The sequence below is a fragment of the Mycoplasma nasistruthionis genome, assembly GCF_006228185.1.
Classification (GTDB): Bacteria; Bacillota_I; Bacilli_A; order Mycoplasmatales; family Metamycoplasmataceae; genus Mycoplasmopsis; species Mycoplasmopsis nasistruthionis.
The window spans coordinates 634,383-692,053 of sequence record NZ_CP040825.1 but is presented as its reverse complement, the minus strand read 5'-3'; the positions used below and the strand labels follow the sequence as shown (position 1 = coordinate 692,053).

Here is a 57,671-nt window from a genome sequence, read left to right as displayed (position 1 = left end):
TTATTTACAGGTTTAAACAGAAAATTTGTGAGTGAAATGTGAAAAATTGCAAAAAATAAAAAAGGTAATTTTACCTTTTTTATTATTGTGCTGATTCTTGTGCTCTAGCAGCTCTTCTTTTGTCTCTTGCTACTTCTTTTGATAATTTTTTAGCACGAGCTTCTGCACGCATTTTGTTTTTTAGTCTAACAACTTTACGCATGGAATGCTCCTTTATGAATATTAAATTATTACTGGAATTGTTTTTAAAACTATTTTAAAAATTTTACTATAAATTTTGCATTTCAAAAACTAATTATTTAAGCATTAAAAACAAAAAAGCTCGGAATTAACCAAGCTTTTTGTGTTGTTAATATTTAATTATTTTTTATGTTTAAAAATAATTAATAAACTTGCTAAAACAAATGCAAAGAATGAAACTAAACTTAAAGCAATTCATAAAATTGTTCCATATTTTTTACTGTTAATTTCATTTTGGCTTTTAGCATCTAAGAATTTAGCACGTTTGTCTAATTTGTTAACAAACTCTTGAACTTCATTAGTTTGTTTATCTAGATTATCAACAGATTTTACATTGTTAATAAATTCAGTTAAGTCTGAAGGACTTAAGCTTTTTAGATCTAATTTTTCAGGATCAATTTTGTTTAAGAAATCAGCTAAAGCGACATCTTTATCTGAACCTGTGAGTGTTTTTAACACTTCTGCAGGTACATTTGGATAAGTATCTTTAATAAGTTGGTCATTAAAGCTTTTATCTGCTAAATATTTGTCTACCGCTTCTTTAGTGTTATTATCTGTAACTTCTGCAATTAAATTGTCTTTAATTGCTTTTGGAAGTGGTGTGTTTAAAATTTCTTTATATTTTTCTTGATAGTGATTAACTAAATCTTTTAATGTGTCATTTGATTCAATATCTGTTGAGTTTCTATTAAAGATTTTTGCTTTTACAACTTCAGGAATTGAAGCGTTTTTGATTAATTCTTCAACTTCTTTAACACTTTGTAGTTGTTTGTCGACTTCTTTTATGCCTACAGCGCTGTCAGATTGAGAAACTTTTTCTCTTAGAGACTTAATAATTTCTGGTTTAACCTCTTTACCAACTAGTGTTGATTCAATTTTTTGAATTTCATCATGTTTTTGATTTACTAAGTCTAAAATTTCTGTTTGTTTAGCAGGATTATTGAAGTTATCCAAGATTTGATTTTGATGTTTAACTAAGTCTGCTGGGCTTAATTGTTTATTTGCAGTTGCTTGTAAGTTAGCAATTGTGTTATTTAAATCTTGAATTTTATCAACTAAGTCTTTTAATGTTGGTGAATTAGAATTTGAAAGTCTTTCAATTAATGCTTGTTTTGCTTCATTAGTTAAATCAGGAGAATTGTTAATCTTGTTAGTTAATTTATCTCTTGTAAATTTAATAACTGCATCAGATTGTAAGTTATTAAATTGTTCTGTTAGTTTTCTAATGTGATCAGCATAAACTTCTTTATCTTTAGTATCAGCTGCTTTTAAGTCAGCTTTAGCTAAAGGAAGTAATCTTTCTAGTTCTTTGATTGCTTCTGGATCTGCATTTTGATAATCTAAAGGATTTTGTTCTTTGAAAGTATCAATTTGATTTACTAATAGTTGTAGTTTGTGTTTTTCAACTTCAGCTTCTAATAATTTAACAAAATCTTCAACTTGTGTTAAGTTGTCAACTTTCATTAAAACTGCTTTTAATTCTTCTTTTTTAGCTTCAGGTAAATCTGTTTTATCTAAAGCATCTAGGTGTGAATTAATTTCTAATACTAAATCTTCAATTTCTTTGTTGTTGATTAAGTTTGTTGAAACTTTTTCACCAAAGTGTGATTTTCTTTCATTAGTTAAATTAGAATCATGAATGATTGAACCAGTGTGATTGATTTTTTCAGCATCTGACTTAATTTTTGCTAAATCAGGATCTTCATTTTCAGCAACTAGTGCAGAAGCTTTAAGTTGTTTTTTAACTTCTGGGGAAATGTAAGGTTTACTTTCAATTAATTCAATCGTTCTGTTTTTTGAACTTGCTAGTGTTACAATTGCACTTTGGTTTGCAGGGTTGTCATATTGATCTAAAAGTTCTTTTTCTAGTTTTTCTTCAACTGAATCTACAATAAATGGAAGTTTATCAATGTATTTAATTTTTTCAGCAACAGTTTTAATTTTTGAATGTTCTTCAATTAAGTTTTCTAATGTTGGTGCATTAGTGTCTGAAACTTTTTGTTTTAAAGCATTTTTAACTGTTTCTTTTAGACCTGAGTTATTTAAATCCTCTTGATATTTATTTCTTACATAATCAGTTACTGCAGCTCTTTCAACTCCAGCAAATGCTGTTGTCAGATTATTTTTAATTTCTTTTAATTCTTCAACTGTTTTTAGTGGAGTTGAATTTACTGCTTGTTTAGCTATTTCTAGAACTTGTTGTAATTTAGTTTTAGCTTCAGGTGAAGCTGCATCATAAACTGTTTTTTGATCATTTGGATAAGCTTCAACGAGTTTAATTAAATCTTGTAGATAAACTTTTTCGTTTTCAGCTTGAAGTCTTTTTGCAAATGCTTCAACTTCTGGCTTAGTTGTTAAACTTAATAGTTCATTTGCTAATTCTTCTTTTCTTTGATCATCAACAACTGATGTGGCCACATTTTGATATTCAGTATTTAAAGCTTTAACTAAATCAACAAGATTTTCATTAGGTTCTTTGTTAGCTTTAACTTTATTAATAAATTCATCACGTTTTTCTGCTGGTAATGAAGTTTCATTAATTTTGTCAATTGAATCTTTTGCTTTTTCAAAGTTTGCTTTAGCAGTGTTTTCTAAAGTTTCATTGGTATTAGCATTTTCTGCTTGTTTAACTAATTCTTCTTTAGTTTCACCATTAATTAAATCATTTAGTCTAATTTCTTTGATTAAATCATTTTTAGCTGATGCAAAAGCTAAAATTTCTTGTTGTTTTGCATCATTGCCATATGCTTCAATTAATTGAGCAGTAAATATTTCTCTTTGAGGACTAGCTAAGTGCTCATAAGTGTTTAGTATTTCAATATTTTGTGCTAAATTATTGGTTTTTTGTAAATGATCTACATAATCGCTAACATTAGCAGTACCTTGATCTGATATTTTTTGTTTTAATAGGGCTTTATTATCAGTACTAATTTTGTCATTTGTATCAATTTGATTTTCAAGTTTTGAAGCTAAATATTTCTTAGTTTCTGGTTCTTGAACTTTTTCAAATGCTGAAGTTAAATCTGATACTAAAGTTTTTAAATGACTAGCAACAGATAAAGGTGATTTAGCCACTTCAGTTTCAGCTATTGCAACTGAAGCTTTTAAATCATTAATAAATTCAGGGTTAGCATATTGATATGCTGCTGGATTTTGAAGTTGATAGTCTTTAACTTGTTGAATTAATTGTTCAAGTTTAGCTTTTTCTAATTCACTTTCAAATTTAGCTAAAACAGCTTCAGCACCTGCTTTATCATCAACATTAAATAATTCATTTAATAAAGTATCTTTTACTGTTTGTTTTAAGTCTGAACCATTAATTGCATCAGCAATTTCATTAATTCTATTTACTAAGTTTCTTAAAGCAGCATTATTAGCTGGATCTTCTGAAATTTTACTTAAGTATTTCGCTTTATTTGCTTGAGTTATTTTTGAATCTTTAATAGCTACAGATGTGTTATTAATGTCAGATGCAGTAACTAAAATAGGATTAATGTCATCAGGTGAATTAGTGCTTTCAATATCATTAACTAGTTTATTAATTAATGCTGATGGAACTGAGTTAGCATCATAATCTTTTACTGTTTTAACTGCATCATTTTGAGTTGTTGCTAAAGTTAATACATCGTTTAAATTGTTATTGTTTGCTAAAGCATCAACTAATTTGTCAGTTAGTTTTTTCTTAGCTTCAGGTGATAAATTAGGTAAATCATGAATCTTTTGATTTATGTTATTTAATTCTTGAATCTTTTTATCTGTTTCAATAATGTTTTCTAATCCAGGTGATTTAGCTTCTGTTAGTAAATCTTTTAATTTTGCAACATTTTCTGATGTTAGATTTGTCAGATTATCAACATTATTTGTTTTTTGTTTTCTAACATAATCAGTTACAGCAGGTCTTTGTACTTTTTCAAAAGCTTCTTGTAGTTTCTTGATGTGATCTACAATAACTTCTTTGGTTGGCAAGTTGTTTTCAGGAGTTGCTTTTAAAGCTTCTTGTGCTACTTTTTCCAATTCACCAATAGCACTTGGATCAGCCATTGATCTAACTAATGGTTCTGCATGTCCTTGAGCAACTATTTGAACTAATAATCGATCTAAGTTTGCTTTTTCATTTAGCGAATCTAATTTATCTTGATAGTCTGATACTTCTTGTTGAGAAGTTAAAGCTTCAATTTGATTTTGGTGTGAATCTTTGGTTAAGTTTGGTCAGTTTTGTGTAGCTAGTTTATTTAATAAAGCATCTTTTGCTTTTGCTAGATTAACTACTTCTGTTTGTTTATCATTTGCACCATAATTGTTTAATAATTGTGTTTTTGCATTATCTTTTGCTTGTTGTGATAAGTTTTGTAGTGCATTAATTTGATCAGCATTTTGTTTTAATGCTTTAACTTTTTCAAATTCATCTAAAACACCTTGAACAGTATTTAGATTTGGATCTTGAATTTTTGAAACTAATTGATTAATAATTAATTCACTTAATGCAGGTGCATAAGCTCTAATTTCAGCTTCTTTTTGTTGTTTAACTTCACGTAAAACTTTTTCTGATGAAACATTAGATAATGCTCTATCTAATTCAGTAATGTGTTGTTGTAAAACATCTTTACCTAAAGTGTGTCCTGTTGTAATTGCTGTTGTGGCATTTTGCAATGTTTGTTCTAACGCATCTTTGTCAGTTTGTTGTGCGTTATTATAAACTGTATCATTGTTAGTCTTATAATCTTCAACTTGTTGTTTTTTAGCTTTAAGTTCTTCTAATTTGTCTCTGCTTTCAAGTTCTGTTTGATAATTGTTAGCATCTTCAATAGTTGCTAATTCATTAATTTGATTTTCAAAGTTAGTTTTAATTAAATGTGGATAAGCTGTGTCAAAATTAGCTAATAATTGTTCTTTTTTATTGATTAATTCAATGATTTGATTTTGACCATCGTCATCATTTATTTTTTCAATCAATGAACTTATAGCTTTTGTTTTTGTATCATCTTTAACTTGACTTAAAGACTTAACTTTTGATGCTTTATCTTTAATTTCATCTATTTTGATTTTTAATAGATTTAATCCTAAAACATTGTCAACTTTACTGTCATCAATTAGTTTTTCTAATTCTTTAATTTGTTCAGGGTTAAATTCATTTGTATATCCTTGAACTTCTTTTTTGTATTTTTCACGTAAATAAGCTAAAACAGCTTGTTCTCTAACATTAGGTAATTTATCTTCTAAGTTAGATTTTAATGTTTCATATGTTGCTTTATCTTTTAATTGTGGATCTTGTAATGCTTTTTTAGCAGCTTGTAGAGCATCATCAAATTCTTTTTTCTTATTAGGTTCTGCTTGTTGGTGAATTGTAGGATCTGATTGAAGTTCTCTTTCTATTTCAGCAACTTTTTCTTCTAAGTCTTTTTTAGCGTTTTCTTTGCTTAATTCAAGTTCTTTAGCATCAACTGATGCTTTATCAGTTAAACCTTCAATATTTGCTTTATTTGCAGATTTGTCAAGTTTTGGATATGTTGATTCAAAATCTTTTAGTAATTTATGTTTTGATAATGCTGTTTCTTTAATTTTGTCTAATTCGGTTTGATTATCTGAATTTGTTGTTAAATTATCAATAGCATTTTGAATAGTATTTGGTGATAATTGATCTGATAGAGCTTTAATTTCTGTTGCTATATCATGGACTTTTTGAGCATCTGCAAATACTTTTTGAATTTGAGCAACTGTATTTGGATTAGCATTGTTAATTTTTTCAATTAATGCTTGAATGTTTGATGAAGATAATGAATCATTAAATCTTTGAATTTTAGCAATTTCAGTATCTTTTAATTTTCTTATGTAATTTGTTTCAGATACATCATCATAGGCATTTTGTAGTTTATTTAATTTATCTGTAAATTCAGCAATACCAGCTGTATGACCTTTGTCTATTGATTCTTTTGCTTGTTTGATTGCATCTAATAATGCTTGTTTGCCTGCCGGATCAGCTATTGTTAAATCAGATTGTTTATCATTATGATATTTTTCTGCTTTTTCTACTAGTTTTTGAAGTTCATTTAATTTATTTTGATTTGCTAATTCTGTTGTTAAAGCATCCAGTTTTTCTTGACTATCTGCTTGTTCTATTCTTGATTTATAAGTATCTAATTCAAGATTTGGATATTTCTTTTTAGCAGCTAAATCTTTTAATACTGTATCTTTGTTTTTAGCTAAAGTTACATCTTTAAGTTGTAAGTCTGGATTTTCAATATTTTTAATAATATTGTCAATTGCTTTTTGTTTTGCATCAGATGATAAATTAGTCAAATCATTAATTTGTTTAGCATTTGGTCTAAATGCTTTAATTTTGTTATATACATCCTTAACAGCTTGTCTTGTTGTTAAAGTATCAGAATTAACAAGTTCTTTTAACTTAGCTATTTGTCGGCTTGAAAGTTCAGGAGTAAATCCTTCAATTTCTGTGCTAAATCTTGCTTTTAATTGAGCAACAACGTTTTCTGGAGAAATAGCTGTTAAAGCAGCTTCTAAGTTTTGTTCTAAGGTTGTGTAATCTTGAACAGATTTTAAATTAGTTTCTGCATAACCATCTTGTGCAGCTTTTAATTTTGCATCAAAATCATTTCTTTTTGATTCTTCAGCATCATTATATAAATCTGAATTTTCTCTTTTATATTTTTCTGCTTTGTCAATTGCTTTTTTAAGTTTGTTTTTAGCATTTTCTTTTGCTAATTCTTCTTTTTTAGTGTTTAAAGCATTTAAATCTGAAGCAGATTCAATATCAGAAACTTTAGAGTTTTTATCTACATGTGGATATGATGAATCAAAATCTCTAATTGTTTCATTAACTTTTTCGGCTAATTCAGTTGTTGCACTTAAATTTCCATCATTCCCAAATTGTTCAACTAATTTGTTTTTATAGTTAGTTGCTGTTTGTGGTGTTAATGATGTTAAAGTATTGATTTTATCTGCTTTTTCTTTAACTTTTTGAACTTTTGCAAATTCTTCTTTTACTTGCTCATAAGTATTTAAAGCAGAATTATTTAATTTTTCTTTTAGTTTAGTAATATTATCTGCTGATAATACAGGTGAATAGCTTTCAATATCTTTAGTTAATTTTTCTTTTAATTTATTAACAAAATGTTCTAGAGTTTGAGAAGCAACTTTGTTTTTAATTGAATCTAGTTTTTCTTTAAATTTTTCAGCACTTGATTGTGGTTGTTTTTGTAATTCAACATTCGCTTCATTTATTAGTGCTTCTAATTCGCTTTTACCAGTAGGATCTGCTTCTATGAATTTATCATTATTGTTTTGTAAATGTTCTTGAGCTTTTTTAATTTGATCTTCTAGATCTTTTCTAGCATTAGCAATTCCTAATTCTGTTTGTATTTCATTTAATTTGTCAACAGTTGGTGCATCATAAATTTGTTTTAAATATGTTGCTTTTTCAAGTTGTGGATATGTAACTTTATCTTCAAGAACTTTTAAGATTTCTTGTTTTTTCTTAGCTGCTTCAACAACTTTTTGTTGATTAGTTTCATTATCAATGTCTTGAATTAATTTTTGTAATTCAACAGTTTTTTGATCAGAATTTAATTGATCTAACACTTTTAATTGATCGTTGTTTTCTTTAATTTTTTCTAATTTAGCTTTTCAGGCTTTTACGTCTGAAGTTTGATTTGGTAAAGCATTTAATTTTGTTTTTAGTTCATTAACAACATTGGTTGTAAAATCATTTTCATAACCTTCAATTTGTTTTTCTATTTCTGATTTTAAATATTCAGCAACTTTTGGATCAGAAACAAAGGCTTCAAGTTCTTCTAATTTTCTTTTTGTTTCTTCATATGTAACTGCAGTTGTTAATGCATTTTGCAGTAATTGTTCTGCTTCAGTTAGTTTTTGATCAAATTCTGCTTTTTTAGTTGGTTCAGATGATTCATATATTTGTTGATTTTGTTGTTTGTAAGTGTTTAAAGCATTAACTTTTTCTTGTAAGGATTTTTTAGCAATTTCGTTATCAATTTTGTGTGAAAGAGTTTCAAATTGGTTTTCATCAGTGATATTTGATAATTCTTCATCAAGATTAGAACTTATTGCACTATCTAAATTAGCATTCTTAATCTTTTCAAAAAGATTTTCATATTGTGATGTTAATGCAATTAATTTGTTTAAATTTGTTTTATCAGTTGATATTCTATTAATTAATTTATCTTTAAATTTAGCAGGTATTTTTCGAGAAGTTTTAATACCATCTGCATAATTTTTTGCTTTATCTCTAATAGAAATAGCATCTGTTAAAGATTGGGTTTCAAAAGCTGATAATATTAGTGATTTAATATCATTCCTTTTATTTTCAGGAATATTTGTAAATGAATTTAAGGCTTGAATACCAGCATCTTTATTAAAGGCAAGAGTATTAATTTCACCTTTAGAGTTATCATTGATTCGTGCTTCTATCAACTTTTTATGTGTTTCATTTTTTGTGTTTTGATCAAATGTTTGTAAATTATTTACATCCTGTGTTTTTCTTTTTAAATCTTCAAATTGTTGTTTGTAATTATTTAGATTTTCATATGTATCAATTGTTGCTGAATTGATTTTATCTTTTAGTTTTTGTTTATTATCATCAGACAAAGTCATGCTATTAACATTGTTTGTTAAAACTGATTTATTGTATTCAACAACCTTAGGTAGTTGAACAAAAGGGAATTCACTTTCTAATTTTGTTGTAACAGCATCATAATCATTTTGACTTTTTAATTCTGAATTATTATATAAATCTTCACCTTCAACTAAATAATCTTCTAATTTTTGTCTTTCTGTAGGATTAGCATCTCTATAAACATCTTCTGTTGCAGTGTCATATTTATAGTTTAATATTTCAACAATTTTTGCATTAAGTTTTTCTTTAGCATTCTTCTTAATAAGTTCATCTTTTTTAGCTCTAATATCAGCAATTAATGTCATTTTATTTATTGCAGCTTCTTCTATTGGGGCAATATTACTGATAAAAGTTAATTCATTTTTAAGTTTTTGAACTAATTCATTTTTTTCATTTCTCAGAGCGTCTTCAACAATTTTTTTAGCTGAAAAAGTAAATACATTTTTAGATGCAATTTCACTTCAAACTCAGTCAGTTTTATCACTATTTGGTCCAGCTCAGTCAGTACCCATATTTCTTAATTGACCAGATCTATGACCACCAAATATATTACTTCCAAAATTAGTAGATAATGGAGAAGCTGTATACATCATAATTTTTTTGTATAAAAAGAATGTTTGATCAAGCTCTCCAGCTTTTGTCGGGTTTAATAATTGAATATTCTTGTAATTATCAGAATTTTTATATTCATTATTCTTTATTTTTCCAAAAAAATCTTCTAAAACAGGTAAGGGTTCTCTTTTGAAGAAAGAAACTGCTTTTTCAATTAAATCTAAATCTGCGTTAGAAATATGATTAGTCGCATGTACTCAACCAACATCAGATTTAGTTCCTAAATATGCCAAAATTCATTGACCTATTCCACCTGTTTTTGAGTTGAATTCATCATTGGTTGTGTCTGTTGTACTTAAATCTCAGTTAAATTTCTTTATTCTTCTTATTTTTTCAATAGCACTTTGTCTTCTATCATCATCAGGAAAAACAGCTGCTTCAAATTTTGGTATATAGTCTTTAATTGCAGCTTTAAATTGTTCTTCTGTATCTGCTCTGTCTGCATCATCACCTGTTCCACCATCTGCCGATGATCTAAAGTGCTTTTTAACAAATTCAGTAGCTACGCCTTTAGCATCTTTTAAACCTTTTCTGTGTCAATAAGTATCTTCTCTATACATATCACCTGAAATTCTAGGAACTGATACTAGACGTATTCCGTCAACAGTTGACTCATTATATCCTTGAAACTCAGTTTCTCATAGAGGATCTCCTAGTGAGTTGTTTAAAAAAATGTCATATCACTTTGTCATAAAGTCAAATTTTGATTTTATTTGTGTTTTGATGTTAGCAAGAATTCTTTTTAGTTCTTCTCCTTGTTTTCCTGCTGTTTCAGTGTTAATTTGATCTTCAAATTTAGTAATTTGATCAGCACGTAATCCGCCTAGTCTTAAACGTCTTTGATATGTAAATTTCTTTTCACTCAAATATGCTTTAAGTTTTTCTACACTCTGTATATCAGGGTCTGATAAATCCACATCATTTGTATTAGTTGCGGCACTAATAGCAACAGCAATAGGTGGGGCTAGGAGTGACAAAGAAGCCAGTCTAACTGACTTCTTTATCAACTTTTTCTTATTGTTCATATTTATTAATCTCTTCTTTCGTCTGTGTTTATTTTTGTTCTTACTTTTAGTTTATAAAAACAGATAAAAAATTTAGTTTTATTTTACTTTTTCATATAAAAATTTAAAAAAATCATATTTTGAAGCAAATTTTGCTGAAAATTCCACTTTTTACTTTTTCAGATATGGGATCTAATAAGGAATTACCATATTTAACTTGCATAAAAATATTTTGAATTTTTAGTTTTTAAAACGCAAAAAAATGAATTAAGAATAATGAAAAAGGTAATTGAAATAAATTAACAAAAATCAAGATCCAGAATTTTTAACTATAATTTTAAAGATAGAGGTGATATGAAAAATAATAAAGTTATTAACAAAATTATTAATGAATCATTAGAAAAAATAATGTCTGACCGTTTCGGTAAATATTCTAAATATGTCATTCAACAAAGAGCTTTGCCAGATGTTAGAGATGGTTTAAAACCTGTACATCGTAGAATTTTATATTCTATGTTTGTATTAGGTTTATTTAACGATAAAGCATATAAAAAATCAGCCAGAATAGTTGGTGATGTTATTGGTAAATATCACCCACATGGTGATAGTTCTGTTTATGATGCTATGGTTAATATGTCTCAGTGATGAAAAACAAATTTACCACTGTTAGATATGCATGGAAATATTGGTTCTATTGATAATGACCCAGCAGCTGCTATGCGTTATACTGAAGTTAGAATGTCTAAAATCGCTGAATATGTTTTAGGTGATTTGAAGAAAAAAACGGTTAAGTTTGCTCCTAACTTTGATGATTCAGAAGTCGAACCAGTTGTTTTACCATCACTGTTTCCTAACTTGATAGTTAATGGATCTACAGGAATAGCCATTGGTATGGCCACAGATATGCCTCCACATAATTTAGCTGAAGTAATTGATGCTACAACTTATCGGATTGTTAACTCTAAAGGTGATTTTGATAATGTTAATGATTTTATTAAAGGACCTGATTTTCCTACAGGTGGAGTAATTAAAGGTTCAGAAGGTATTTTAGAAGCTTTAAAAACAGGAAGAAATAACAAAGATAAAATTTATTTATTTAGTAAATACAAAGTATTTACAAAAGATAAAAACAAGTTTATTGAAATAACTGAAATTCCATTCAATGTAGTTAAATCAAAATTAGTTTATGACATTGATTTAATCATTCAAAACAAAGATGTCGATGGTATTGTTGAGGTTAAAGATCAATCTGACCGTAATGGAATTAATATTTTAATTACATTAGATTCAAATGTTAATGAAAACAGTGTTTTAAGCTATTTATTCCAAAAAACAGACTTAAAAGTAAATTATTCATACAACAACACATGTATTGTTAATAACTCACCTAAAACTTTAAATATGGCTCAATTAATTGATGAATATATTGGTCATATCAAAGATGTTAAAACTAAAACCTTGACTTATGATTTAGAAAAAGCAAAACTAAGACTTGAAATAGTCGAAGGATTTATTAAAGTAGCTGAAATATCAGATGAAGTTATTAGAGTAATTAGACAAAGTGAGGGTTCTAAAGCTGGTGTTATAGCTAACTTAATCAAACACTTTGCTTTTAGTGAAAATCAAGCTCGTGCTATAGCAGAATTAAGACTATATAGACTTTCAAGAACAGATAAAGAAGCTTATTTAAAAGAAAAAGCTGAACTTGAAAAACAAATCAAAAGATTTGAAAAATTATTAAATAGCAATGCTGAATTTAATAAGTTTTTAATAGCAGAACTAAATGCCATTAAACAACAATTTGGCACACCTAGAAAAACAGAAATTGAAGATCAGAAATTTGATTTTTCATATCAACAAACTGACTTAGTTAAAGAAGAAGAATTAAACATAGCTATTTCAAAAGATGGTTATGTAAAACGTTTAACTAACAAAGTAATAGATTCAAATGTTTTAGAAACTTATCAACTTAAAGAAGGTGATTGTTTAACTTTTTATCATAAAGTCAATTCACTACACAATTTATTGATTTTTACAAATTTAGGAAACTATATTATTGTTCCTGCTTACAAAATTAATGAAACGAAATGAAAAGAAAATGGTATTCATTTATCAAACTTTGCAGACTTTATGTTGAGCGAACATGTTGTTTCAGTAATGGTAATTAAAGATTGAAATTCCAATGCTTTTGTTACTTTAGGAACAAAAAATGGTTTTTTTAAGAAAGTTGTTTTAAAAGATTTTGAAACAACAAGAATTAACAAATCTTACACTGCTATAGGATTAGAAAGCGGTGATACTTTAATCAACACTCAACTAAGTGATGGTTTAAGTGATATTGTTATACTGACTGAAAAAGGTTTTGCTTCTAAATATTCAGAAACAGATATTTCACAGTATGGAACTAAAGCAAAAGGAACAAAAGGTGTTTATTTATCTTTAGATGATAAAGTAAATAACTTTATCATGATATCTAATGATAATTCCTTTGCTATTGTTTCAAACGATGGAAAAATAGCTAAATTCAAAAGCAATAAAATTACTTTTGTACCTAAAAATAACAAAGGTAAAAGTTTATGACCAAATAAATTAAAATTTGAAATCAGTGACATAGCTGAAATAAACAAAAACACTTCCTTACTAGTTAGAGATAACTTAGATAAAACTTTTGAAGAAAAAATAGATCATTATGGTTTTTCAGGTGTAAGTGCTTCAATAGAATTTTTAAAATGTCCAACACCTGCTTTTGTTAAATTTAACAAATATACCAGTGACATAGACTTTAAAGTATCAAATTCACAAGATAAAAGTTTAAATACAGAAACACCTAAAAAACAAGAATCTAAAAAAGATACTAAAGAAAAAGAAACTTTTGAAGAAATACAAGAAGAAAACAAAAAATAGTTTCAAGTATAGATGATATTTTAAAAAGAATGAAATTGTAGTAACTGAATTATTCAATAGTGCAAATCAAGTAAAATATTCAGTTAGAAATCAAAAAACACACTTAATGTGTGTTTTTATGTCTCTTTTCTATAAATGATTGAAAAGTACCATTTTCTAAATCAGATAAATTAAATATACAATCATAATTACTGAAAAAATCATAAAGAACTTTCTTTGTGTTTTTTTCATCCTTTACCATCCGTTATTCAACCAAATTCAAAATTTTTAACTTCTTTTAAATCTTCGATTAAACCATGATATGATCTTGCTATTTCAGACAATTTTGAACTTTTAAAAATTAAGAATATTTAGTTCTATTTTTAAATCATCTACTTTTTCATAGACACTTTCAAAATTAACATAGTAATCATAAGTCACTATTGAATCTTTAAAGTTTGAAAATCAAATATTAAAATCTCTTTTTTGCATTTAATCCTCTATATTGTTGCAATAATTAGTAATAATCACTTCTTCAACAAGTCCACGCCCATTAGCTTTAGAATTTACATTTCTACGAGCATGAACTACATGAATATTAAAATCTTTATATAGTTCTCTAATCAAAGGTGTATTGTGATTAGATAACATACATTTAACACCTTTTTAGATAAAGTCTTAAATGTATTTGCTAATTCAATTTGTTGTTCTTGTGCAAAATCATATTTAGAATAACTTTTAAAAGTTGTTTTAGTAATTACATCATAAGGTGGGTCAAAATATACAAAATCACCTGATTCAGCACCTTTTATAGCATTTTTATAATCAGTATTTTTGATTTGAAAGTTTGATTTTTTGAAATAATCTAATATTTGTTCAACATTATCTTTTTCATATAAAGAAAACTTTTCTCTTTTACCATAAGGAACATTGAAAAAACCTTGTAAATTAACCCTATATAAACCATTAAAACCTGTTTTATTTAAATAAATTAATCTAGCTACCTTTTCAGGTTCTGATAAATTCTGATAATTTGGTTTTCGATCCAATTCTCTTATCTGATAAAAATATTGCTCGCTATGATTTTTTTGATGTTCATCACATAAATTAAGGAGTTTTTGTAATTTATTTTTGTTTGATAAACAGTTGTACATGTCTATTAATTCTGAATTAATATCATTGATAACAAAACTTTTAGGTTTTAAATTCAAAAGCATTGCTCCACCACCTACAAATGGCTCATAATATTTATTAAAATCACTAGGAGCAAGAGCTAAAAGTTTTTGAATTATTTGCCTTTTACCTCCAACTCATTTAACAACTGGCTTCATGTTACCTTCCTTAATTCTCTTTTAATTTAACTACTAAAATTTATTAGTTAAATTATACACTTTTGAAAGTTTATGACAGTTTATTAGAACATAAATAAAAACATTTTCCAATAATTTTGACTTTATAACCTGTCTAATGATTAAGTAAAGATATATAATTAAATTATTAATTTTAAGGTTAATATAAATCAGAAATATTAATCCAATTTATTTAAATTAAAATAGCTTATATTTCAATTTTTATCATAACATAGGAGGCAATATGAATATTAATAATGACCAAACTGTTCAAAAATTCTTAACACTTATTCAAAATTCTTGATCAGTAAATATTGATCAATTTAGTGATTTTCAAATCTTGAAAATAAACAAAGAAGGTTTAGTTTCACAAAAAACTCAATCAGGTGAAACAGTGACTTTTTTAAATATTTCAATGACTTTAAATTCTTTTCCAGACTTTAATAAATTGATTGAATTACAAAGAATTGCTAAAAAACATAATTGAATAATTAAGTATTTGTTTGAAAATGTTGATTTGTCATCTGTTAATATACAAAAAGCCTTATATACTATCATTAACAAAAATAGTCATTTTAAAAATACTATTTTAGCTCAAGCAGTTTCTAATCAAACTGATTTACAGTTTGATATACAAAATCAAACATGATTTTTTAATTATTTTGATTTAGAAAATAGTCAAACTTATCAATCATTAACTAATATGGTTAACAATTACTTTAATGCTAATTTTTTACCTAATTTAAAGTTAATTCCTCATTTTGAACTTAAGGTTGAATTGGAAAGTATTGAAGAGCAAATTCGTAAAGAAAATAAAGAAAATCAGCACCATTATGAAGCTGAGCAGGAATTTGTTGAAGCTCCTAAGTTCTTTAAAAAACCTAAACCAAATCAATATATTAAAATGGATATTAAAGACATTCATAACTCTGAAGATATATCAGAAGGTGATTTAGTTTCAATTTCAGGTTTTGTTTATAAAAAAGATGTAAGAGAAATAGCAGATAAAAAATTAAAAATTTATACCTTAGGTATTACTGACTTTAAATCAGGAATTGAAGCTACGGTTTTTTACCGTGAAGGCAGAGAAGTTGAAGTACCAGAAGTTAATGAATTCATCGAAGCTTTTGCTAGAGTTACAGTTAACCAATACAGCAAAAGGGCAAGTGATGGAACAAGAATTAAGAGCATTACATTAAATCATTTTGTCAAAATTGATGACACAAGACCTGTTAAACAAGATAAATATGAAACTAAACGTGTTGAGTTAAATACTAGATCAAAAATGACCACAATGGATGGTTTATTAGAACCTAATGAAATTATTTCTATTGCTAAAAACTTAGGGCACAAAGCAGTTGCCTTAGTTGACGCAAATGGTGTTCAAGGTTTTCCAGACTTCTTTTATTCAGCGAAAAAACAAGGTGTTAAACCTATTTATGGAGTAGCTTTTGATGTCATAGATAAAAAACATCATTTTCTATTAAACTATCAAAATCAAGATCTAAAAATTGCAGACCAAGAATACGTTGTTTTAGATATTGAAACAACCTCCTTATCTCCTAGACATGGTGAAATTATTGAGTTTGGAGCATCAATAGTTAAAGATGGTCAAATTATTGACAAAAAACAGTTTTTTGTCAAAGCAAGCAAACCTCTAAAACCAACCACTAAAGAACTAACTAAAATTACTGACCAGATGTTAATTGATTTTGGTATAGAAACTTCAGAATCTTTAGACATAATGTATGAAATGTTAAATAATAGAATTTGTGTAGCTCACAATGCTAAATTTGACATGCATTATATTTTTCAAAAATTCATAGAACACAATAGACCATTGCCTAATACATTTTTTGTTGATACTCTTTATATTTCAAGATTTTTATTTTTAGAACAATCAAAACACAGACTAGAAAACTTCTGTGATAGATATAAAGTTCAATATGACCCTACAGTTGCTCACCGTGCTGACTATGATGCTAATGTTTTAGCGCAAGCTTGAATCTTTGCTATTGAAGATTTAGAAAAACGTGGAATTGTAAACTTTTTAGACTTTGAAAAAATCTCTGAACCTAATGTTTACAATAAAACTTGGTCATATCACATTAATGTTTTAGCTAAGAATCAAAATGGATTAAAAAAACTGTTTAAGCTAGTCTCTAAGACTTTAACAGAAAGACTTTTTGGTTCTCCTAAATTATTTTTACAAGATCTGCAAGACACTGAAGACCTAATTATTGGTTCAGGTGGTTTACAATCACATTTAATAGATGCTTTATTTTATTCTTCAGATATTGAAATTGAAAAATGAGTTAAACTAGTTGATTATGTTGAAATTCCTAACCCTAACACTTTAACACATATGATAGACAATAATGATGGAATGTCTTTAGATCAAATCTATGAAAGCATTAATCACTTAATTAATTTAGCTAAAAAACATGGAAAAATACCTGTTGCCACTGGTGATGTTAGATATAAAGATTCATCATCTGAAATGTCATTTATTGGTTTAGTCCACTCTAAAGGAAAAAACAATAGTACACACTTTTTATTTAACACTTCTAAAGCTAAAAATGGTACTTTAAAACTGCCTAAATTAGAGTTTTATACAACCGAAGAAATGGTTGATTCATTTAAGTTTTTAAACAACAAAGAACTTGCATATGAAATTGTTGTTGAAAACACTAATCGAATTGCTGATATGGTTGATGATAATATCATTGTTATTCATAAGGATTTATATACACCTAACTTTGATAACTCAAAAGTTAAGCTTCCTGAATTAGTTTGAAAAACGGCTAAAGAAAAATACGGTGAAAATTTACCTGAAATAATAGTAGAAAGAATTAACAAAGAACTAACCCCTATTATTGAACATGGTTTTGATGTTATTTACTGAATTTCACATATTTTAGTTAAATATTCTTTAGATAACGGTTATTTAGTAGGTAGTCGTGGAAGTGTTGGTTCTTCACTTGTTGCTACTTTCTCTGGAATTACTGAAATCAATCCCCTTCCAGCACACTATATCTGTAATAACTGTAAATATTTTGAACTATCTTCAAATCCAGAAATTACTTCTGGATTTGACTTAGAAGATAAAAATTGTCCACAATGTAATTCCTTATTAGATAAAGATGGACAAACAATTCCATTTGAAACATTTTTAGGATTTAATGCTGACAAAACTCCTGATATAGACTTAAACTTCTCAGGTGATTTTCAAGAAATTATTCACAAAGAGGTTCAAAACCTCTTTGGTGAATCGCACGTTTTTAGAGCAGGAACTATATCAACACTTCAAACTAAAACTGCTTTTGGACACATTAAAAATGCTATTGAAAACTATAATTTAGATATTGATAATCATTTAGTTGATTATTTAACTTCTACTTTAACAGGTATTAAAGCAACTACAGGTCAACACCCTGGTGGAATTATCGTTATTCCTAAGGAATATGACCCTGAAATGTTTACTCCTGTTAATTATCCATCAGATGATAATGACAAAAATATGCGTACAACCCATTTAGATTACAACGCAATTCATGAAAACGTCTTAAAATTAGACTTATTAGGTCATGTTGACCCCACAGCTGTTAGAATGCTTGAAAGATTAACAGGTTTAGATGTTAGAAAAGATATACCTAAAAAAGACTTAAAAGTTATGTCAATTTTTAGAAATACAGATGCTTTAGGTATTACACCTGATGACATTGGTGGTGAAAAAACTGGCGCTTTAGGTATTCCTGAATTTGGTACAAACTTTGTTCGTCGTATGCTTCATGAATCTTCAGCTGAATCGTTTGCCGACCTAGTTTCATTATCTGGTTTATCACATGGTACAAATGTTTGAACAGGTAATGCTGGAGATTTAATTAAACAACAAGGGTTTAAATTAAATCAAGTTATTTCTTGTCGTGATGATATTATGGTTTATTTAATATCAAAAAATGTAGAACCTCTAACTGCCTTTAAAATAATGGAAAGAGTTCGTAAAGGTAAAGGACTTGAAGACAGTCAGGTTCAAATTATGAAAGCTCATAATGTGCCAGATTGATATATTGACAGTTGCCAAAAAATTCAATATATGTTCCCTAAAGCCCATGCAGCTGCTTATGTTTTAATGGCATGAAGAATTGCTTGATTTAAGGTTTATAGACCAATCGAATATTATGCAACGTTCTTTACAACAAGATCAAAAGAATTTGATTTAGAAACTATGATTAATGATTCTTCTAAATCAAAAATTAATCAAAGAATAAAAGAAATAAGTTCAAATCAATATGCTACTGACAAAGAAAAAGGTATTTTAGCAACTTTGGAAATCGCAAGAGAAATGTATGCTAGAGGAATTTCTATATCTAATTTATCTTTAGAAAAATCAGCTGTTTCAGAATGAACTATTGATCGAGAAAATAATTCCTTAATTCCTCCTTTTTCAGCTGTTGAAGGACTTGGAGAAGCTGTTGCTTCACAAATTGTTGAAGCAAGAGAACAGGAAGAATTTAAATCTAAAGAAGATTTTCAAAAACGTTCTAAAGTTAACACTACTTTATTTGGTAAACTAGAAAAAACCTTTGATCTTTTCAAAGATTTACCAGACGATAATAGATTTAAATTGTTTTAAAAATTTAAAAGAAAAGCCTTGGCTTTTCTTTTTTGTTTACTTTATATATCAAACCATCGTTATTATGAAAAAACACATTTAAAAATTGCAGATTTCTGCAAAATTACCATAATCCATTTATAGCAAAATACATTTAGAAAACTTTTTGCATCAAAAGTTAAATAATTTAAATGAAATAAAAATAAATAAGGCCTTATATATGAAAAAATATTTAAACTACTACCTTTATCATTACTTCCTGTTTTAGGGTTAGTTGGTTGTCAAGATACAACTTTAACCCTAGATCAAGAAATAAAAATAAACAGAGCTATTGACAGCTCAATAAAACAAAAAATATTTTTACCAACTCCGACACATGTTGGTTTGAGTTTAACAAATTTATCTAAATACATTAATGACTTAGATTTTAAAATTTTAAAAATTTCATTAAACGAAGAGTTTGTTAGAACATATAAACAAGTGTTTGAAAATTATAAAAAGTCAGAGTATCCTTTTATTGATTTAACAATACAAGAACAATCAGAATTCTTTAATGAATTTAATCAAGTTTTTGAAATAAATTTATATATTAAATACTTAAATAACTACATATCTTATTTTAAAGTGTTGCAAAATCAAGATTTTATGGAATTTGATAAAACTTTAGAAAACTTTCTTGATTATTCTTCATACAACAAAATTACAACAAATAAATTAACAAATGATATGTTTGATTATAAAAGCTCTAGTTTGTTTACCATAGATGATATGTATAAACTTCCTTTAAAGGTTTTTGAAACTTCTAAGAAAGATGGTAACAATTTAGAAAATCAATATCAGTCATTATCTAATGCAAATAGTTTAATAAAAGTTTGACCGCAACTCGTTTCAACTAAATCTGATAATACAAAAACTGATCTTTTCATAAAATTAAATGTTCCTTTTAATTCAAATGATCAGATTGGTAAACTATTTTATAAATTGAAGACATCAAATATTCAAAATACAGATCAAAAATACACTGAATTAATTTTTGCTTATTTACCTAAATTATTAAGTTTTGATGAATTTACAAAATCAAAATATGTAACTTGAAGTGATAACAGTTTTTCAAACAGTATTTTAAAAAATGATTATGAAAACCAAATGTTTCAGAAACATTTAATCAATACTTATCTTTATTCTGAAAAAATTAAAAATAAATATTATTTTAAAAATATTGAAGATAAAACATTTGATTTTTCATCAATTTTATACAACCAGATAAACTTAGAAGAATTTAAAAAAATAAATCTGGAAAACAACAACTTGCTAGAGCTAAATAATCTAAATAATAAAGAAACTTATTTTAAAATCTCTATTTCTTCAGATTTGGAAAAAAATAATTTAGCAATTTATTTAGTGAATTCTGCTGATTTAGATCAATTAGTTCAAATTTCATTTAACAATAATATAGCTTTAATAAAAAACGAAATTCTAAATAACCCTAAAAATGATTTGCACAAATTAAAAATTTGAGTTTCACCAAAAACATCACTAATAGAAGTTATAAATAAAAAAATAGGAGAAATATAAAAAATGAAAAAGTCAATAAAAAACTTTTTAAAATTTCTTTTCATTTCGCCATTGCCATTAGTTTCTTTAAGAAAAGTTAATGCAGTAGATGTGTTTATGAGTTTTCCTCAATTAAAATACATGTTGTATAAATTAAGAAGTTATATGAATTCAAAAAACTGAGCTAATGATACTTATATTAACCAAGTTTTAAAAGAGTTTGTTTCAGCATATGAAAAAATTATTAACAATGAATTGGAGATTTACTGTTTAAATGAAACGAATATTTAAATTCTCTTGAACGCTGCTACTTGGTTGCCTTATACCTTTATCTTGTCAAAATAACTCTAACTTAGAAAACAATAAAAATGTAAAAACTACATATTTAAATTCAATAAATAAAAATCAACAAATTGAATTAAATAACTTACTTAAACACATTACTGAACCAAAAAAATCAAACTACACTAAAAATACTGAACTTTTATTACTTATTAATAGCCACAAGAATGCCATTAAAACTTTTAAGGACACTCTTGAATATAAAAGCTTTTCTTGAAACGAGCAAGCAACTATATCCAACATTCTTGATAATTCAGTTTTATTAAACATAATAAAGATGAATTTATATTCAATTTATTTAATGCAATATCAGACATATCACAACTTCATTATGTATAGAAATTATGTGCCTATATTTAACCAAAGTCAATATGATATTGCTATAACTGAAAACAATGAAGAATATGAAAAATACACCGATCCTTTTAATAAACATAATTCTGATAACAAATCAATTGGTAAAGACATAGAATTTAATCCTGAATTCAACATAGCTGAAAATGTTTATAAACTTTATTATAACTTTAATGCTTCTAACGAGAGTCTATCATATCTTTATAACCTTGAAAAAGCTTTTTCTTTGAATAATCCAAATTGAAAAAACAACAAAAAATTCAAATCTTTAAACCAAATTGTTGATAACTCTAAATTAATTTCAGATACTTTAAATTGAAATAACAAAACATTAAAATTATGATCATATCATGGACTAATGCCATCATTTAAGGGTTATAAAATTAACTCTGAAGGTAATAAAAATAATTATTATATTAGTTTAAATATTCCTAAAAATCAAATAAACAATTTTGGTAACTATCTAATTAGAATTAATAAGGAAGAAAAAGAAATATTAAAACAAGGTTCTGAAGTTGAAACTCACTTTGAATCGAATTATATAAACTTTGCATACTTACCTAAATTAAAGACTTTTGAAGAGTATTCACACTTTATAGAAACAAAATTAAAACAAATTGACTTGTCAAATTGATTAATAAAAGACAGATGAACAGTAAATCAAAACTACTTTGAATTACCATCTGATTTTAGAAACAAACTGAATTCATTATTACAAGAATTTAATGATGCTAACTCGCAAGGTCAAGCATTGTCATTAAATTTATGATTAGCTTTATACACAGCAAACACATTTGATTTAGACTTTTGAAACGATATTGAAGAATCAAAAAAATTATTACTAAATGATTATGATAATACAGAAGATGAAAAAGTTGTATTAAATATAAAACTACCTAAATCAGATAAACAACAATTATTTATAATAAATTCAGTCAATATTAATAATTTTTCACTTAAAAAACAACAAGACCTAATATGAAACGAAGCTGTTTGACCTCAAATGGATAGTATTGAAAATGAATTTAATTGAAATTACGACATTAACAAACCAGTCGTAATTCTTCAACCTTCATTTGTTCATCCATTTAACAATCCGTTTTGAGGTTATTCAAAACAACAATATAAACCACACTTTGAAAATATCCAAGATTTAAATAATCCATACTACGGAACTGAAAGATATGGATTTGATGATTTGGAAAATATTTATATCGAAGAATAATAAAAACAGGCTTAAGCCTGTTTTTTAATTCTCTGAATTAATTAAGTCTACAATTTTCTTTCCAGCAATAGCACCATCATTAGCTGCAGTTACTATTTGTCTAATGTCTTTTTGTCTAATATCACCAGCTGCAAAAATTCCTGGAACTTTAGTTTCCATAAATTCATCTGTAATAATGAATCCTCTTTCATCTAGAATATCTAAATCTTTTAAAAATCAAGCAGTTGACTCCATTCCAATGTAAGGGAAGAATGATGATACTTTTACTGTTGTTTCGTTTCCATCTTTATCAACTATAACAGCACTTTCTAACATTGAATCACCATCAAGTTTTTTGATTTGTGAATTACGATAAACCTTAACATTAGGTAATTTTAATAAATCTTGCACCAATCTAGCTTCAGCTGTAAAATCATTGTCTTTTATAACTAAATGAACTTCAGAAGCTATGCTTGATAAATAAGTTGATTCTTCAACAGCTGAATTTCCACCACCAAGAACTAATGTAGGATTTTTACCAAATAATGGTCCATCACAAATTGCACAATAACTAACACCTTTGTTAGTAAACTTATCAATATTTTCAATAAAAGTAGGAATTCTGTTTTTCATTCCAGTAGCTACTAATACTGCTTTTGCTTCAATAATTGAACCATCTGCTAAATGAACTTTTTTAAGTTTATTTGACACGTTTTCAACGTTTACTACATCACCATAGGTGTAAACAGCTCCAAATTTTTGAGCATGTTCAAAGAAATTAAGAGCTAATTGTCAACCATCAATAATTTCTGTACCTATTCAATTTTCTACTTTACTAGTTGCTGATAATTTACCACCAGGAGTACCTTTTTCAATAAATGCAACACTAATATTTGCTCTTGAAGCATAAAGTGCAGCATTTAAACCTGCTGGTCCAGCACCAATTATTACTAAATCATATTGTTTATTCATACAACCTCTTTTGGTAATTATAACAAGTTATAAACAAAAAGTGCTTTTATTGCTTAAAAATTAGCTGAAAACGCACTTTTTACTTAATTATGCTACTTTAAAAGCATTTTAAACTTTAATTTTTTGCATCACATTGAAAAAATACAATATGTTACTGCGATTTTGTAAAAAATAAATGATAATTTAAATAAAGACTTAATATTGAAAATAAGTCGTTTACACCTTAATTAAAGCTACAAAAGAGGCAATATGGATAAAGATATTTTTAAACAAAATCTTAGTAAATGAAAAGATAAGTTAATTGATTATTCGTTAAGAAATAAGTTTATTAATTACAAATCAACAAAAACAGGTTCAGTTAGAATTGTTTATCCTGATGTTGATAAATTCTTAGACTATGTTGACAATGAAGTAAGAAATGTTCATTTTTATAACTTAACTGAAACAGATATTGATGATATTGAATTATCAACAATTCAGCGTCAAGAACAATATTCAAAACAAGATATTTTGACAATTTTAGATGAATTAAATTTTAACTATGCTAAAAATAAAGATTTAGTAACAAATTTAACTTCAACTAAACTTGAAGCAGTTTTAAGAAACATTAACAAAGCTGCTAAATTATCTCGTGAAGAATTTTCAGTTGAAATAAGTTATTTCTGTGTTGGTTTTTTAAAGTGATATGAAAGCCCTGAATCTAGTGCTACACTTTATTCACCTTTATTTTTCATTCCAACAGTTTTAACTAAAAATCCTAGAGAATCATTTAGTGCTAGTTTAAATGACTTAGATTATGCTTTTAACTTATCATTAATTAGAAAACTTGAATTAATGTTTGGTATTAGTTTAGAACTTAAAGAAACTTTGGATGATGAAAATAAACAAAATACATCAATTAAAGATAAGTTTTATCAATACATTGAGTTTGTTAAACAACAAATTCAAAAAGTTAATGATTCAAGATGAGAAGTTATTGACAATATCGAATTAACCAACTTAAGTTTCTCAAATATCAACATGCTTAATGACATGGAACAAAATGAAGATTTAATTTTAAATTCTAAATTCTTCCAATCATTTACTGGTCAAAATATTGCAGTAGGTCAAACAATTACACCTAATGCAGTTGATAAACATATTGATTATGCTAATTATTATCACATTTTAGATAGTGACTCATCACAAGAAGCAGCTATTCAAAATGCTATTAATGGTCAAAGTTTTGTTTTAGAAGGTCCTCCAGGTACTGGAAAATCTCAAACAATTACTAACATTATTACCGAACTTATTGCTCGTGGTAAAAAGGTCTTATTTGTAGCTGAAAAAAGGGCAGCCTTAGAAGTTGTTTTAGCTAATTTAGCTAAAATCAAATTAGATAAATTAGTGCTTCCAATTCATGATATAAACCTAAATAAAAAAGAAGTTTTAGATGAATTAATGGAAACTTTAGAACTTGGTACTCAATCATTGATTTACAACAAAGAAGTTTTAGCTTCAATTCAAAATAACACTACTCAAAATAGAGATTATTTAGATGACTACTATCAAAAATTAAGTAAAGTAATTACACCAATTCAGCTGTCTCTTTATGAACTTTTAGGTAAATATTACAGTTATAACGTTACTGATGAATATAACTCTGATATTGAAGGTTTTGATCAAATTGATAGAACTCAACTTGATAAACAAGTTGGTTTATTAAACTCAATTTATGATGAATTTGTAAAGAATAATTTTGAAGTATATTCTTCAATTTGATGGGGTATTAAACCTGATTTAGAATACTATAATGTGGTTGAAAAATCTAAACTATTTCTAGAGTTCTTTAATAATCTATTTTATTTACAAGACAATATCTTAAAAACATTAATTGCTGGAAGTGAAACTAAACCATTTGCTAGTTGAATTCAAAACTTTTATCAATTAATCAAAAACATTAAAAATAACAATGTAATTAACTGAAAAATTGAAGAAATAGTTAGTTTAGAATTTGAAATAGAACAAATTACTGAAATTGTTGAAACATATAAAGCAATTCATCAAAAAGCTCAGTTAATTAATGACAATTATGACGTTGAAAAAACAGTAGATTATGATTGAAAAGATATTAATAATATACTAAACAAACACCATAGAACAGGGTTTAAAAGATTTACAAGCTCTTTATTTTCATCAGAATATAGAAGTGCTAAAAAAGTCTTGAAAAACTTAAGAATTAATAAAAAACTGCAATCTGATTTAATTAAAGATGCTGAAGTTTTAAAAGAAATATCTCAATTAGTTCAATTAAAGAATGACATTTTTAAAAACACTCATTCTAAAGAGTTTGTAAATCTTGATTTTAATGATTTACAACTACATTTAGATAACTTAAATTGATATTACAATATTAAGAAAAATCTTGGTAATTTAGAGTTAAATGACTCACCTTCATTTATTAGAGAAATATTTGCTTGAGCCAATTCAACAAGCTCAGTTTATCAAAGTCTTTATAACTTATTTGAAAACAAAAATGGCATTGAAATATTTAATAATTTCTTAGATTTATTTAATCCTAATTTAGTAGATATAAATAGTTTTTCAAACCAATATGTCAAATATCAAGCAACTAATTTCCAAGTAGATCAAAAAGGTTTTCAATTCTTCAATTACATAAATTCTATTTTAAAAACTTTTGATAAAAACTTACAAGAATTCATAGCATATGCTCAGCACAATAACATAAAACAAAATTTTGGTGATGTTTTTGCCAAACAAGTTGTTAATTTAATTATCAAAAAAGAACTTATAGACCTTGCAGACTATAGTGTAGTTCAACTAGAAGCATTTAAAAAATCATTCTCAAACAACGAGAAACTAGTTATCAACAACGCTCATCACAAAATAAATGAAAACTTCTTACACAGTATTCCAAATATCAATAGTTTAGAAGGAAACTGAAATGAAGTTGCCATTTTAAGAAGAGAAGCTAACAAGTCCAGAAACATTATGCCAATTAGAAAAATGTTTGAATTAATGCCTAATTTAATTCAAACATTAAAACCTTGTTTAATGATGTCTCCGCTTTCTGTTAGTTCATATTTCCAATCTATTCCTAACTTTACTTTTGATGTTGTTATTTTTGACGAGGCTTCACAGGTTAAAGTTGAAACATCAATTGGTTCTATGGTTAGAGCTAAACAATGAATTATTGCTGGAGATAGACACCAACTACCACCTACAAGCTTCTTCGAATTAACAGAAAACACTGAAAATGAAATTGAATATCTTGAATCAGATGGATATGAAAGTTTATTAGAATTTGCATCTGGATTTAGTAATAAAGTACCTTTATTATGACACTACAGAAGTAAATATGAAGAGCTTATTATGCCTTCAAATACTTTAATTTATAAGAAATTAATTACATTCCCAAATCATGACAACCCTAACCAATTTGCTGGCGTTATTAACAGATATGTTAATGGTCAATTCATTGATAATGTTAATGAACAAGAAGCAATGGGAGTTGTAAATGTTATTAAAGAAATTTATGCACAATTCAAAAACACTAAATCTGTTGGTGTTGTATGTTTTAACAAAAAGCAACAAATGTTAGTTGAAAACACTTTAGCTAAATTCTTATTAAAAAACCCTGAATATTCAACTCTTTTAAGTGAAGAAAAAACAAATCCTTTCTTCGTTAAAAATATTGAAACAGTTCAAGGTGATGAGAGAGATATTATTATCTTAAGTACCTGTTATGGACCTAGTGCTAATGGAAATGTTTATCAACGTTTTGGTCCAATCAACAGTGGTAATGGTTATAGAAGACTTAATGTTGCTACTACCAGAGCTAAAGAGTCTACAATTGTAGTTACTTCTTTAAAACCTGATGATATTGTTATCAAACCAGCAGATCAAGCAACTACTGATCAAAGTGGTTTAATTTACTTTAAAAACTACTTGAACTTTGCTAGATTTGGTAAAACAATTGATGAAAATGTTCAGCCAAATGAATTAAGAGAATTTGATAGCCCATTTGAATTTGAAGTTTACAATGAATTAATTAAACTTGGTTATTCAGTTGAAAAACAAGTTGGTTGCTCAGGATTTAAAATCGATTTAGCTATAGTTGATCCTGACAATCCAAATAGATTTATTTTAGGTATTGAATGTGATGGTGCTTTATATCATTCATCAAAAAGTGCTCGTGATAGGGACAGATTGCGTCAACAAGTTTTAGAATCAAAAGGTTGAAAAATATATCGTATTTGATCAACAGATTGATTTAAAAACAAATGAATTGCAACTTCAAAACTACATGATTACATCAAGGAAATAATTGCTAATAAAGATGTAGTCAAAGCTCTTGATGAACAAGAAAATACTGAATCAGAAGTTGAAATTGAATCACAAATGATAACTAAACAGGTTCATTATGACTTTGAAACTTATCCAGATGATGATATTGAAATGGACATTATCAACGCTTATTACAAAGACAAAAGATTAACGTCAGATCAATTCCTTAGAAAATACTCGCCAGTTCTAGTTAATGAGTACAAAAAATTTATTAAAAACGTAATTGGTTACACAGCACCAAGTTATGTGAATCAATACATGAGAAAAGCTTTAATGTCGTTGCCTGAAAAGTATCATATTGATGATAAATTTATTTACTATCCATGAGATAAAATGAAATTTAGAATTCACAACGAACGTATCAGACACATTTCAAAAATTTCATATCTTGAAATAGCTTTTGGTATGCTTGAAATTATTAAAATATCAAAACAAATCTTTACATTTGATTTATTTGAACAACTTAAAGTATTAATGAAACTTAGAGGTTCGGCTTCATTAAATGTTAAATTCCAAGAAGCTATTGAATACTTATTATTAAATTACCCAATAACTTTAAAAGATGAAATATTAACTTGAAATAGTTAAAAATTAACCTTCACTTTTGTGAAGGTTTTTTGTTTTGACCTTAATTAGCTAAAAGTTCTTATATTATAATAATTAAGCGACAGAAAGGCGTTTAATGGAAAATGCAAACCTAATAAAGAAATTTTTAGATACAAAAAGAGCTTATCAGTTAACTCATAAAAAGTTCTTTACAAACATAAATATTAATGACCTAAAAATACAAAGCTTTAGAAACCAAGATATTATTCAACAAATCTTAAACTTACTAGAAAATGCGAAACAAAAATCTTACGTCAATCTTCCTTGATTTATTGACAAAAATTGTGACCTTGACAAAGCAAGCATAATCGCTTTTCCTATTTGCATTTTAAAATGGAAAGAAAATGAAACTTCAGATAACTTTGTACACTCTGGTTTTGTTTATATAACTTTTAAAAAGAAAAGAAATCAAGTTAAAGCATACACTTTATCTAATCCTAAAATTCATATTAATCAACACTTACTTGAAAAACTTAAAGATAACTACAATATTCAAATTAATGACAAAATGTTTGAAAACTTTCAAAAAGAACCTAATATGACAAATTTGAAAAAGCTATGAAGTTTATTAAGTAACAAAATACAAAAGGAATATAAAAAGACTGAGTGAACTGTTAATACATATATTGCCTATCTACAACTTATTAAATCAAACGAACTGTATTCATTGGATTTAATGGTAGACAATATTGATAAATTAAATTTCACTTTATCTAATGCTTTTGATTTTCTAAATCAAAAAGATCAATTAAGTCTTAATGATTACACATTTTTACAAATTAATCAACAACAATTAAAACTTTTATCCCTTGCACATAGTGGTAAAGATATTGTTTTAAATTCTATAGCTGGTGTTGGTAAATCATATACACTAGCCAATATTACTGCTTCATTAATATCAAAAAATAAGAAGGTTCTTATTTTAACCAAAGAACATTTTAGCAATAACAATTCGGTTTTAAAACATCTAGAAAAACTATCAAATCCATTCTATTTACTTCTTGATAAAAAATTATCAGATGGAAAATTTGAAAATTTAAACACAAGTATTAACAAATATAATGAATTGATTAGAAAAGACTATATTGATGTTTTTCCTGCTAAAAATACTGAGTTATTCACAACTTTAATTTATCAAACTAATATTCCTTATTTAGATATAAATTATTATCAAGCAGTAATTAATTATTTTAATTTAATCCAAACTAAAACCCTTACTGATTATGAACTATATAATGACTTTTTTAGTTCATTTAAAAAACCAATAAATGATTTACATGCTTTTTTAAGCTCAAATAATTTTGAATTATTTAATTTCAAAAGCTTTAAAACTTTATTAGATATTAATAAATTAAAAGAAGTTGAAAAATTACTCAAAGAATTAAAACAACAGTGACAAAGTTATTTATATATTTTTAACAAAAAACCTTTCAAAACTGCTTTTGCTAGTCTTTTTGAACTCTTTAATTTATGAATACATCATAAAGAAGTATTTTCAAAAACTGAATTATCAGCTATAAAAGACTTTGATAAAGAAATTAATATTATTCAGCAGCTAGATAAAATAAATAAACAATTTAATATTTATGAAAATTTTGATATTAATATGGATTTTCTTAAATCTAATAAACCCACTCAAGACACAATCAAAGAATGACAAGAAGTTTTAAATAACAATCAGAACTTTTTCAAAAGGTTGTTTTCTTCAAAATACAAAAATGTTAGAAGTTCTATTCTTTCATTCAACAGATACACCCCAAAATTAAATTACAACAAACTAGTAGAATTTTTTAATAATGTTTTAAAACCTTCAGTTGCATTAATTGATAAACAACAAGAATTATTGAACTCACTAACTATTAAACCACCAGTACCTAGAAGCTTAAAAAAATATTCCTCAACCTTGCAAATTTATCAAAAAATTAACCAAATAGCTAGTGACATAGGTATAAAAGACTTAAAAGAATTTTCTCAAAGCACTAATTTCTCACTAATTAACTTGAAAAATCTTAATGAATTAAGAGATAAAAATATCATTAAAAATATTGATGGCATATTTTCTAGTGAATTTTTAGAAATTGCTAATTTAAACTCAATGATTGAATTGTTAAATACAAACTTCAACAAAATACATAATTTTGTATTAAACAATTCTTACTGACTGGAAAATTCCAGATTAGTTGATTTTGCAGAAACCTGCCTTAAAAATAAGGTTAAAAATAATTATTTCTATAAATTCTGTTTGATCCAATATCAACAAATCTTAGCTGATTGTTTAAACCAAATAAATCAGTCTACAAAGAACAAAATTACTAAAATATCTAATAAATTAGCTAATAAAACAACAATTAAGCCTTTATATACATCAGCAGATTTAACTAAAAAGATTAATGAATGTTATCAAGCAAGCTTTCCATTATTGTTAAGTGTTGAAAATGTTGAAGAATATTATGAACAGATTAAAGATTTTGAGTTTGATACTTTAATTATTGACGATGCTGAAGCTTTTGACTTAAAAGATATTGCTTTATTAGCTTCACAAACTAAGCAAAAAATTATATTTGGAAACAATGATAAAAACTATGAAAATGAAAACAATTTATTGTCTCTGCTTTTAGATAAAAACAAATCTAAATCTACTGATTTATCATGAAATTACACTAGTTTAAATTCAAATCTTTTAAATCCTATTAGAAAACTTATTTCTAGTTATGAAAACATGAATTTACTGCCTAATTATGGTAATAAATACAAGAATCTAAATATTGAATGAATAAATATTAATGCTACAAAATCAATTGATTTTATTAATGAAAATAATTCTAGTGGAATAAATGTACAAGAAGCTACTAAAATTATTGAAAAAATCAATGAAATCAAAAATTTACATCCTAATAAAAGTATTGGTGTTTTTGTTTTTAATGAAAAACAAAAAAATTATTTAAAGCAACACATAGATGTAATTTTTAAAGATAAAGACATTTTTATCAAAAACTATAACAACAATTTTTATAATCTTTATCATATACATAAAAAAGACATTCCAGATATTGTAATTATCGGAACAACATATGGTATTAACTGAGATTATAAATTAACTCAGGTTCATGGACCATTTTATAAAGATAGTAAAGAACCTTTTGCTCTTTGACATTTTGCTACATCACTTGCTAAAGAAAAAGTTATTGTTTTTAATTCATTAAATTATTCAACTGCACAAAGATATAGTTACATTAAGAATCAAAGAGACTTAGAAAAAAGTAGTAACTACTTTGAAACTTATTTAAGTAAACTTCAATATGATCCAAATTCATTAATTCATGAATATTTTGTAGATGTTAAATTGAATATAAGTGATTTTGAAAAAGTCATTTATGACACTTTAAAGCAGAAACTAAATCCTAGGTTTACATTAAAATATAAGGCTCAAAGTGAAAAACACCCTTTAAACTTTGCTGTATTTTACAATAACTGTCCTGTTTTAGGTATTGCAATTAATGAGCATACAGATTTTGATTTTGATCTTCATAATCAAATGCTAAAAAATAAAGGTTGAAAAATACTTGAAATTGATATTTTAACTTGAATGAATAACTATCAACAAAAGATTGATGAATTTATTCAAATTCTTAATGATTTAGATTTAAGTCAATTCAATAACATTCAAAGCAATGTTATTGAAATAAATCAAAACAACGCTGATGAAGAACTACAATTTGTTCAAAGTGATTATGAAGAAATTGTTTACATTCAAGTTTATAACCACATTAAACAAGCAAACTTAAAGTTTGCAAATTTAAATCTTAAAGTTCTAACACAACTGCCTTTAGATGACTCAAATCACCCTAAACGAGTAGATATTGCTATTGTTGAACAAAAGAATGATAGATATATTCCTTTATTAGCAATCGAAGTTGATGGACAAACTTATCATTCATCCATGATACAAAAGAAAAAAGATGAAGTGAAAAATCAGTTAATTAATGATGTATTTGGTCATGACAAAATTTATCGAATAAATACTGATAATTTAAAAACTAAAAATTCTAGAGAAAAGCACTTTGCAGAATTAATTGATTTCATTAATGCAAATGTTTTAAGTTAAACAAAAAATGAATACTGTTTTCAGTATTCATTTTTGATTCATTATTTCTTAATTAATAAAGTTTTACCTTCATAATATAGTTTAGAAACAAATTTTGATAATCTAATTGCAAGCATTTTCGGTGATGAGTTTCTAACATAATTATCGTAGTATTCTGGATCTGCATATTCATACACAAATCTATATTTTTGTCAAGTTCTGATGTATTTAAATCTTGCAAAGAATTGGAAGTAAATAAACATTAATGCACCTAACCCCATAAAGATTCATGCAACACTTGAATATAGTCCAAATGATTCTTCTCTAAGCGGTTCCATAGATGCTCTGGTTAATCCATATCAAATTAAATACATTGGACCAATTGCTCCTGGTTTGAATAATCCAAAGAAGTTAAATACTCAACATAATAAGATATATCCTGCTAAGTTTGAAAGTCCTTCATATAGGAATAATGGGTATCTATAAGCACCATTTAATCCTAAAGCATCAGTAGCGGCATCACTAATAAACATGTTATCCGCAAATGTTTTACCAAATGCAAGAGCGCTTGCTCCGCTTCAGTCAATTCTTCCATAAACTTCATGGTTAGCATAGTTTCCAAAACGTCCGACAAATTGTCCAACTAAAACGGCTGGTAAAATTATATTAAATGCTTTTCTTAAGTCAATTTTTGATCTCTGGGTTCATAAATAAAATGCATCCAAGCTACCTGCTAAAATAACACCACCTTGAATTGACATCCCACCTTCTCATATCTTATATCAGGCGGAACCTGGGAATGGATTTTCTGGATTGTATATTAATCTTTCGATAACAAATCCTAAACGACCACCAAAAATCCCTGCTGGAACTGTAATCATGATTAAAATCATTAAAACATTACTGTCTCATTTATTACGATGTCAATAAAATAAAACTGTCAAGATAGAGAAAATAAACCCAAACATAATCATCAGTGAATACAGGTGCATCTGATAGCTACCAACACTGAATAAAATTGTTGAAGTACCTTCTTTAATAGCTACATCAGGGACATAACTAGGAAATACTGGCTGACTTGTTCCCATTTTATTCCTCCTCTTGTTTCATTGCACGCTCAGTCATTAGTCTTAAAACGTCCATACCGTCCATACGTGCTAAATATGTATTAACAGCTGCTTTAATTAATGAAGCTGCTGATGAACCAGCTTTAACTGGTACTTGCATTTTTTTAATTGAACGTCCAAATACTGGATACTCCATAAAATCAGTACCTAAACGATCGAATTCAACATTGTCATCTTGTTTAACTAACTCAATAACCAGATCAATAATTGATGATTTAGCAACTGATGCCACCCCGTATAGGACTTTAATATCAACAATACCTGTACCCCTTATTTCTAGGAAGTTTCTTGTAATTTCTGGTGAACTACCAATGAAAATATCACCATTATCCCTAATTAGTACTGCATCATCACTAATTAATACCGCTCCATTTTGAACGAGTTGTAGAGCAGCTTCAGATTTACCTACACCACTTTGACCGGTGATTAAAACACCTGTACCACCAATTAGCACCAAAGTTCCATGCACTTGAGTCAATTCACCAAAGTAGTTGTTTAAGTATGAACCGATATTTGTTGAAATATATGAAGTACTTGTTTTAACTAAAGCTACAGGTACTCTGTATTTGTTTGCAACTTCTACTATTCAATTTATTGCAGGCTTATTAACTCCTTTAGACAAAATGACTAAAGGTGGTTTTTGTTTAAATACGAATTCAAGTGATGCATAAGCTTTTTCTTTACCAATGATAGAAAATCAATTAGACTCTCCTGTACCTCATGCAATAACGTTTCTGCTTAAACGATCACCATTGAAATGTTCTGCTAATTCAAGGCCTACACGTTTGATTGCAGGCTGTTTAATGTCGTTATATTCAAGTTCAGCATCATTTTTATTAATGATATTTAGGTTAAAAAAATCAATGATTTTTTTAGCATTTATTTTCTTATTTTGTCTAGACATGTTTACCTTATATTAATAATTATAAAATAATTTTTTTATCTAAAAACTGTATTATCTATTTAAAATTTTTGCTAAAAATTGACCCGTGTAACTTTCTTTAACTTTAGCAACTTCTTCTGGAGTTCCTTTAGCGACAACCTTACCACCTTTAACTCCACCGTCTGGGCCTAAATCAATGATGTAATCAGCTGATTTAATAACATCTAAATTATGTTCAATAACAACAACAGTATCGCCATTGTCAACAATTCTGTTTAGAATGGAAATTAATTTTTTTACATCGTGTGAATGAAGCCCTGTAGTAGGTTCATCAAGCACATAAACTGATTTACCTGTAGGTTTTTTACGCAAGTGAGCTGCTAATTTAATTCTTTGAGCTTCACCACCAGATAAAGTTGTTGACATCTGTCCTAATTTAATATAACCTAAACCAACATCTTTTAAAATCTGTAATGTTTCAACAATTTTATGTTGATTTTCAAAGAATTCTAGTGCTTCATCAACTGACATATCTAAAACTTGAGCAATGTTTTTGTTATGATATTTAATTTCAAGTGTTTCACGATTGTATCTTTGACCTTCACACTGGTCACAAGGTACATAAACATCAGGTAAAAAGTGCATTTCAATAACTAAATATCCATCACCACGGCACTTTTCACAACTTCCACCTTCAACATTGAAACTGAATCTGCTTTTTGTATATCCCCTAATTCTTGATTCTTCAACATTACTATAAATGTCTCTAATTAAATCAAAAACTTTAGTATATGTTGCTGGATTTGATCTTGGTGTACGCCCAATTGGTGACTGATCGACAGGATAAACTGTGTCAATATTGAAAATTCCATCAATGTTGTCAAACTTAGCTTTTTTCTTGGTTAAACCTTCTGCACGTCCTAGATAGTGAAGTAAGCTATTAACAAAAATTTCATTAACCAAAGTACTTTTACCAGAACCAGAAACTCCAGTGACACAGACAAATTTGTTTAAAGGAATAGTGATATTAACATTTTTTAAGTTATTTTCTCTTGCTCCTTTAATTGTTACAAATTTGTCATTTCCTTTTCTACGTCTTGCTGGTGTTTCAATTGTTCATTCACCTGATAAGTACTTACCAGTTATTGATTCAGGAGTATCAATTATTTCTTGTAATGAACCTGATGCAACAACGTTTCCACCATTAATTCCAGCTTCTGGACCAATATCAACGATATGATCAGCTGCAAACATTGTGTCTTCATCGTGTTCTACTACAATTAATGTGTTTCCAATATCAACCATTTGACGCAGGGTGCTAATTAATTTTAAGTTATCTTTTTGATGAAGTCCGATTGATGGTTCATCAAGCACATATAAAACACCGGTTAAATTAGAGCCTATTTGAGTCGCTAGTCTGATCCGTTGCGCTTCTCCTCCTGAAAGAGTTTCAGCACTACGGTTTAGGGTTAAATAGTCTAAACCAACATTTTTTAAGAATGATAATCTGTCAATTAACTCTTTAGTAATTAAGTTTGAAATGATTTTTTCTTGCTCATTAAATTTATCAACTAATTCAGTTATTGTGTCTAAAGCCACATCAACTGCCAATTCAGTGAATTGATAAATATTTTTATTATCAATTTTCATTGCTAAAGCATATTGATTTAAACGCGCTCCACCACAAACATGACAAGTGAATGAACCCATATATTTTTTAAGATAATCTCTTCTCATTTCAGAGCTTGTTTCATAGTATAAGCGCTCAATTTTAGATACAACTCCTTCAATTTCTTTGTATCTTCTTGTTACATTTCCACTTGCGGAAACTAAAGCAAAATCAATCTCTTCTTTTGAACCAAATTTGATGATATCTAATTGCTGTTTAGTCAGTTCATCTACTGGCACATTTTTAGGAATATCATAATATTTTAAAAGTTCATCAAACTCTTGTCATTCTAGATTAGTTGTATTAATAGTGTTTTCAAAATAAACAATTGCTCTTTCATTAATTGTTCTTCACGATTCTGGAACAATAGCATCAAAGTCAGCTTTAAATTCAACACCTAAACCTTTACAGTTACTACACATTCCGTTTGGAGCATTAAATGAAAATAAATTTGTTTCAATTTTAGGCATGTAAAAATCTTTATAAATACATCCTTGTGTTTTAGAAAAAAGCAATTCTGTATCTGTATCAACGTTTTGAACTTTTATCATACCATTGGCTTTTTCAGCAGCCACATCAATAGATTCAGCAATTAAGTTATAGTTGTTTTCATTTAAAACAATTCTATTGATAACTAAATCAATATTATGCTTATAGTTTTTCTCTAAAGTAATAGTGTCATCTAATGAATAAAAATCTCCATCAATTCTAACCCTACTATAACCTTCTTTTTTAAGCTTTTCAAGTAAGTTAGCATGTGTTCCTTTTTCATTTTCGACTAGTGGCGCATAAATAATTAATCTAGTTTGTTCAGGAAGTTCATATAACTTATTTAAAATATCTTTGTTTGTTTGAGAAGTAATTTCAATTTTGTGAGTTGGACAAAAAGCTTTTCCGACTCTAGCAAACAATAATCTTAAATAATCATAAATTTCAGTCACAGTTCCAACTGTTGACCTCGGGTTGTTGTGGACTGTTTTTTGTTCAATCGAAATTGAAGGACTTAATCCTTCAATTTTATCAACGTTAGGTTTTTTAGTTCCACCTAAAAACATGCGGGCATATGAACTTAATGAATCTACATATCTTCTTCTACCTTCTTCATAAATAGTGTTGAAGGCTAAAGAACTTTTTCCTGATCCACTAAGACCTGTAAAAACAATCAATTTATTTTTAGGTAATTCAAGATTAACATTTTTTAAATTATTTTCTCTAGCACCTTGAACAATTAACTTGTCATTATTTTTCATTATCCCCCTCCAGTTCTAAAATTAGGTCACGTAATTCAATCGCCTTTTCAAAATTTCTTTCTTTAGCAGCTTGTTCCATTTGTTTTCTTAAATCTTCTATGGTATCTTTCAGCGTCATTGTTTTGCCATCATTAGCGTGTTTACTTCTTTGTGATTTGATGATTGTTAACTCATCAAACTTAATAGCCCCACCATTGACTGTAATTCTTTCAGGAATTGCTTTAATAATTGTTTTAGGCACTATATTGTGTTCTTTATTATAAGCAAGTTGAATTTCACGCTTCATTTTATTATCGTCAAGACACTTTTGAATATTTGATGTAATTTCATCAGTGTAAAAAACAGCTTCACCATTTGCATTTCTAGCAGCCCTACCGGTAATTTGGATCAAGCTGCGAGCATCTCTAGCAAATCCTGTTCCTCCAGCATCTAAAACTAAAACTTTTGAAACTTCTGGTAAATCTATTCCTTCACGAAGCAAGTTAATTCCAATAACAACTTCATAAGTTCCTAATCTTAATCTTCTTAAAATTTCGTTACGATCAAATGTTTTGTGTTCTGAGTGAATAAAAGCAGCCTTAATCCCTTTTGAAGTTAAATGGCTTGAAACTTCTTCAGCAAGCCTTTTAGTTGTTGTTAGAACTAAAGTTCTCTCATTTCTTTTTCTTTGATCTAAAACTGTTTGATAAACATCTTGCATTTGGCCTTCTGTTGGCTTAATAGTAATAATAGGGTCAACCAAACCAGTAGGTCTAACATATAAAGGTACTATTGCATCCTTTGATAATTCTTTTTCATATTCACCAGGCGTTGCTGAAACATAAATTTTTGAAAATCAAACTCACTTTCAAATTCTTCAAATTTTAAAGGTCTATTTTCTAAAGCTGAAGGTAATCTAAAACCATATTCAACTAAAGTTGACTTTCTAGAATAATCGCCACGATACATAGCTTGTAGTTGCGGAATAAAATTGTGCGATTCATCAATAAACATTAAAGAATCTTTTGGAAAATAATCCAATAAAGTATAAGGTCTTTCACCAAAAGTTCTACCGTCAAGGTACATTGAATAATTTTCAATTCCTTTACAGAAGCCAAACTCAGACATTTCATCCATGTCGTTTTTAATTCTTTGGTTTAAACGAGTGTATTCTAAAACTTTTTCTTCTTTTTTAAATTTTGCTAGTTGTTTACTTAATTCATCTTGAATTAAAGGTAAAACTTCGTCATAAATAGAATTATCAGTTGCATAAGCATTTCCAGGTGATAATGTGTAAATTTTTGTTTTTTCAATCACATCTCTTGTAAAAGAGTCTAGAACTGCTATTTCCTCAATTTCATCACCGAAAAAACTAACGCGTACTGCTTTATCTTCCGAATCAGCTGGCCTAATAGTAATAGTGTCACCTCTGACAGTAAAAAAACCTGGTTCTATATCAACATCATTTCGTTTATATTTAATTCTAATAATTTGGGTTATAAAATCTTTAATAGGTATTTTCATCCCTTCATAGAAGCGATAAAAAGCATCTTTATAAACATCTGGGTTTAACTCACCATAAATAGCACTAACTGAAGCAACTACTATAACATCTCTTCTTGTTAAAAGTGAATTTAAGGTACTAAGTCTTAAAATTTCTATTTGCTGATTAGTTTTAGAATCCTTTTCAATATATGAATCTGTCGCTGGTTTATAAGCTTCTGGTCTGAAATAATCAAAGTAACTAATAAAGTATTCAACAGCATTATCAGGAAAAAAAGATTTAAGTTCATGATAAAGCTGACCAGCAAGTGTTTTAGTATGTGACAAAACAATTACTGGACGGTCAAAATTCTTAATAATGTTTGCAATTGTAAAGGTTTTTCCTGAACCAGTTACTCCGTGGATAACTTGGTTTTTTATACCTTTTTTAATATTTTCAGTTATTTCTTGAATTGCTTTCGGTTGATCTCCAGCTGGAGCATAGTCAGATTTTAGTTTGAATACGTTCATAATTATTTAAATTATATATTTATTATTAATATTAAAAAGTATCAAAAAGCCTTGTTTTTGTTCCATTTTTTACACTTTTTAATTTTTTGTCTAAAATTAAATAATCATTAAAACTAGTATAATTACTCCACTAAAATGTAAATTAAAAATTATGTTATCAAAACTATTTCTAAACACTAAGCACTACACTTTTAATAGCTGATCTAAACTTAGAAAAGCTACCTTATTTGCTGGTGTTGCAGTTATTTTATTAGTATTTATAACAACTGTCTGAAGATGACAAATTGTTAGTTCAGAAATGTATAACAATATTGCAAAATTAACTCTAGAAGACAAAAAGTTGTTATTAGAGAAAGGATTTACACCTAACATTTTAGCCAACTTTTGAAACGTAACTTTAACCTTTACGTGATTAAGTAATTTATTTGTAGGAATGGCACTTATTTTATTTGCTATTTATCCTAAAAACTGAATAGCTCAAAGAGCATTGTTTTTAGCAAATGTCTATATAACTATAACTTTCATTGTTTTTTGAGCTTTAATATTTCCGTTTGAAGTTACGGGTGATATTCAAAGATTTATAACAAGTTCATTAGTGCACTTTGTTAACCCTGTAATTTGTTTTGTTTTTGTTATTTTAAACAGAAAAAATATATCAGTAACTAAACTAACAATTTGATTATCAACAATTGTAATGATTACTTATTGAGCATTTGCTTTAGTTACATTTTTATCTGGAAACAAAAACGTTGAAGCCTTTAAGGTAGGGCTAGATGGTTCAATTATTAGAGACACTAAAACAGTTGAATTAGCTAAAATAAATCTATATAAAGAAATGAATTTAACTATTTACTCATTTTTAAACTTTAAACATCCTTTATTCTATAAAGGAGACAATTTAGGTTTAGTAATTGGTTTAAATATTGCTTTATTTATTGGTGGTTTCTTATTAACTCCAGGTTTAGGTTTTGCCTGAAAATATGGTTTAAAAGTTAAATATGACACTGCTACAAAACCTTGAGAAATTCAGTAATTATTAATTTAATTTGCAATATCTTTTTGTTGTTATATAAAAGGATATTGCATTTTTTAGTATAGTTAATGAAATTCAGACACTGTTTAGGTAAATCAAATGACAAAAGAAAACCAGCATTAGATGCTGGTTTTTTATTATTGTTGTTCTTCTTCAGAAGTATTGTTAATTAAATTAATAAATGTAGGTGCTGAAAACTCGTTTGGATTTGTAACTGAGTTATAGTATAAAACTCCTGCTAATGAGTTGTCATTTTTAAGTGATAATGGATCAACTCCTGGTTTATTAACTCCTCAGTAGTTAACACTACCTGTGTTATATTTTCATCCTCTTAAGTAAGTTCTAGGCGAACCTGAATTGATAATTTCAGCATATCCATTTTGACCCATTTGAAGACCTGAACCTGAATTTCCTGAGTTAAATGTTGTGGCTAAAAATCCATTTTGTGTATTTAACCCAACCCCTGTATCATCAATTCTTGCTCTGTTAATAAAGTATGATGCTTGTACTCCATAAGGAAATCCAATCATAGCTCCATTAAAGTAGTATGGAGATGAATTAGTAATACCATTGATTTTGTCATCAAGCAGTGGTAAATCAGGCATTGTTGCTAGTTTTTCATAATGTTCAGCTGTTTGGAACTTAGCCGCTCTACGAGCTTTTTTAGCTAAGTCTTTTAAGTCAATAGCTAAAACTGATGTATCAACATCAACACCATTATTTTGTCTTAATCTAACACCTTCAACATTCTTTTGGTTAACACCTGTTCAAATTGGATAAAAGTCTGCTGGTAATCTATATAGACCATTTCAGTAACCAAATCCTGCTGTAACATCATTTCCTAAATTGTCACCTGGTTTAACAATGTATTTTTCACCAGCCAATGGCTTAACATCTCCATTTCAAGCTTTTAACGCTTCCATAGAGCCAGTTACTGCTTCAACGTGATTATTTGTTCCGATTAAGAATTTATGATTGTTTGGATCTTTACTTAAACGACCTCAAATAGTACCTGAACCGAATGATAAAGCAATAGCTCTCATTCAAACATTTTGTTCCTGTTGTGTTTGGTTATTAACTGTTGATAAAGTGTTGTTATCTAACATATAACCGTTGTGTAATTCATATGAAACGTTTTGATTTGGATTATATCCAAATGCATCTTGTGCTACTTTATCGTTATACATTACATACGGTTGATTGTGACCGTTGTATAGCATATTTTTGTATAAAAATTCGTTAGTTTTACTTCCGAATTCTTCATGTTCTACATTGTTAATGTATTTTAAGGTAATTTTTGCAGCATTTTTGGCTACTAAAAACGCTTTATCTTTACTAAATTCTCCACTGTAACTACTTTCTAGCGTTGGGTTTAGTTGATATTTATATAAATCGCCGTATTTTAATTTATTTGATTTATCATCTAGATCAAATGTGAATTTAATACCATCAGCTGTTTTTGTGGCAGTGGCTGTATATGATATTGTAGGAGTTTTATATGAGCCAGAAGTATTCACCCCTTCAATTGAACCTTTGAATGTATCTGTTTGTCCTGATAAAACTTTTTCTAAATCAAAATTAAATGTTATACCTTGTTCTGTAATTCTTTTTCATGAATTTGGAAGAAGTTTGTAATATGTATACCCAAAGAACTGCATTGTTAATTTTCTGTTTGTAGTATTTTCTTTTAACACTGTTTTATTGATGTAATCATTTTTTAAAGTTCATGATAGTTGTTGAGTATTTTCATCAAAATCTCATGTAGTATCTTCTAATTTTGGTTCAATAATACGTTCACGATAAACTTTATTTCTTTCTAAATGAACTGTTTTAAGGTTTTGGTTATTAAATGTTAATTTATTAGAACCATCGAATAAAAAGTTTAAGTCAGCAGGTGCACCTGTTCCAGATTTGCTAAATCTGTATCAATTATTACCTTCGAACTTCACATTTCTACCGTCAGTATATTCTAATTGAACATAAACACCATTTGGATCTTCTGTAAAGTATTTCATTTCTTTGATTTTTAAATTATTATCTCTATTTGTGAAAGAATAATTATTATAAATTCAGAAATTTGAACTTACAAATGGTGATTGACCTTTATTTGAAAAATTAGGTTGTAATGAAGTAGAAGTTGTTTTGCCGTTTCTAATAAAGTTATCATACACTTGCTGTGCTGAATATGTTTCGATACCAAATTGATCCCCAAAGAAATCTTGAAAGTTTTGAATATTGCTTAATCCAAGTGAATTTAACATATAAGTTGGATACATGTTTAATTTGTAATCATTTACAACATTAGCAAGAGTTATTCTTCCTTGAGTGATAAATCTTGTTGTAGGAATTCTTTTGTTAATAAAACCAAGTCTAAAAGATAATCTGTCAAAAATGTTTATTCTTCAATTTGATTTTGCTTTTTGAACATCTACAAAATAAATAAATCAATCTTTAGATAATTGGTTAAGATTTGTTGTATTTTCTTGATCTCCAGGTAAAGTAAATGTTCCATCATCTGTTGGAATTGTTGGTGGCAGCGGAGCTGAATTAGCTTCATCATCATTTGTTTCAACATTTTTAAAGTTTTCATTTTGGTTATCTGCTTCTTTGGCAACTTGTCCTTTGAATCCAATCATAAAATTAATTTTCTCAAAAGCACCTTGATCTACTATATCATTTGCATCTAAAACTCTATATCAGTTAGTAAAATTCTTATTAGCTACTGCTGTTGAAACCTTTCTCGCTACAAAGTTTGTTGAATTAATAGCATTCATCTTACTTTGTTCATCAGTGCTTGGTTTAGAAAACTCTGATCCTGTGAAATCTGCTTCTGTATATCATGCTGAAGAAGGATTTTTCTTAGGAACATCAAAATAATTCATTGGTTTAAATACAGGGAAATCTACTTCTCTAGAAGTTTTTCCGACTTGTACACCATCTTTTTTAATTCCGAATCTTACTTTAGCAACTCCTGCTAGATGATCTTTGCTTGTAGTTTCATGAACATATATTTCATATGGTCCAAATTTAGGGAATTGATAAATTCTATTTAATTTCTCTACTACATCACCATAAGCTGTTTCTGTATTATGTGTAACACCTTTGGTTCTTGGTGTAGTTAAGTCTAATAAATCACCTAATTGAACACTATTAATTCTTGTATCTGCATCTCCTGTTAAACCTAAAAGTTCAGCAGCTGAAGCTAATTCATTGCTTTGAACCTTGTCTCTATTTTTTAGAAATTCATAATAGTTTTTAGGTCTTAATTGTACTTGCATCAAGTAGGTATTAGCTTGCTGAGTTACAATTATGTTGAAAGATATACTGTTTGTAGATTCGTCTTGTAAGTATCAATTTCTAACATTATTCCCAGCTCATGAATAAGCACCAATTCTTCATGTATCCACCACACCTGAACCTGAAAAACTAATATATTTTTTAAGAACATTGTTGATAGCAGTAACGCTGTTTACATTATCTGGTTTATTTGGATTTTCTGCTTTTACTTTTGCTATTTCTGCAACTACTTCAGCATCTATAGTTTCATAAATACTTGTTGAATAAACACCATTATCATTTAGTGTTGAATTATACATTGCTGAGTCTTTAAATGCTTGAGTATATTCAACATTTCATGTGTCATAGAAGTTTGTTTCTGTTTTAACTTTATTTTTGAATAGACTTTAATTGTTTTTATTGTTTGATCTTGGTATTTAATATCAACATAAATAAATGCTTTACCATTTTCAAACCCACCGTTTTGATTTGCTAATGCATAATTAAAGAATTTACCAAATTTAGTTTCTTTAGGTTGGAAGATTAAAGGCAGTTGACTAGCAACCATATCTGAAACTGTATTGGTTGCTAAATTAGTTTTATAAAAATTAAAGTAAGTATCAATATCACTCATCTCAGCTGAATTTATAGCAGTCATTACATCATTAGGGAAATTAATTTCTTTTGTAACTTCAGCTGTAATTGAAGGTTTTGATAACTTCTTAGCTAAATAAGTAACCATCAAGGTGTTTCTGTTATCTGGTTTTAGTTCAAGTTTTTTAAGTGTTAATTTAGCGTCTTCAACATTTGTTGTTGAAATAAATAAGTCAAAGTTGTATCTATTAATTGATGCTGATGTAATTTTGTTATACACATCAGCATAGTTTGTTTGTAAATTAGGATTAATTGAAGGCGCTAATGCATTATTAACCATTGTTTTAAACTTTTCGGTTTCATCGTCTTGTGGTTCTTCTTGATTTAATGCATCTGTTAGGCTTTGTTTTAGGGTATTTAATTCAGCGACTGTATCTTGAATATTATCGTCTTTAAGTTTATTTAGTTTTGAATCAACTAAATATTCATTAGCTTTATCCACCGCTGTTTTAACAGCTGTTTTTTTAGCATGTTCTTTAGATGAATTATTTTCTAAGTATGTATTTCCTTCTGTTAGTTTTGCTTTAAGTTCATTAATTGGTGTTTCAAGCGAACTTAATGAATTAACATAAGTATTAATTTCCTCAGCAGAAGTCATTGAATCAACTTTTTGTTTTAGTGTTTCTTTTAATGAATCTGATAGATAAGTTAATGCCTGGATTTTGTTTTTGTTTTCTGTTTTAGCTTGCTCTAAAGCTTTTTGTTGTGGATCTTCAGTTGGTGTTTCAACAGGCTCTGATAGTGCTAGGGCATCTATAATAGCTTGTTTTAATGTGTTTAATTCTGAAACGGTGTCATTAACATTGTTATCTTTTAATTTATTTAATTTAGATGATGATACAGACGTAATTGCATTATCAACAGCTTGTTGAACTTTTGATTTTTTATCATGAGTTTTAGACTCGTTTGTTGATAAGTATTGTTGTCCTTTTGTAATTTCTGCTTGTAATTGATCAATTGGAGCTTGTAATGAAGATAATGAATTTACAAGAGATTCAATACTTGCAAGGTTATCCAAGTTATTAATTTGATTTTTTAGTTCTGATTTTACAGTATTAGAAAGATAACTTAACTCATCAACTTTAGTGCTGTTTGATTTTTTAGCTTGTGCTAATGTTTGTTCTTTTTTAGCTTTTTCTGTTTGTGATTTTAAGTTTTCAATTATTTCTTCAATCTTTGTTTTATCACTTGCAAAATTATCTGTAGGAAGTGTTTTAAATTTGTCATTTTCAAAAACATTTGTTAATGAGTTTAATGCTTCTGATAAATAAGTTGGTTTTTCTGGAATTTCATTTGCTTTATTAATCGCATCTTTGATTTGTTCTTTTAATGAAATTAAATCTTGAACTTCGCTGTTGTAAGTGTTTTGTTGCTCTTGATTGTTAAATGCTTCTTTGAATTTGTTAACTACTTTTTCTAATGCTGAATCAACAAAAGACATTTGGTAGTGTGTTCTGATTTTTGCTTCAAATTCTTCAATTGTTGTAACTAATGCTTGTTCAAGTTTTAAAACATATTCAGCTAATTTTGAATTTGTTTTTGAAAGAGAATTGTCTTCAAGCATCTTGATTTTATTATTTTCAACAATTGTTTCTAGTTGTTGTAATGCTTGATTAACTTTATCTTTTTTAGTTGATTCTGTTTCATCTTTAGCAACTAATTCTTTAGCTTCAGTAATGTTTGTCTTAGCCATTGCTAAATTATTGTTTAAGCTTGAAATAGTTGATTTTAGTTCTAATACTGTTTCTTTATTAGCTGAATGATTTAACAAAGTAATTGTTTGTGCTTTTGCGGTTTCTGTAAACGATTGATTTAGAACTGTTTCTAGTTCTTTTTTAGCACCATTAATTGTTTCAACCAACTCATTTAAAGCGTTATAAGTGGTGGTTAAAATTTCTGTTTTTTCTACAACATTTGTAGTTGTTGCTAAAACATTGTTATTAATTAGGTCAGAAAGTTTACTGTCAGTTAATAATTCCGAAACTTGTTCTTTATCGTTTTTTAAGTTTGTTTTTTGCAAGTCGCTTAACTCTGAATTTTCAAGCAGTGTATTTGATTTATTTAATTCATCTAACAAGCTTGAAACTTTGTCAGATAAATCTTTAACTTCATCCTTGAATATTTGTATTTGATTTGCTGAGCTAATGGTATTTAATAAAGTGTTTAAAGTTGTTTTTACATTATCAGATAAAACATTTGAGTCTTTTATTTGCGCATAGGCTTCTTTTAATGCTGGTAGGTTTTGTTTTAATGAATTTAATGAAGTGGTTAAGTTTTGAATTTTGCTATCTAAATCACTTAAAATGCTTGCCACATTTTTATTTGTATCAACTAATTTACTATCAGCAATAGTTGTTTCTGCAGTTGAAACAGATGTTTTTAGATTTGTTTCTAAAACATTTTCTAATTCTGAATTTTCAACAGAAACAGGTTTTGATTGCTCTAATGTTGTTTTTAATTCATTAAATTTATCAACTAACTCAGTTAAGTTTGTTAATGTTGAATAGATTTGTTCTTCATTTTTAGCTACAGATATTTTTTCAATGAATTCTCTTTGTAATATGCTTTGAGAAATTGAGTTTTGATAACTATTTACTTTATCAATTGCAAGTTGTCTCGCTGCTTTTAGTTGTTCTTCTAATTCTTTTACATCTTTTTTGGTAGCATCTTTATCAACTGGGGCTGGTTTTGGGTTATTATTTTTTCCATCTGCAGGCTTAATTTCGGCACCATCTATTTTGTGAGTTGCATTATTACATGAAGCAGCTATAAAAACACTCGATGCTAAAGTTAATGCACCAAAAAGTGGTAAAAATCTTAATTTTGATTTAATTTTCATTGCTACTCCTTACTTAGAAAATAATTGTGTTAATTTATTTTCTAAAACTTTAACTATTTCAACTATTGTAGTTTCTAACTCTTTATCAAAACGGTTCAAAATTGGACTGTCAATATCTAAAACACCAAATAACTCATTATTAACAATTATTGGCACTACCAGTTCAGATTCGCTAGCACTATCGCAAGCGATATGGTCATCAAATTCATGTACATTTGGTACATTAGTTACTTTTCTGTTTCTAGCAGCATAACCACAAACACCACGATTGAAGTCTATGACTGTACAAGCAACTTTTCCTTGAAAAGCATGCAAATGAAGTGCGTTGTCTTCATTTACATAAAAACCTACTCAGTTTAACTGATTAATGTTTTCATTTAAATAGGCTGAAGTATTTGCTAAAATAGCATTTACTTTTGTTTCATCACTAATTAAAGCTTGATATTCTTTTATCATTTGTGCTCCTTTTACTTTGGTAAAAAATCGCCTATAAAAGACGATTTTAAGAACTATTATTTATTTTTGAATTCTACGCATTGTTGGGAATAATAAAACATCACGAATTGAATCTTTTTCACAGAACAGCATAGCTAAACGGTCAATACCGATACCACACCCACCTGCTGGTGGCATTCCATATTCTAATGCCTCAACAAAATCTCAGTCAATATCACTTGCTTCATCATTTCCATTGTTTTTTTCTTGTAGTTGGTCTTCGAAACGTTGTAGTTGGTCGATTGGATCTGAAAGCTCTGTATACATGTTTGCATATTCTTTAGTATTAATGAATAATTCAGCACGTTCAGTAAATCTTGGATCATCTTTTTTAGCAGTTAATGGAGAAATTTCAATTGGGTGACCATAAACAAACGTTGGTTGAATTAAGGTTTCTTCAATTAACTCTTCAAAAAGTTCATTAATAATGTGACCTAACTTATGGAATTTTTCAATCTTAATTCCATGCGACTTAGCAACTTCTACTGCTTTATCAAATGAAATGTTTCTAAAATCATGTCCTGTTGCTTTTGAAACAGCTTCAACCATGTCAATTCTTGCAAAAGGCTTTGTTAAATCAATTTCTTGTCCTTTGTTGATAACAACTGGTTTATTTAGTTTTTTAGCTAATTCCTTGAAAAGATTTTCTGTGTGTTGCATCATCCCTTCTAGGTTTGAATAAGCTTCATAAAACTCAATTGATGTAAATTCTGGATTGTGAGTTGTATCAATTCCTTCATTTCTGAAAATACGACCAATTTCATAAACTCTATCAATTCCACCTACAAGTAATTTTTTTAACGGAATCTCTGTTGCAATTCTTAAAACAAATTCTTGATCTAAAGCATTATGATGTGTTGTAAATGGTTTAGCACTAGCACCTGATAAATAATCATGTAAAAACGGTGTTTCAACTTCCATATATTCGTTTGAATCAAAATATGATCTAATAGCACTAATCATTTTTGTTCTAATTTTGAAAGCTTCAACAGATTCATCATTGACAATTAAATCAACATATCTGTGTCTATATCTTTCTTCAACATCAGTTAAACCATGATATTTGTCAGGAAGTGGTTTTAAAGCTTTTGTTAAAAGTTTGATCTCTTTTGCTTTAACTGAAACTGCTCCAGTTTGTGTTTTCATCACTGTTCCGGCTACATAAATAATGTCTCCTAGGTCAAATGAATCCACTATTTTAGCAACTGTTTCATCATGTTCTTTTTGTTGAAATATGCTTGAATTTTTCCTTTGTAATCTTTAAGTAAGATAAAAGGTCCTCTTTTAGTTAAAATTCTTCCTGCAATTGCAACTTCATGATTAGCTTCAGCTAATTCTTCTTTAGAAAATTGATTGTATTTAGCCTCTAAATCAACTGAATATGATAAAGATTTTAAGTCGTCAGCTTTAGCAAAAGCTTCAACATTATTTTCTTTATAAAAGTCAAGTTTCTTACGTCTAATTAGTTCTTGTTCTGAGTGATTTTCCATTATTACTCCTTAGTGTTTAAATTTTACATTATTTAAGGCGTTTTAACATAAAAACACAACATTAAAAACAACTTTTTTGACTTTATCATAAATTTACACAAAAAACTCAGAACGACTTGTTCTGAGTTTTTACAAATTTATTCTTTTCAATCGAGTTCGCTAGGGTGTTTAGGGTTTTTATTCAAAATAACATCTGAAATTCTTCCTTTTCTAACATGGATAATTTTATCGGCAATTGCTTCTATCATTGGATTGTGAGTAACCATGACAATTGTAGTTCCGTATTTTTTATTAATATCAAATAAGTAACTTAAAACAATTTCTGTTGTTTTATCATCCAAAGCCCCTGTAGGTTCATCAGCAAAAATGATTTCAGCATTTTTAGCTAATGCTCTTAAGATTGAAATTCTTTGTTGTTGTCCTCCAGACATTTGGGATGGGTATTTGTGTTTAACATCTTCCATATCAAATTCTTCAAACAATTTATTAATGTCTAATTTAAGTTCTTTTTTCTTTTGTAAGTATGAACCAGTTTCGACGTTGTCATAACCTGTTAGGTTTTGTAATAAGTTATAGTTCTGGAATATAAAGCTGATGTGATCTCTTCTAAACAAAGTTAAAGCTCAATCGCTTAAATAAGGTAAGTTATTGTCACAAACAACAACATCACCTTTTGAAGGTCTATCAAGTCCACTAATTAGATTCAATAGTGTACTTTTTCCACCTCCAGATTTACCGAAAATCATAACAAATTCACCTTTATTAATGGTTACTGATACGTTTCTTAAAACTCTTGTTACAGTGTTTCCAGATAAATAATATTTACTTACGTTTTTTACTTCTATCACTGCATTTCCAGAGTTTTTTAGGTTCTCTGAACCATCTTTAGAACGCTTTTTATTAGATGCTCTTTTCAGCTTTCTAGCAATTCTTGCATCAACATGCATTACATTTGATCCATCTTCAACATCTAAAATATCAAAAACATTTTTAGTAGTTATTTTAACATCTGAATCTTTTGAAGAAACAACAGCAGGTTCTGATGAAACTACTTCAGAAGTTAATTCTTGATTATTTAATTCTTCTTGTGCTTCTTGGACTTTTTCAACTGTGTCACTGACTAATTCAGAATTCTTAGGTTCTAAATTTCTTTATCATTGTCTAAATTAAATAACATGCTATTTTCCTTTCAATAGATCAATTGCTTTTATTTTGTTAATGCTAATTCATGAAGCAATAGAAGTTAAGAAGAACACTCCTAAAACAACACCTATTGTTGCAAAAACATTAAATGCTGTTAATGTAAGCGGTATTGCTATTGATGCCGCTGTTGTTAAGAATAAACTAAACACTGCCATCATAGCAAATGCAAGAGGTAAAGCAATCAAGATTGATAGCAAGATAAATGGAACATAAATTCCAAAGAACATCTGTGCTTTTTCACGTTTTGTATAACCTAAAATTGATCAAATTGCTATATTCTTTTCATTTTCACTAATTAAAATTGTTGAAATAATAATCAGAATTACTATAGCAACAATGAAAGTTAAAATTGTAATTAATGTCACTACAATTTGAACCGTTTTTGCCACTCCCATAGTAAAAGCAACTTCAATTTCTTTTGAATCTACTGTACTTGCAAAAGGTACATAAAGTTTATCATCAAATATTTGAGCAAATTTATTAATATTAACTTCTAGTTTTTCTTTTTCAGTTTCATAAGCTTCTTTAATATTTGTTGGAGGTGTGTTTAGATACTCCGGATTTAAGAATTGTAAAATTTGTAAATCACTATAACCTAATCTTGACATAACCCCAGGTACTGTGCTGTTTGCAACAGTATTTGTTGAACCAAATAAGGCGTCAAAGAATTCTTTTTTATTTTTTTCGTTCAAGTTTTTAACATCAAATGTTCCGGATGCAGGTCAATACCCGCTTGTTGAATATAGTCCTGCTGATGAAATCAATTGAGAAGGAGTTTTATTCTTAGATAAAATTCCATTGAATGGTTCAGAAATAATTGAATTATTTGTTGAATAAGATAGTGTATTTAATCCTGTTAAGCTATCAGCAGCTTTTTAGGAATAATAAATTCATTATTAATATAAGTTTGATTAAACCCTTTAACAATAAATTCTGCTTGATAAACAGGTATTTCAAAGTTTGGATCTAATTTATTTGCCAATTTGTTTTTAAATCTATCTACATGGTTTAATACGGTAATTTTAAACTTACTATTTTTCTTTAAGTTATATTTCTTAGAAGTAACTTCATTAATAATTACAGGAATTGGTCCTTCAGGATTTTGTAAATATGTCTCATTAATTTCTTTTAATAAGTCTTTGCCATCTTCTGAAATAACACGAACAAAATCTTTTTCATGTTGTTCATCTGTTTTGTTTAAGTCATATTTATAACCATATAAACGGATGTTTTCATCATTATTTTTATGTCTTAATGTCCCTGAAACATAGGTATAAACATCATCCAATTCTTTATTGAAATATATTCCACCAAATGAGATTAAAAAGTCATTAACTTTCGATGGTTTTCCTTCAGCTTCTAGCACCATATTTTCAGCATTTAAAATATTATATGCTTTAACTAAAAAGTCTCTATATTCATCTCTTCATCTTGAAGTTGATATAGTTTCATGTTCATAAATTCTAGTTGCTTCATTTCATTTTAGATAATAAAATTTACCTTTTGTTGGTTCGTTGAAGTCAGTGACATAGTGGAAAAATGCTTGAACTTGATTTGGAACTTCTGCCATTGCTTCTAAATCAATTTCTTCAGTAGCGATTTTGGCGTCTGATTCAGAAAGTTGTTTTAATCTTTCTTCACTAACTGGTCTTGTTTTTCAAATCAAACCTTCTTGTGTTTTTTCTAAACTACGTCCGGCTAAATTTCTGATTTTAATAATTCTTGATTTTTGCGAATCAGGTAATGAGTTATAAACTAATTCTCAAGGGTCAATCGCTATTGATGAATCAATTTTAATATTAAATGAAAACTGTGTAGCAACATGTGGTGTGAATTTATCATCTTGGCTAATTATTCCATTACCATTGTTTTGATTTACTATTGATGAATAACCAGGGATTAAATAATCAGGGGCAAATGAGTTTGCTTCTTCAATTTTTCCTAATGGTACATAAAGATTATTATTTAAATCTGCCGGATTATAAGGTTGAATTGAACCACCTTCAATAGAAGGACTGTTTAAATCAAATCTAAAGTTGTATGCCCTGTTTGAATAAGTTTTTTCAATCGAACTTTCAAATACCCCAAAGGTCGCAAAACCAAACAGAGTTGTAATGCTTGCTAAAATAATTGAAATTCCAAATGACACTAATTTTCAGAAACTATTATATCCAAGTGAAGCTGTAAAGCGAGCCTTAATGTTTTGTTTTTAAATAGTTTTGAATATCTTTTTTGCATTTCACCAATTTTAATTTCTGTGATTCCACTCATTAAATCAATTGATTTATGTCTTAGTGAGTGTAGTGAAACAACAATAATTAAAATTGACATCGCTGTTAGTGGAATGACTATGTTGACTATTAATGAAAACGGTGAAAAGTTTAACGTTTGAACTGGGACAGTTCAGTAATTTTCCAGAATTCTTATTCCTTGAGATTGTAATAAGAATCCCACTAAATATCCTGTTAAATCACCTACAACAATCGTAAAGAAAGCAAATACAGTCATAGATAAAGCTATCTGAAGTGGTGTATAACCTTGCGCGACTAAAATACCAATAACTTTATTTTTGTTTGAAATATAACGTTTAATAATGAAAATAATCGAAATTGATACAAGCGTAATTAATATTGATAGTAATATTTTAGCTACATAATCAACTGCTTTTATTAACCCTTTAATTGCTGTTATTCTAATACTTCTTTCAGGGTTTAGTCCATCGAGTTCATCATCTAAATAAACTCTTTGGAATCCTGTTTTATCTTTTGATAAGTTTTGAACTTCGTTGTTTAATGTGTTTTTTAACTCAGCATTTGTTAAGTTAGTATCTTTTGTATTTTTGATTAATAAATACTCTTTTACAACATTTCCTACATAAGCTTGTTTAATTCTGTCAAAACCTTGGTTGTTTACATATAAAACAGCTTGAGATTTTGTATTAACTTGTAGGTTTAATTCATCAATAACTGGATAAATGTTGTCATAAGTTAAATCATCACCAATAATAATAAAATCTGAACCATTGACATTTATTTTGTAATCATTAGGCAATGAATTAACTAAAGCAAGCATTGTGTTAGGGTTTTCAGGTAATTTACCTGTATAAACTTTTTTATTATTTTTAACTAATCAAGCATAATTTGCTTTAGCAACATAAGAACCTATTTCGTCAAATTTTAAAGCAGTTTCTAGTTTATTAATCCCCGTTACAGTGTTGATTGCTTTATATAGTACATCGATTAAGTTAACACCAAACGGTGAAAAATCAGTACTATTGTTTTTATTTTTATCAAGTCAATTAATAATTATGTCATTGTCTAAAGCAATTTGGAAAGTTAAATCTTTTTCAAATGTAGGGACTTTAACAACTGGTTTTAAAAGTGAGTTAATTACTTCATAAGTTTTTTCTTCACCTTCATTTAACAACTTACTAAAATCAATTAATTTGTTTGAAATTAAGTAAGCAATATTGGCATTATCAACACCTTTTTCCCCTATATTATTAGTGTCTGTTAATAATCAAACTAATAATTGTGGGTTTCTTGTGGCTAGAGCAGGTGATATTAAAGCTTCAGAAATACCTAAAGCACTTAAATTGAATTGTGGATTTTCTGATGAAAGAATCTTGTCAATAGTTTCATAATGTTTAGCTAACAACGGATTTGTAAACACACCGTTAATTAAGTTGTTTATTATTACAGAATAGATGTTTTGGTATTTTAAAGCATAACCAGAATATTCTGTAGCATTTTCAAATTGATTATTTTTTGGATTTAATTTTCTAAAACTATCAAAAGCATTAGAACTTGCAATGTATGAAAATACTTTTGTAATTTCTAATGAGTTTTTATTTACAAATTCAGTAAATTTAGAATTATTATTTACTAAATTCTGTAAATCAGTATTTAGGTATGAATTATTTCTATCTTTTGCAAAGAATAAATCTCTCATAGCATATGGATTAGCCAATGAACGAGATACTCCAAAACCAGTTGAATCACTAGCCACAATATTTTGAGCTGCTGGTTGGAACAATTCAAAACTATTAAAACTTTCAACTGTTTCTGGTTTATTAGCTAGTTCTAATAATGCGTTTGCAAAATTAATTCTTTCTTCTATAGTAGTTTCATTTGTAGGTTCAAAAATGCTTAATCAAAATGCATAAACAGGATATCCATAAGAAACAGCATCATAAGGACTATTTGAATTAAACCTAATAAATTTATCTAGTGCACCTCTGATTAAGTCTCAGATACCATTTGTTTGACTAGGTTTAAAACTTGCATAAAACTCAAATAAATTACCTAGCGTTTGATTTTCTTTTAAAGTTGGAGCGGCTTCTGTTGTAATAAATAAATCAAAAAGATTTTTCCATTCTTTTAATGTCGAAATCGCTGTTTCTTTATCTATTGCAGTTGGACTATTTTCATCTAAATTAAACATTAAAAATGCTGGTTGACGTTGTTCGTCAGTTAGTGTTTTAAAGTTAATTTCATTTACTTTCTCTTCTGTTAGAAGATATAAATAAAAGTAAATAAAATCATAAGTTTTCTCAAATAATGATTTTGTTGACTTAACCGTATTTGTTGTGGTGTCAGTTGTAACGGTCGCCGAATTTGAAATAGCATTAACTAAGTCAAAATAGTCCAATTTATTTGGATCAGCTGATGGAATTGTTAAATATAAATCTTCTTTAATTTTAATGCTTGAACCTTTGCTTGAAAGGTTTAACATTTTGATTAATTCATTTTTGAATGTTCTGTTTGAACCAGGTAAGGTAAAAAATGATTTAAGCAACGCATAAATAAAGTCAGATGATGAAAGAGCACCAGCTGCGTTATATCTTGTATTTAACACTTTTGAATCAATAACACTATTATAAACAGTTGCTGTTTCAGTAAATTTTTCAATTCTTAATTTTGATTCTAGAGTTTCAATAAAAATGTTTAAATCGAATGCATTAATGAAGTAATTTAGTCCATCAATAACATTTTGATAGGCCACTTGGTCTTGTTCTCTATAACTGTTAATTTGTTTAATAAGTTCTTTTAAAAGTGGGCTTATGTTTTGGAAAAGGGAAATTAATGGATTGGCTGTGTCTTGATTATCTGTTAAGAATGTCAAATCAATATTATTTAAAACACCTTTTAAACCTTGTTTAAATGCTTCTTGGTCAATCGATTTTAAGAATCAAAGTAAAATCTCGTTTAAACTTAATTTTCTAATTCATTTAGGATCATCTTCAAATGCTGGTTTTAAGTAGTAGTTATCAAAAAACTCGTATGATAAATCACTAAATTTAACAAAATCAATTGAGTTAATGATTGCAATAATTGAGTCAATAAACACAACTGGGTCTTTTGCAAATTTAACTAAGGTAATTGGTAAAACAAAGTTAGTTAAATCTGTTCCTGAAATAAGCTCATAAACTTTGAATATTTTTTCAATTTCTTCTTTTAAATAAGTTTTTTGTTCTTCAAGAGTTTGTTTTTCTAAAATCAGCTCTTTAGCAATTCTAAATAAGTTGTCTAAGATTTTTCTTACATAATCCCCTTGCGGATTATGTGCTAAATGGTAAATTCCATCAAGTAGTAATTTAGGTAAAACATTTAAATTAATTTCACCTGATGAAAAAACTTTAGCAAAATTATTTACCTCAAAACTATAATCAACCGAATCTGTTAAAGCATAAACCATGTCTTTAGTTAAAAATCCAACTTTTACTAAATCAGTATTTAGTAAATTAATTTGAATATTTTCAACAGCTTTTTTCAAAGTCCCTTGTGATAAAGCTTCGTTAACAACATCAGTTAGCGGCGCTCTATAACCGAATGGTACATAAACTGAGTTTTTAAATTGATTACTCTTTTCAACTCAACCATTAGGATTTAATGTCGCTTTTAAAGTTAAATTGTTTTGTTTTAAAAATGAATATAAATAATCATTTGTTAAAACGCTGTTGGCAAATTGTTTTGCATTTTCTTCAGTTACACCTTTTTTATCACCAGAATTAGTTCAGCTAACATTTCTGTAGTGAGTAATTTTATTTTCTAATTCATTGTAAACTGGTTCTAAAATTAAAAATTCTTTTTTAAGTGGGTTAGTCACAGTTAAAGCTAAATTAGCAAAATTATTAGCTTCATGTTCTGTTATTTCATTTTGTGGTTTATTAACTATTCAATGTGATAGTTTATAAATTTTTGCACCATAAGTTCAAGTTGTTTTATTTTTCTCAAAATCTGTGTTTTCAATATCGACATATTCATAATCCAACTTAATGTAATTCGTGTCTGGTGATATGTTAATAGCAACATTATCTAAAATAACTTTTGAAACATATGGTTCTAGTTGTTTGGTTCTGAAGAAATCCCCTAGATTTTTAGAAACAGAATTAATGTTTAAGTTTCCATCAATTTCATTTATTTCTTCATTAACTAGTTTGTTAATGTTATTTTCAATACCATTAATTTTTCTTTCACTGTCTCCGACATTAACGAAGTGAAATACAAATTTTTCATTACTGTCTGAATCAAAAGCATCAACAGTAATTGTTTGTTTAATTCCGACATTCTTTGGACTAATTCCCAAACCGTTTTGGTCCTTAGATTTAATTATGTATTCATAAATACTTTTCTTTACAACATCAGCTGCACCATCTTTAATTTTGTTTAAGAATTCTTCTTTAATGTTTTTGTTTGTTAATTTTAAGTAATCTGAATTAGCAACAGGTTGACTAAGCCCTTCAATTTCCGCAATTGTTTTCCCTTTGTTTCCTGTCATATAACTGTCAAAATCAGGAATTTTTGCAAAATTGGTTAAATTAATAATTGGTAAATCAATTGGATTTTCCACACCATTTGAAGCAAAAGCATTTTTAACTGAACTAATGTATCAATTAAAAGTATCTAAAAGTTGATCTAAAGAACTTTGGGTTGTAAGTGAAT

Annotated in this window: 26 protein-coding genes (1 of these 26 only partly in view); 8 read left to right on the top strand and 18 right to left on the bottom strand. The window is 27.6% G+C overall.

All coding sequences use genetic code 4. The features are described from left to right. Window positions 1-360: 360 nt before the first annotated feature. Window positions 361-10,527 (bottom strand): rhoptry family protein, encoded by a 10,167-nt coding sequence (locus FG904_RS02770; protein WP_139592393.1) that lies wholly within the window; start codon window positions 10,525-10,527, stop codon window positions 361-363. A gap of 333 nt (window positions 10,528-10,860) precedes the next feature. Between FG904_RS02770 and FG904_RS02765 the strand changes: the two genes are divergently transcribed. Then, on the top strand, window positions 10,861-13,410 hold the full coding sequence (locus FG904_RS02765; protein ID WP_139592392.1) for a DNA topoisomerase IV subunit A: 2,550 nt from the start codon (window positions 10,861-10,863) through the stop codon (window positions 13,408-13,410). Between the two features lie 333 nt (window positions 13,411-13,743). On the opposite strand, the gene FG904_RS02760 is transcribed toward FG904_RS02765, so the two are convergent. Together FG904_RS02760 and FG904_RS02755 are read right to left on the bottom strand one after the other, a co-directional pair. Beyond that, the gene (locus tag FG904_RS02760; protein WP_139592391.1) at window positions 13,744-13,881 is read right to left on the bottom strand and encodes a DpnII family type II restriction endonuclease; all 138 of its coding nucleotides are present in this window, start codon (window positions 13,879-13,881) and stop codon (window positions 13,744-13,746) included. 95 nt (window positions 13,882-13,976) lie between these two features. Beyond that, window positions 13,977-14,720 carry a DNA adenine methylase gene (locus tag FG904_RS02755; protein ID WP_139592390.1) on the bottom strand — a complete coding sequence of 248 codons (744 nt, stop codon included), beginning with the start codon at window positions 14,718-14,720 and terminating at the stop codon, window positions 13,977-13,979. Between the two features lie 262 nt (window positions 14,721-14,982). Between FG904_RS02755 and FG904_RS02750 the strand changes: the two genes are divergently transcribed. The 4 genes from FG904_RS02750 to FG904_RS02735 all read left to right on the top strand — a co-directional run bounded on the left by FG904_RS02750 (window position 14,983) and on the right by FG904_RS02735 (window position 22,828). Next, a complete protein-coding gene (locus FG904_RS02750; protein WP_139592389.1) occupies window positions 14,983-19,374 on the top strand; it encodes a PolC-type DNA polymerase III in 4,392 nt (1,463 codons plus the stop codon). Window positions 19,375-19,737: 363 nt separating this feature from the next. Then, a complete protein-coding gene (locus FG904_RS02745) occupies window positions 19,738-20,928 on the top strand; it encodes a hypothetical protein (RefSeq protein ID WP_139592388.1) in 1,191 nt (396 codons plus the stop codon). A 3-nt stretch (window positions 20,929-20,931) separates the two neighbouring features. Then, entirely contained in the window at window positions 20,932-21,198 is a 267-nt protein-coding gene (locus tag FG904_RS02740) for a hypothetical protein (RefSeq protein WP_139592387.1), read from the top strand. Then, a complete protein-coding gene (locus FG904_RS02735) occupies window positions 21,182-22,828 on the top strand; it encodes a hypothetical protein (protein ID WP_139592386.1) in 1,647 nt (548 codons plus the stop codon). Before FG904_RS02740 ends, FG904_RS02735 begins: the two co-directional genes overlap by 17 nt. Before the next feature lie 24 nt (window positions 22,829-22,852). Here the strand turns inward: FG904_RS02735 and FG904_RS02730 are convergent, their stop codons facing one another. Further along, complete coding sequence (locus tag FG904_RS02730) at window positions 22,853-23,779, bottom strand: NAD(P)/FAD-dependent oxidoreductase (RefSeq protein WP_139592385.1); 927 nt, start codon at window positions 23,777-23,779, stop codon at window positions 22,853-22,855. A 249-nt stretch (window positions 23,780-24,028) separates the two neighbouring features. Between FG904_RS02730 and FG904_RS02725 the strand changes: the two genes are divergently transcribed. Further along, window positions 24,029-28,714: a DUF4011 domain-containing protein gene (locus FG904_RS02725; RefSeq protein WP_139592384.1), complete on the top strand. Its 4,686-nt coding sequence runs from the start codon at window positions 24,029-24,031 to the stop codon at window positions 28,712-28,714. A 94-nt stretch (window positions 28,715-28,808) separates the two neighbouring features. Then, on the top strand, window positions 28,809-32,837 hold the full coding sequence (locus FG904_RS02720; RefSeq protein ID WP_139592383.1) for a hypothetical protein: 4,029 nt from the start codon (window positions 28,809-28,811) through the stop codon (window positions 32,835-32,837). A 41-nt stretch (window positions 32,838-32,878) separates the two neighbouring features. Here the strand turns inward: FG904_RS02720 and lgt are convergent, their stop codons facing one another. From lgt to FG904_RS03475, 5 genes are read right to left on the bottom strand one after another with little or no spacing between them, the layout of a single operon-like run. Beyond that, window positions 32,879-33,904, bottom strand: a complete 1,026-nt coding sequence (gene lgt, locus FG904_RS02715) for a prolipoprotein diacylglyceryl transferase (RefSeq protein ID WP_139592382.1) — start codon at window positions 33,902-33,904, stop codon at window positions 32,879-32,881. A 1-nt stretch (window position 33,905) separates the two neighbouring features. Continuing rightward, window positions 33,906-34,847, bottom strand: coding sequence for an HPr(Ser) kinase/phosphatase (gene hprK / locus FG904_RS02710; RefSeq protein ID WP_139592381.1), 942 nt, complete (start codon window positions 34,845-34,847; stop codon window positions 33,906-33,908). Window positions 34,848-34,898: 51 nt separating this feature from the next. Continuing rightward, the gene (uvrA, locus tag FG904_RS02705; RefSeq protein ID WP_139592380.1) at window positions 34,899-37,745 is read right to left on the bottom strand and encodes an excinuclease ABC subunit UvrA; all 2,847 of its coding nucleotides are present in this window, start codon (window positions 37,743-37,745) and stop codon (window positions 34,899-34,901) included. Beyond that, the gene (locus tag FG904_RS03480) at window positions 37,735-38,487 is read right to left on the bottom strand and encodes a helicase-related protein (RefSeq protein ID WP_338044329.1); all 753 of its coding nucleotides are present in this window, start codon (window positions 38,485-38,487) and stop codon (window positions 37,735-37,737) included. Before FG904_RS03480 ends, uvrA begins: the two co-directional genes overlap by 11 nt. Window positions 38,488-38,513: 26 nt before the next feature. Then, window positions 38,514-39,737: a DEAD/DEAH box helicase family protein gene (locus tag FG904_RS03475; RefSeq protein WP_338044328.1), complete on the bottom strand. Its 1,224-nt coding sequence runs from the start codon at window positions 39,735-39,737 to the stop codon at window positions 38,514-38,516. Window positions 39,738-39,888: 151 nt separating this feature from the next. Here FG904_RS03475 and FG904_RS02695 point away from each other — a divergent pair, with 151 nt between their 5' ends. Continuing rightward, window positions 39,889-40,770, top strand: coding sequence for an MAGa3780 family membrane protein (locus FG904_RS02695; protein WP_139592379.1), 882 nt, complete (start codon window positions 39,889-39,891; stop codon window positions 40,768-40,770). A 137-nt stretch (window positions 40,771-40,907) separates the two neighbouring features. Here the strand turns inward: FG904_RS02695 and FG904_RS02690 are convergent, their stop codons facing one another. The 9 genes from FG904_RS02690 to FG904_RS02655 all read right to left on the bottom strand — a co-directional run. Further along, on the bottom strand, window positions 40,908-44,366 hold the full coding sequence (locus tag FG904_RS02690) for an MGA_1079 family surface serine endopeptidase (RefSeq protein ID WP_139592378.1): 3,459 nt from the start codon (window positions 44,364-44,366) through the stop codon (window positions 40,908-40,910). Then, a complete protein-coding gene (locus FG904_RS02685; RefSeq protein ID WP_139592377.1) occupies window positions 44,348-47,539 on the bottom strand; it encodes a GA module-containing protein in 3,192 nt (1,063 codons plus the stop codon). The genes FG904_RS02690 and FG904_RS02685 overlap by 19 nt, the downstream gene beginning before the upstream one ends. A 9-nt stretch (window positions 47,540-47,548) precedes the next feature. Then, entirely contained in the window at window positions 47,549-47,995 is a 447-nt protein-coding gene (locus FG904_RS02680; RefSeq protein WP_139592376.1) for a GAF domain-containing protein, read from the bottom strand. A 60-nt stretch (window positions 47,996-48,055) separates the two neighbouring features. Then, window positions 48,056-49,228 (bottom strand): lysine--tRNA ligase, encoded by a 1,173-nt coding sequence (gene lysS, locus FG904_RS02675; RefSeq protein ID WP_476738913.1) that lies wholly within the window; start codon window positions 49,226-49,228, stop codon window positions 48,056-48,058. Next, window positions 49,228-49,524 carry a hypothetical protein gene (locus FG904_RS03505; RefSeq protein WP_476738912.1) on the bottom strand — a complete coding sequence of 99 codons (297 nt, stop codon included), beginning with the start codon at window positions 49,522-49,524 and terminating at the stop codon, window positions 49,228-49,230. The genes lysS and FG904_RS03505 overlap by 1 nt, the downstream gene beginning before the upstream one ends. A 137-nt stretch (window positions 49,525-49,661) precedes the next feature. Next, window positions 49,662-50,471 carry an ATP-binding cassette domain-containing protein gene (locus tag FG904_RS02670; RefSeq protein WP_179950148.1) on the bottom strand — a complete coding sequence of 270 codons (810 nt, stop codon included), beginning with the start codon at window positions 50,469-50,471 and terminating at the stop codon, window positions 49,662-49,664. Between the two features lie 231 nt (window positions 50,472-50,702). Next, on the bottom strand, window positions 50,703-51,491 hold the full coding sequence (locus tag FG904_RS02665) for an ABC transporter permease (protein ID WP_139592374.1): 789 nt from the start codon (window positions 51,489-51,491) through the stop codon (window positions 50,703-50,705). A gap of 92 nt (window positions 51,492-51,583) precedes the next feature. Then, complete coding sequence (locus tag FG904_RS02660) at window positions 51,584-52,876, bottom strand: hypothetical protein (RefSeq protein ID WP_139592373.1); 1,293 nt, start codon at window positions 52,874-52,876, stop codon at window positions 51,584-51,586. After that, window positions 52,876-57,671: the 3' portion of an ABC transporter permease gene (locus FG904_RS02655; protein WP_139592372.1), read on the bottom strand. It continues 1,504 nt past the right edge of the window; the window shows 4,796 of its 6,300 coding nt (coding positions 1,505-6,300); the start codon falls outside the window, past its right edge; it ends in the stop codon at window positions 52,876-52,878. The genes FG904_RS02660 and FG904_RS02655 overlap by 1 nt, the downstream gene beginning before the upstream one ends.